Raw genomic sequence first — 51,549 nt, 5'->3', positions numbered from 1 at the left:
TAGGGATTTGAACCCTAGATACGCTATTAACGTATGCCGGTTTTCAAGACCGGTGCTTTCAACCACTCAGCCATCTCTCCGCAGCGGGGCGAATAATAGAGAATCCCTATGCGCTTGTGAAGCTTTTTTTTCAATTATTTGATCGTTTGCGTAAAATTTGGCTCAATCGTCTAAGAACCAGTCAAAATTATGCGTATTTTTGATATTTCAGCGAACTTTTGAAAATATTCAAAGTCTTACGTATTGAGTAAATATTGCCGTAGAGACCCAATTAACGACAGATATTGATCCAGAAATCATTGCCCCAACATATAACAATTGATACTCTTATCTTAGTTATTTTTGGGATCAGCATGTTTTATTAAGGAGCTTGAATCATGGCATTCAATCATTCATACAACACTGCAAAACCTGTCATGTCGACAATGGAAACAAACAAAGTGTTGAAAAACACTTACTTCCTATTGGCAATGACATTAGCGTTTAGTGCAGTAACAGCCGCAATTTCAATGACAATGGCATTACCAGCGTTTACTGGTATTGTTTGTTCATTAGTTGCATTTGGTTTGCTATTTGTTATCGGTAAAAAAGCAAACTCATCTTCTGCTATCGGTCTTGTATTCTTATTTACTGGTATTTTAGGTTTCGGCCTTGGGCCTATGCTTAATCACTATGCTGCACTACCAAATGGTGGCATGTTGATAGCACAAGCACTTGGCACAACAGCGTTAATTTTCTTCGGTTTATCAGCTTATGCACTAACTACGAAAAAAGACTTCTCATTTATGGGTGGCTTTTTAACGGTTGGTTTAATCGTGGTTATTATCTCAAGCCTAGTAAACTTGTTCATTGGATCAAGCATCGCGTTCATGGCAATTAACGCGGCAGTCGTTTTATTAATGTCTGGCTTTATCCTTTACGATACAAGCCGCATCATCAACGGCGGCGAGACAAACTACGTGCTTGCGACTGTGAGCTTGTATTTAAGTATTTATAACTTATTCACCAGTATCCTTGCCCTTTTAGGCGCGTCGGATGACTAACTCAGAATTTCTGATAAAATAAGCCCCATTACGGGGCTTTTTTTATGAGTAAAATTTGAGTCAAATAGCCATATCAGTGCACTTTGGCGTAGCTGCACAGTCAAAGTTAACTTTACTAGAGCGATATGTCGATGCAGCTATTAAAAGTGACCATCAAATCGCGTGCATCTTTCTATATCAAGATGGTGTCTATCACGCCAGTCAAAATATCATACACGCTTCCGACGAATTGCAAGTCAACGCGATTTGGCAACGCATCAAAGATAAAGGGATCCCCCTGTTGTTGTGTGTCACCGCTGCGGAAAAACGCGGCGTTAGCATCGAAGACGTTAGCCCTTTCACCGTTGCAGGCCTTGCGGAGTTTGCCATGCTCTCGAGTAAGTCTGATAAGTGGATGCAGTTTAAATGAGTAAAAACGTGTTAATTATTTCTCAAACCAGTCCATTTGACCAAAATAGTCTGAAAGAAGCGCTCGATGTCGCACTAATCTATGCAGCGATTGATCAACAAGTAAGTTGGCTTTTTACCGGTTCTGCTGTGCTATCGCTCCAGAAAACCCTCAATGCTCCACTACTGGGTTTAAAAGACATGTTTAAGCAATTAAAAACTCTGGAAATTTATGATGTCGAGCGGGTTTATGCCTGTCAGTCAGCGATGCAGGAGTTTAACATATCGCCACACTCCCTTGCTGTTGATACTGAAATCAAAAATCAACATGAAATCCTTGCGTTAATCAAACAACATGACTTTGTGGTGACACTATGAGTACGCTACATATTATTTCTAGTATCGAAGCATGCGATCAGCTGCAGTTTGTATCCCATCACGACACAATTTTATTATGTAATGATGGCTGCTTTGGGCAAACGCGTATCTCAGCTGGAGATGCAAATGTGGTGATGCTGCAAACTTGCGCCTGTGCCAGAGGCATTGTCCCAGAGGCCGGAGTAGAGCTTATCTCTGACAAAGATTGGGTTGAGCTGACCATTACGATGAACAATTCAATTACTTGGTAATCATCATGCTAGAATTTAACAACCAAACTATCGAGACAGATAAACAAGGCTATTTGCTAGACCATACTCAATGGACTAAAGATTTAGCACCACTTCTAGCCGCAGAAGAAAATATTGAGCTTTCAGATGCACATTGGGAAGTCATTGAGTTTGTGAGAAATTTTTATCTCGAATACAATACCAGCCCCGCGATCCGCATGCTGGTAAAAGCAATGGCTAAAGCACTAGGCGAAGATAAAGGAAATAGCATCTATTTATATAAGCTATTTCCAAAAGGCCCAGCCAAACAAGCAACAAAAATAGCCGGATTGCCAAAACCCGCCAAATGTATTTGATAATACTTGATAAAAAATATGAAGCTTATTACTCCATAAGCTTCATATTTAATCATAATAAGTTAAAATTAGTTTGAAGCAATTACCCCATCAAAAACTTTATCAATCATTACTTGAGCCAACCGTTCATCTATAGACAATGGTTCAGGCACTGCATAATCAATATCCACAACGCCATTGTCCGTCAATACCAACTTAGATGCTATTTGATATTTTGACAAGCTTCGTGAGCTATAGTCATAGACATAAACCTTTTCTCCTAATTGCCCCGTATGCGCTCTAATTGCCTCACTTTGTTTTTTTAGCTCAGAGCACATATGACAGCTGGTTAAGACATTATATTTAGCTTGAAAACCACAGTATGCTATAAAGCTAACTAATGAGAGAAATATTAATAATAGCCCTAAAAGATATTTTTTCATATTAGCTCCTAATTAAGCATTTGGAATCAGTTCTCTTAGTACGTTTCCAACACGTTATGCTGGCTATCGTAAGCTTTAAGTACTTTAAAATCCTCACCGTCACTTTGCTCACTTTCAACCGCAAGCACATAACTTCCATCGGTAAACACTAATTTATGAAGGAGCTTTAAATCTACAAGTTCATTGCTATCCATATCCAAAATATCTCTAATTGAAATTAGCAAAGGCTTGATACGACTTTTTAGATTAACAATAATTTCCTTATTTAAGCTACTTCTCATCGCCGATGTTAAGATAAAATCATTTGCATTATCCTTGCTCCAATCCCCTTCAACCTGATGAGCTGCTATCAAGTAGGGAGACTCGCTCAAATAGCTACCATAATTCAAGCTTTCCAGAAATAATGATTCTAGTGGTTCAAGCGCCATTGACTCTTTTTCAGTTAAAGAAAGTACTCTGTGTTGCGGTATGTAAACTTGCTCACCCTCAACACTCGCTTTATCATGATAAATTTCGACCTTGCTCAGGTTTCTATTTACAAAATCATAAATAAAAACAATGCCATTATTGCCTATGCCTAATATTTCTATTGCAACACTTCTAGCCTCAATATCTTGGCATCCATGGCAACCACCTAATAATCTAAATTGATTACTACTCATTTTCTCTGTGCTTGAATGGCAAATAAAACTGAAAAATAAGATAAATACAAATAAGATCTTAAAGTTAATATTCATAATTATTCCTTTTTATATATAATATTAATGAGTTACAAAGTCACTGACTAACTACAAGACGCTAAGCAGGTCATCCGACTATTGTCAGAGGAAATAGTGCAACTCGTCTTTATTCTCGGGCAAGAACGAGACAATTCAGCTTGTCGCATTCTTAGGCCTAGCTCTGACATATACTCTTTGAAATTTTCATAACGAGCCCATTGCCTATGCTGATAATACTGTGGTGTATTGGGGGGCGTGACAGGGATGGTGTTGCCGTCTCCATCTTTAACTTCAACTATGTTATAGGTTTGTCTATGTAGGTTAGGTTCAACTTTTACATATGAGCCATCTGGAAAAATGATATTAAAATCAAACTTCTCTGAAAGTATAGCAAACCTTTTTATGTTTAGAGCAGAAGTAATCCTATTAACTAAGGTTGACACTCTATTATATCCAAGCCGAAAGTGCGTATCAAATAGCTCATTTCGCATTTGTGAACTCCGAACAAAGTCAAAAGCGCTATCACCATAAGGACTTGAGCTAACAACTATATCAGTATGGAGAGCACCTTGGTATACTTCGTAGGTTAAAGAGCGTTCTTTAAAATCATTAAAGACTTGAACAATATTTTGCCCATACTCTCTTTCTCCAGATGATAATACTTCAGCTCTCACTCTTTTTATTGGGACTCGTTGGTAAGGGTCAACTTGGATCCACTCATAATATACATAATACTTTTTAAGTGTTCTTGCAGGGTAATTAAATACGAAAACAGTGCCACTGTCCCCCGGCTCCCATGCACTTTTAGCGGCAGATTGACTATAACTTTCACTACACCCATGGCAGGCTGTCATAAGATGTTTAAGATCAGTGTTTTGTTCAGAGTTGGCCTGAGTATTACAGCTTAAGACTAGAACAAAAGCAAGGTAGATTAAAAAATTATTGATTTCAAATGTTTTTTCCATATATTTATCCTTAAATATTCATTTTAAAATCAAATAAAAAATAGATCGAAAATCAAAGAACGTCAACATTAATAGAAATTAAAAATTAAAAATTAAAAATCATTATTACAATTTAAACAACAATATAATTAAAATAGCGGTTTCAACTCTTTGTGGCGACACCTGATAACCTCAATCTAAACTTCGCTATATACTAGTAACAAAAAGAAACAGGCGCCTATATAGTTGCTTTTCAGGCTAATGGAAAAGTACACAAACAGGGGGGAAAGCCTAAGCAAATTGCGCATATAAAACAGGCGCTCAATGCGAGGCCAAGAAAATGTCTAGGGTTTAGGTAATCAGCGGTGATATTCGATGAATTACGCAAAGTAGCCTAATTTAGCGAGTAGAGCACTTCGGACTTGAATTCGCGAGTACAAAAATCTGTTTGAGAAATGGCGACACCATGCAGAGTTATTCATAATTTAAAAAAGCCTAAAACCGTAGATGATTTTAGGCTTTTTACAAGCTACTCTTGACGACGTTACTTCGTATACGCTCTAGGCATATCAGAATCTGTCGTATATCTGTCTCTTAGTTTATCGTGGCGTGACTCAGTAGACACTTCCTCACCATTGATCCAGATTTTATCGATTGTGGTGCTGAATTCGAAAGGATCCGCACTCCACATTACGATGTCTGCACGTTTACCAGCTTCAATCACACCGCCATCAATGCCCAGTGCTTTTGCTGGGTTAGCGGTAACTGCCTTAAGTGCGCCGTCATGACTCATGCCATTTGCTACAGCAATACCCGCATCAAAGCGTAGCTGGTAGACGTTATGACTACCGTCACCACCAATTGACAGGATGACATTGACACCCGCTTTCTCAAGCTTACCTGCGTTATCTAGGCTTGCATGCATTGAGTCAAAGCTAGCTGGTAGATTTGATACCGCACTCAAAATAACAGGTACTTTCGCCTCAGCTAATTGCTCAGCGACCACTACCGCATCATCTGCACCCTGAATAATCAGATCTAAACCAAACTTTTCTTTTAGCTTAATCGCTTCAAGAATATCCGACGCCCTTGAAAGCGTCGCTATCACAGGCATATCACCCGCAAGCACTTGAGTTAACACTTGTTCTTCTGAACTCGGTTTTCCCTCGTCTTTTTTGTCTTTCTTAGCAAGCTTTTCTTGCTGTGCTTCAAGCTTTTTAACAACGTTATCTAACGCTTTTGCACGAGACCCTTTGCTTTTGGCACCCAGATGAATAATTAACGCTGTTTGCTTGTCAGTCACACTGTTAAATTCACCAGATAAGTCAACAACAAAACCAAGCCCTGCAAACTCACTTTTACCACCCCAAGGTGCGACAAAGTTTTGCGTTACACCGCCTTTTCTTGCATAGGCAATTAAGCTACTACGTGGATTAAATGCGGTGCTTGCGTCAAAGTCTACGCCGGCATCGTCATCACCAGCATCACGAGAAGCAGCAACAGCACCGACTTCAACTAAACCAAGCTGGTTCATTGAGCCGATAAAGCCAGGAGTGATAACCTTACCGCTGGCGTCAATCGTTACATCAGCAGTCACGTTATCTGGATTAATCGCTTTTATTTTACCGTTCTCGATAACTAAAGTCGCACCTTCAAGTACGCCAGCATCTGTCGCGGTATGGATCGTTGCATTAGTAATTGCGGTAACATTGGCAAAAGCTACAGAGTGAGCTAGCAATGCGCTAGTGATCATGGTTAGTTTCATGGTTTTCATCTCATCAACTCCTTACTTTTGACCTAACATAAAATCACTAACCGCTTGATATTTTTCATCGTGACGATCATAGACTTTACCACCATCTACAAAGACCTGCTCTGCACGAGAGTACACGCTAAACGGATTGGTGTTCCAAATTACTACATCGGCTTGTTTGCCTTGCTCAAGCGATCCAGTTTTATCCTGAATGCCTAACGATTTAGCTGCGTTCGAGGTGATCCACTTAATTGCATGCTGCTCGTTGATGTTAAAGCCAGACTGGTTAGCTGTGTTCATCACTTTTGCGGCTTCATGATTCAAGCGTTGGATTGTGGTATCTGAATCAGAATGAACTATCGCACATGAGTTTTTCACTGCATCTACAATTGCTACATTTTCCTGAACCATATCATAGGCTTCCATCTTAAAGCCCCACCAATCTGGCCAAAGCGCAGCACAATTACCGTTTTCACCTAACAGATCTGCAATCTTGTATGCTTCAATACCGTGGTGGAACGTCCCTGCGTGATAACCAAACTCTTTAGACAAGTCGATCATCATTGCCATTTCTTCTGCTTTATAACAATGGTTATGGATCAGGATTTCACCATCTAACACACCACGAAGCGTATCGAACTTGATATCACGTTTTGGTGCATCCGGATTCAATCCAGCAGCATATTCGGCTTCGTACTGTTCCCAAGCGCGCTTATATTCACCAGCTTCAATCCAAGCTTCACGATATCCTGCCATGTTACCCATACGCGTATAAGGGGCAACACCTTTGGAGCCGTATACACGCTTTGGATTCTCACCACATGCCATCTTTAACCCATATGGCGCATCTGGGAATTTCATTGCCTGCATTGTTGGTGCCGGCACATTCTTTAAGGTAACACCACGACCACCAAATAGGTTTGCAGAGCCAGGTAAGATTTGTAGCGTGGTGATCCCCCCTTCTCTAGCTCGGTTAAAGCCTGGATCTTGCGGCCATACAGAATGCTCAACCCATACTTGAGAAGTATTAGGGTTAATCATTTCATTGCCATCACTGTGCGATTCTACACTTGGGCTGGGGTAAGCTCCTAAATGAGAGTGCACATCGATAATGCCAGGTGTTACCCATTTGCCTTCAGCATCAATGGTAATATCTGCCGTGACAGATAGGTCTTTACCAACTTGCTTGATTTTACCGTCAACAATAAATACATCACCTTGTTCTATTTTTTCACCCGTTCCGGTTAAAACGGTAGCATTAGTGATTAGGGTGGACTGAGAAGGTACAGGCTTGTAGGTACTTGGGTATGGGTTTTTCTCTATGGTAACTTTTTCTTTTTGTGGGCCGTTATCCTGACAGCCCATCAAAGCTGCGGCAATGCCAGCTACGACTAGGGAGGGAGCAAATTTATACATTTTTGTCATCTCTATTGTTTTTTTGTGACTTTAACTCATGCCATCGCACTTTACGCAATTATGAGTTTTAGTGACAAGTAATTACGACGAACGTCCGAACATTATAACGCATGTTGTCATCAGTGAGTAATTTAGAAAAGCCTTAGTTGCCATAACTGAATGTAAATTAGCGTCAATATTGACACGTTTTGACACATCAAGTGGCATAAGTAACAAAGAGGAAGTAAATCTAAGAATGAAGTGTTAAATTATCGATAATGGTATTTTATAGTGAAAAAAGTTTTTGCTATTTGTATCCTTAGAAACAAAATAATTTATTAATTTACAGATAGATAGAAAGCCTGCACACATTTGACATACTCTATTACATTCGGAATTACTTGATTTACAGCATTCTGCAGCAACTTTAGTAATACTAAGAACGTGTCCTAGAGATAGCCAAGGAGCTAACCATGAAACTGTTCAATTTAGTATGTGCAACCTCGCTTTTGATCGCAGGTACCGCATCTGCGGCAGACTTTGTTGCTGCGGATAATAGTAAAGCGACTAAAGTTTGTATGTCGGTAGTCAAAGACAATAAGATTCACTTGTTCCACACCATTAAAGAAAACCACCTAAAAAGACGTGTTGTAGAAGAAAAACTACACTGTAATGATATGCCAGTCGGCAAATTTGCAGCAACCTACGGATTTAATAAGGCTGCGGACTTCCTTGGTGTAGACAGTAATGTAGAAACCAGTATTAAAGACATCGCTAAACTTGATAAAAAGACCATTTTTGTCTCAGGTTCAAAGTAGCCATGTCGACATATTTGTAAACAAAAAAGCAAGGCGTAGCAATCCCTGACTGCGCCTTTTTCTTTGTTCAGCTATACAACTGCAGCCAATAACCCAAATAGACCCCCAAAGACGCCTCCCCATACAACTAACCAACCTAAGTGAGTCTTAATCATGTTTTGTACAATCTCCTTTACCATTTTCGGCGTTAGCTCATTAAGTCGCTCATCTACCGCTTTTTCAATGGTTTGATGTAAATCATCACCGAGTAGACCGTTACTAAGCGACTCACTAATTGCAGCATCAAACTCAGGCTGTTCACCGAGCTCAACTATTGCTAATCGCATTTTCTCAATAAATGGCTCTCGCAGCGGTTGTACAGCTTCAGTCCCACCAAACATCTGCAGCATCGCACCAAATTGCGACGCTTCAATCACACTTAACAAACGGTCAAACGCTGGATTTAAATCGACTTTATTGGCTATCGGCGCCAAGTCAAACTTTGGATGCTCCTTGTCGAGAAATTTTTCTAGTTTTTCTTTACTAAAGAACTCGCTCAAGATGAGCTCTCGAATCGACGTTTTAAACGACTCGAATTTGAGCGTAATAATCCCTGAACCATAGAGGAAAGGCACTTTCTCAAATAACATATGTACCGCTAACCAATTCGTCAGAGCACCAGATAGAGCAAACAATCCAACCGAAAACAACACGTCGTTTTCTAGTGCGAAGCCAATACCTGTTAGCAGTATCGCGAGTAAATTGGTGATGATATTTTTATTCAATGTACTTCCCTTGGATAAAATGACAGACGCGATATTTTATTTTTTTTAGAAAAAGGCCTCAAGTATTTGTGATCTTGAGAATTTCAACCATATTTTAGAGTAAGTGAATATGTTGGATCTAACTTATGTGGAACAAAGTCAACCAACAAATCTCTGAATCTCTCCATGACACTTTTGAGTTTACTTCAAAGCAAACCTTAAAAAGTTATGGGTCTAAAAAACTTTATAAGATTGCAGACGATACCCATCAATTTTTGGTCAAAGTTGCTCCAATTCAGGCTTTAGAGCGCTTTGAATGTGAAGCATCTAATCGTGAAAAGCTTATTCGCGACTCTGATTTCCTTGTGGCCGATACAATTACCCTAGGTACGAGTGTTGAGTTCTGCTTTATTGTGCTGGAATGGTTAGAACTTGATCATCGCAATGAAAACTGGCTTGAGTGCGGTCAAAGCCTTGCTAAAATGCACCAACGTCATGAACAGGAAATGTACGGCCTAGAAGAAGATAATTATATTCATGAGCTGCCGCAACCAAATCAGTGGCACAAAAAATGGGAAGTTTTTTTTGCTGAAGAAAGAATTGGTTGGCAACTGCAACTGCTTGCTGAAAAAGGGATTATCCTCACCGATATTGACACATTTGTGGAGCAGCTAAAGCCGCTCCTTCCGCACCAAGTTCAACCGTCTCTGGTTCATGGTAATTTTTGGCATGGTAACATTGGTTTTAGCCATCAAAAACCCGTACTATTTTCCCCAGCTTGCTATTATGGTGATAGGGAAGTTGATATTGCGATGGCTTCGTTATTCGCTCCGCTGCCAGATGACTTCTATCGTGGTTACGAGTCTATCTATCCACTCGCAGAAAATGCACCTGAGCGATTAGACATTTATCGCTTATATCCTCTTTTAGTGCAAGCAAACTTGTTTGCTGGCAAGTACATACGGGACGCGGCTGAACAAGTGCAAGCCCTGCTCAAATAACTGCCATATTTTCGTCACAATGCGCTATAGTTAAAAGGTATTTAGTTTGGCCAATTCAGGTGGAGGGCCAATGAAAAACCTATATCAACAACGTATTGAATGTCCTCATTGTGGACATCATATTTTTGTCAATCTTGATGCGAGTGAAGGCGATCAGGACTACTACGAAGACTGTGCTGCTTGTTGCAATCCAATACACCTAAATATGCACTTAGACCAACTGCACAATAAGCTTGAGCTTAGGGTTGATAGCGACGACGAGCAAGTGTTTTAACCAAAGCAGAAGTGCTATAGATAAAAGGCAGCTCATTTGCGAGCTGCCTATCAGGTTGGCACAACATCAGCCTGTACTTTTGGTGCCTACAGATAGACGTAAAGGGTATTACTCGGGGAAGGTCTAGTTGTGCTTCAATAGAGTTTGCTTTTTCATATAGTTTTCAACGGTATTAATAATCGTATAGGTTTGTTGGTCAACCTCAATATTCACAGTATCTCCCACACGCACCGTACCCAAATTGGTAAGCGCCAGCGTTTCAGGTATTAGGTGTAACCAAAAGCCGGTATGATCAAGCTCCCCCACAGTCAAACTCGCACCATTTACCGCGATAAAGCCTTTGTACATAACATACTTATGCCAGACTTCTGGCAACGCTACATGCATCCTACAATTGCCTTCGTTGCGATGTATTTCACTGATATTCGCGCTTGTTTGAATGTGACCTGAAATTATATGTCCGCCGAGTTCTGTCCCAAACGTCATCGAGCGTTCAAAATTTACCTGCGACCCTCTTTGTACCTCACCTAGATTAGTGAGTCTCAATGTTTCATCAATCACATCAAAGCAAACTTGCCCTACCACATCATTTTCTGGCTGTTCGAAGTGCACCACCGTTAGGCAGCATCCGTTAATTGCGATGCTCGCTCCCAAGGTCAGCTTATCAAGGTATTCAGCACCAACAGAAATAACTAATTTTAAAATATTATCGACCTGCTTTGCCGACACCACCGTCGCTTTTGTTTGAACAATTCCTGTAAACATATCTACCCTCTTAATTTATCCTTGAGATTGTAGCGAAATCGCACTAAGAGATGTACTTAATTTGTATTGAATATCCAACTAGATAAAATTAGTTGCGACCGCTAGCCGCAAAATTTTGCTAAAAACAAAGCACTAAAATAAACTTACGTTTTTACGCCTTAAGTAGTATCTCACCATGAATTTTTCAACTTGGGAAGCCAGACGCTTGCTTCAACTTGCGATCCCCGTTTTTCTCGCTCAAGTTACTTTAGTTTTAATGACCGTCGTTGATACGATGATGGCAGGTCAAGTCAGTGCTGAGGACTTGGCTGCTCTTTCTATTGCTACGGGTGTTTGGAACCCTTTGATTTTTAGTTTACAAGGGATCTTACTTGCACTTACGAGTATTGTTGCGCATTGCCATGGTGCTAATGACATCGCAGGGATCAAACGATTTTTCCAGCAAAGCTTGTATCTTGCTTTAGCGCTTTTTACCGTCGGTTTGGTTTTAGCGAACTTTACTTCTATGGTTTTTTCAAATATAGGAGCAAGTGAGAATGTTCAGACCCTCGCTCAAGGCTATATTGATTTTGTGAAATGGGGTCTCTTGGGCTTTTTGATCTTTACGGTATACCGCAATGTCACCGAAGGGGTCGGCCAAACAAAGCCTGCTTTTTACATCAGTATTGTTGGTCTTTGTATCAATGTCGTTGCTAACTATATTTTCATCTATGGTAAATTTGGCGCGCCAGCGCTTGGTAGTGCGGGCTGTGGCCTCGCTACATCTATCGTGCTTTGGTCAATGGCAATTGCACAGTGGGTGTATAGCTTGAAGAGTAAACACATAGATGGAAAGGCCCTAATCAGCGGTTTTACTAAACCAAGTCTATCTATGATGAAATATGTTGCAGCACTTGGCTTTCCAATTGCATTGGCAACCTTCTTTGAAGTTACGCTATTCGCGTGCATTCCTTTATTTATTGCAGATCTAGGTCCTATTTCCGTATCTGGTCACCAAATTGCTGCCAGCGTCACTACTATGCTGTTTATGATGCCTTTAAGTTTGTCGATGGCTATTGCAATACGGATCGGTAATCTAACTGGACAAGGTGCCTTAGACCAACTCAAACTTTCAGTGAATACCGCGTTTCTTTTGGCCACCTTAATTGCACTATTTGTCGCTCTCATTACGTATATAGGAAGAGATCAGATTGTTTGGCTCTATACCAACAATACTGAAGTAGCCGCTCTTGCAACCAGCATTATGGTACTGGCTTGTTTGTATCAATTACCCGATGCATTACAAGTCTCAGCAAATGGTGTGTTAAGGGGGCTCAAATATACTAAACCAATATCTTGGGTTACCTTTGTATCATATTGGCTAATTGGGTTTTCGTTAGGCTATGTATTAGCAAAGACCGATTTAATAACGCCTGCGATGGGTCCTCAAGGCTTTTGGATTGGTATTATTATTGGCTTGAGTACGGCGGCAGTATTATTGGTGACATGCGTAAACAAACGGGTGAAATTTGAGATTAGTCAAGCGAATAGCTAGTACGCTAATACTTTTTACTTTGGCCGGCTGCAGCAAGCAGCCGAGCGATATTGCTGTTGAATATCAACAACGTTTGGCGAGCGCGACTGACATAGAGGTGGTACACACAGCACCACTTTACAATCCGGAGGTACAAAAAGTACCATTGCCGACAAGTGAGCTAACTATCTCTATGTTAGACATCGTGACCGCTGGACACTGCAAAGTCACAAATCTCATCGCTGCGCACAATAATCAATTAGGGAAAGTTAGTTACCCAAGCGAACGCTTGAAATACAACATCTTATTTATTCAACAAGCGCCTCACTGCATTCAGCACCCAAACACAAGCGACGAGCTGCAACAAACATTAACTCAAGCAGTTCAGGAAAAGAAACAACAGCTTCCACGTTACTTTCTTCATATGATGACATTTGAAAGAGAATTGGCAAGTTTGAGTTTGTTACTCGCTGAAGAGGTGCCGCTAGAGCTGCCAGCAGCCCACAGCAACATGCTAGAGGCCGTTAACGAGCTTGCAGAGCTGGTAATAAACATGGATACGCCAGAAAATCTCAGTCCAACTACACTCACACCCGCTATAAAAGTGCTTTCTCAGCGATTTATCTCATCTTTGGTGACGAGCGTTCGTAAACAGACTCAGCTGAATAATGCGACTACAAGCCAATTACAACAACTTAGGCTGAGAGATGATATTTGCAAAAGTGGCGGAAATAAAAAGCAGGCACAGATCATAAACAATATCTTCAATAAGTATTATTTATCCGTTCTTCAGCCTTATCAGGCGATGCTCTCTCTTTCTATGGAAGAGTTGATCTCAGCCTGGCAACCTATCCACCTATTGTATCAAAATAATAACGTTGTCGACCCGCTCACGCTTCAACAACACTTGGATAACCTTAAAGATTCTGCGAAAGCACACGTAAAATGGTGGCAAAAATTTTACGAGCTGTGTGAAATCCCTCCAGTATGAACAAAAAAAAGGCAAACAATCAAAAAATTACTGAAAGCCGCTTGATCCGTTAGCTGAGTCACTATATATTACAACGCGTTGACAGGCACAGACCTGAAAACAATTAATAAGAAAATGTTATTGTACGACCGTAGCTCAGTTGGTTAGAGCACTACCTTGACATGGTAGGGGTCGGTGGTTCGAATCCACTCGGTCGTACCAAATCTTATAATACAACCGTAGCTCAGTTGGTTAGAGCACTACCTTGACATGGTAGGGGTCGGTGGTTCGAATCCACTCGGTTGTACCACTCTACAATATTTACTATCTAGTTAAATCCAAAAAGAAAAAGCATTGCCTACTTTCTATAACCCACGCCAAAGGTCGGTAATTCGGATCCACTCGTTGTACCAATTTTAAATCTTTATAATTCAACTAAAGTCGAAAAAGATAGCACTTTCTCCACTATAATCAGGTCTATATTAAATTATTTCATTAGCATGATAAGTAAAAAAGGTACAGAGTAATAGATTAACTTTCAGGCTTTGGGGTAGGAACAGTGAAAAGGAATTTAGCATACGATGGCCTACGTGGCTGGCTGCTAATTATTATTGCCTGTAACCATTTATATGGTCACTTCGTCCCTCAACTCACTAGAGCACCCTTAGGTTTTGTAACAGCAGCTGAGGGTTTCGTATTCTTGTCTGGATTTGTCGCATATCTTGTCTACGGACGGTTAAGCAGTAATAAAACACAGCTTCAACGCAAAGTATGGCGGCGCTGTTTAACCATATATGGATTTCATATTACAGCCATTACCATCAGTTTCATATTCGTTTGGATATTTCCGTTTTATATCCAACAATGGACAGTTTTTTTTAATGCAGCAAATTGGTTCAACAATCCCTTTCAAAGTTATATTTCGGCTATTTTATTGCTTGAACACCCAGGTTATCATGACATACTTATCTTATATCTTGTGCCAATGATATTTCTGCCTTTTGCAATACTTGCTATAAATCGTGGCCAACTTTGGTTAGTCGCAACTTCTTCTGTCCTGATATGGCTTTTATCGCAACACGTCACAATTCAGCCTTTAGCTGGTCCATTTAACGTTATATTTCCCGATATCACAATTAATGTGAGCTACTTTGACCCTTTAGCGTGGCAAATATACTTTTATATGGGTTTTATTCTAAGCTACCTAAAACACCATAAAGGCTATTCTTTTGATTTTCCCATTGCCGTACGGATATGCTTGCTCACATGTATCACCGCTCTGTTTATTACTAAACATTGGTTTCCAGCACTGATGGAGCCGTATCTCTTAGGAAGTGGTAATGCCTCAGTAGTTTATCAATTGAGTTTATTATTAGCCGTTTACCTGTTTATGTTATTAAACCGGCATATACCGAGGCTCTTTACGCTGAAGTATCCCGTATTTTTAGGGCAACATGCGTTACCCGTATTTGCTTTCCATACCGTAGTCATTTACTTTCTGCAACCTTGGAGCCAGGCTTACACAACGCAAACTTGGTATTGGGATTTACTCATCTGCATATTTTTCATCGGGTTACTTGCGATACCTGCAAAACTTGACCAAAGATGGCGTTCCAGCAACCGAAGAAACCAACTTGGAGTACAGAGCAAGGCAGCGTAAATGCGTGGTGTTTGGGAAGATTCAGTCTTTATCCACTGTAAACCTCTTTGTCATTCCTTGACTCGCTGGAGATACAAGGCGGTAACCCAGTTTTTTATAAAAAGCAGGTTCGTCCGCAATCATTGAAACATAAGAGCCCGGCAAAACATTTGTTGCTAAGTAACCATCAATATATTCCATCACTGTACGCCCTAATCCCTGCCCTTGATAAAGCGGATTGACGGCAACATCGACGACCTCAAAATTGCAACCACCGTCTCCAACCACTCGCCCCATCGCCACAAGTTGTTCGTTATGTCGAATTGCAACCCCGTATAATGAGTTAGGTAGTCCCCTTGTGGCTGCTTCTAAAGATTTTGCAGATAATCCAGCGGCTATTCGCAAATCACAATATTCCTCTGGGCAAGGTACTTTCTCTTCAATGTTAAACGTCAAAGTATTCACTCCTCTAATCACTAAGAAGTGATAGAATAACAACTGTATAAATAAACAGTCAACTAACTCTAACTATCACCTTCCCGAGGTTCTGGTTGTGTTCGAGAATATCGTGGGCTTGCTCAATTTCATCCCAATATAACTCCTTATATATTGGTATCTTCATTGTCTGATCCGGCAGGTCCGAGCCGAAATCATTCAGAAAATCTCTCACTAATTCCCTTTTATAGTCCAAAGAGCGATTTCTTAACGTACTTCCGTACAAGTTAAACCTTTTCGCGAGTAACTTGGCAAAGTCTAGTTCTGTATATCTTCCGCCTAGCATAGCGAGCATCACACAGCGACAATCCATTGCTGCAACTCTTAGGTTCGCTCTAAGGTATTCACCACCTACAGGGTCAAGAATGACATTTGCTTTCAAACCAAGTTTTTTCATTTCTTCAGCAAAATCACAGTCTAAATAATTAATAGTGTGATCTGCACCCAGAGACTTTGCATACTCGGCCTTTTCCTTGCTACTTTGAGTCGCAATGACCGTTGCACCTAGCTTTTTTGCAATCCTTATGGCAGCACTGCCAACACCCGAAGCACCGCCATGGCATAGTAAAACCCCATTAGAATTTAGCTGCCCAGTTCGCACAATCGCATCATAGGCCGTAAGATATACTTCTGCTAAGCCTGCCGCATAGCTCAATGACAAACCTTCGGTTAACGGCATGAGTAACTCACTTTGTGCAACCACGTACTCAGCATAGCCGCCGCCAGAGGTTAAACAAAACACTTGATCACCAAGTAAATGTTCAAGCTCAGAAGACGCCACCTGAACTATCGTTCCAGACACTTCCAGACCCAATATCTCACTATCGCCTTCAGGCGCAGGATATTTACCTTGTTTTTGCAAAATGTCTGCTCTATTAACCCCAAATGCATGTGCTTTGATTAGCACTTGCTTTGCACTCAATGTTGGTGTTTCTGTGTACTGGATTTGAAGCTGAGAAGATGCGTGACTGATATAACGCATCTTCTTTGGGATCACTGAACTTTTTTCCATACTTCCTTCTCAACGAACTTACCATCTTCATACAGTTCATGATGCCATAAATTACCATCAATCTTGTAGCTGAATGACATCGTTCGGCCGAGTAAGCTGGTAACATTTCCATATTCATAGGTTTCGATAAATCTATCTCCCTCTATTTTGTAACTCCCCCCACCAGCGTATTTAAACTTTCCTTCGCTTTGCGTAATGTAGCTGTGGTGAGCCTCAGTGATTAACTTTATCGACGTCAAGCTCGGTGCTTGGGCTGATACAATGCCATCTGTGGTGGCATATTTTCCCTCAACAAACTCCCAAGTACCTAAAAGTGGATTTGCCAAAGCAACTGGACTCAATAACAATAAACTAAGTACGGTGACTTTCATCTTATTTCCCTTTAACGTTGTTTTATTCAGTTTTACACAATCACCCAATGAGGTCAGTTGAGATAATCTCAACTTCAAAAATGAAATGATGCGTTCTCAGGTCTATTTACGAAGTAACCCTAGTAGAGAAAATAATGAAATTATTAGTGCTAATACTGTTGTTCAATTTAATGGTATCTACACAGGCAACCGAAATTGAAATCGAATACAGAGGATGGATAAGTAGCAGTGATAGACAACATGTGGAAACTTGGCTAAAACGCGGTGTTGAAGCAACAGAACACTCTTTGGGAGTGCTACAACAGCAAACGCTTCCATTTATTATTGAACCTAACTTATTCGCATCTGAACCAGTGCCTTGGGGCACAGTTCAACGAGGCAAACCTGACACTATTCTACTCCAAATCAAACGATTTACCTCAAGCCGAGTGCTGATTAAAGATTGGACTTTGTACCATGAAATTGCTCACCTTTATCATCCTTTGCTTGACCACTCAGATTTCTGGCTTGCAGAAGGACTTGCTACCTATTTACAAAATGTCATTATGCTAGAGAACGATATTGTTAATATTGGAGAGTTTCATACAAGATTAATTTCAGGGCTCAGCCGAGGCGCAAAAAATACGCTAATGAATAAAGGGTCACTTAAAAGAGTGAGCGAACAAATGTGGTCATTAAACGCGCAACAAAGAGTCTGTTGGAGTGGGGTTGCATTCTTTATAGAAGCAGAAATTGCACTACAGGATATGGGCAACAAGAATACTATCAGAACGCTTATTTCCTCATTTCAGCAGTGCTGTAACAGCAGTGTAATATCAGGAGACAAAAACAGTGGACGTTTATTTATTGCGAGCCTAGATAAACTATCCAAAACCACCATATTTTCCAATCTATATGCTAACTATAAGCAGCGGAAGGATTTCCCTAACTTAAGTAAGACTCAAATCTATAGTCTGCAGCCATTAAGATAAAGTGTTTTATGGCATCCTTGAACGGTCACTCTATCCGCTGTAAATATTTATAAGGCGTAGAAAACTAAGCTTGTTTGGTTTGCTGCTTTTCTGACTCAATAGCGGCTGTCATTGCGCCAAGTAATTCAGTTAGCTGCACTTCCACACACTCGAGTTGTTTATTCTTCAGCTTAGCATCCAACTCGTTTGCGATTTTATGAATATCAATACAATCAAACATCGCAGCAGTGCCTTTAATCGCGTGAACTGTTTTTGCTAACGCATCGTAATCCTGATACTTAGCTTGATTCTTGATCTGAATGATTTGCTCATGCAGCCCAGAAATATACTGTTGTTTTAGCTGATAAAACTCGGCTTCAGGCAGATCAACTTCCTCATCGACTTGAATATCCAAATAATAAGCTACTTTTTGACTGAACACGACTCTATCAATAGGTTTTGCAAGGTGATCACTAAATCCAAGTTTTAAATAACGCTCAATTTCATGCTGCATAGTGTTGGCAGTTAATGCAATCACAGGCGTGCTACACCCCGTTGCCTGAATAAAGCTAAACGCCTGCTCACCATCCATTACTGGCATTTGGATATCCATTAATATCAAATCGAAATCACCATCTAGTACCGCCTGTACCGCTAGCTGACCATTTTCAACCGCCGTCACAGATAAGCCCATACGCTCTAAAATACGCTTAATAAGCTTACTATTGTCTGTGTTATCTTCAGCTAATAACACTTCACCTTTAAGCTCTTGCGTTATTTCATCAGGTATTGTGCCTTGTTCACGAACATCGCCAATTTGAACGAGACTTTGCACCCACTTTGTTTTCTCGGTGGTATATAGGCCAACAGTAAGAGTAAAGGCAGTACCTGAACCTACCTCACTTTCTACCGAAATATCACCATCTAACTTTCTCGCTAAGCTTTTGGAAATATTTAGTCCAAGCCCTGTTCCACCATATTTCCTTGATGTGGAAGAGTCGGCTTGATAAAACGCACTGAATAATTCTTTTTGTTCATCCGCTGTCATTCCTATCCCGGTATCTCGTACCGTGATCATAAGGCGCTCGTTTTGACACGCCACATCAATCGAGATTTTACCAACCGTCGTGAATTTCATTGCGTTAGATGTGAGATTTAGTAATATCTGCCGCAATCGAGTGGGATCAATAACCACAAAATCAGGCAGTGGAAAGTGATAATTCAATGCAAACTCAAGCCCTTTATCTCTAATTTGCTTACCCAATAACGAATCGACATGTGCAATTGCTTGAAAAAGGTTTGACTCCACCAACTCAACTTCTAGTTTATTAGCCTCAATTTTAGACATATCCAAAATGTCATTAATTAGTCCAAGTACATGACGCGAGTTTTGTAAAATAACAGAGATTGCGTGATTACGCTCATGCGGCTTGATATCTCCGAGCATAATGCCATCGGCATAACCAATAATTGACGTCATTGGTGTTCTTATTTCATGGCTCATGTTCGCCAAAAATCGACTTTTTGCCTCACTAGCATCTCTAAGCTCTGAGGCCACCTGCTCTAACTCATAAGTACGTTTTAACACCTTTGCTTCAAGGTTTTTATTGAGCTCTATATTTTCTTCACTGGTTATTCTAAATTTGTCCGCAACCGCAAAAGCCAACAGTAATGCATCAAGCGCAGTACCTATTAAACCATAAAGATATAAGTTACTCGACGATTCAGGCAGCAAACTTAAGTTAGTTAAATTGCCCACCATATTGGGGATCGCCATTGCGATATATGCCATCACAAAATAACGAGCTGGTTTAAAGCCCTCAACCCAGCGCTTAATGCCGACAAATAGTCCGAAACAGAGCGCTAATCCCGTTACCAATGTTGCCCAAATAAAGCCAAAACCTGGGAAAAGAATACAAAACGGTAGTCCAAGAGCAGCTATCACTCCAAGCCAGATAGAAATCGACACATAGTTTGGATGAACATCCTTGAGTTTTAAAAGATGGATATAAAATAACGCGTTGGTTAATGGCGCAAGCGCAAAACCTAACCAATGCAAGTTTGCAGAGTAAAATCCAAATAGCTCGTCGGGAATATGAAAGAAATGGCTCCATGCAAATACCCACACACAAGTGAATAATGCGTAATAAAAATGAGTGATATCTTTCGAGCCGATGTAGATTAATAAGTTATATAGCCCAAGAACAATACCGACACCAAAACAAAGCGTCATGATAAGGTTTTCATAGACCACTTCCTGCTGAAAATCTCTCAGAGGCTCAATGGTCAATTTTACAGGAGTGTAAAAGAAATCACTCTCGAAGAGCGTAACGATATAATAATCTTGGTTCGGTTCTAACGTGACTTGATTACCATAATGAAATGCAAATTCATTTTCGACCTTGCCCCCAGAAAAAACTCGCAAGACCGTTTCTGGTGTATATATCCTCGACTCAATTTTGCTCAATACCGTATTGTATGGATAGAGCACAAATTCATTCAATGGCGTTTCATTTCTGACTTTAGTCACCAAGAAATAACGACCAGAAAACAGCGCTCTCTTCTTTAGTGGCTCATGAATAGATTCCCATGCACTCAACTCATCCCAGCTTTGAGGAAACCTTGTACTAGAACTTGCCTCATAAGCCTTTCCAACATGATGTAAATTTTGATATTGCCAAGGCTGCGTCAATTTCAACACAGCCTGATCTGCATAGGCGAAACTAGAAAACAGAATTATGCTGAAAATGATCAGTAGTAAACGCATTCTAGCCAGTTACCTTAGTAAAGTTACCTGTGGTTCGGTATTTAATCTGCAAGTTTTCTACCCCCAAGTCAGGTGACTTATCTCTATATAGTGCTCAAAAAAAATCAAAAGCGATATGTTACATCCATGCCTATCCTTCTCCCCTCACCTTTAAAGTCCTCCAACATTCCCAAAAAGCTACTTAGGTCAAATTTTAGATGGCTATACTCTTTATCTAGAAGATTTTTACCCCAAATACCTAACTGCCAGTCTCTATACTCCACCTGTAGATTGGCATTCCAAAGCATATAACTGGGCTGCTTAGCATAGGGAGATTCGTTTTGGTCAAAGTAATATTCGCTTTGATAATCAAATGCTATTCTACTTTTTATACTAACTTCATCCCAATTAAATGCATAATTTATTTGTCCAGAGATATTCCATTCGGATGTAAACGGTAAGCGATTGTCGGTCAATACAACGCCAACTGGATCAATAAATTCCTCAAAGTTAGCTTCAGGTATATACCCTATATCCAAGCTTATCTGAGTTTGCTCCGATAGATACCAAGTGTTTTCTATTTCAGCACCATAGATTTTTGACTTACCTACGTTTTCAAGTAACTGATAAGGCGGTGCTCCAGGTACTTCTGAAGCCTGATTCATAAATACCTGTTGGTCTTTATAATCATAGTAAAAAGCGGCCAAATTTGTACGAAGTTTAAGCTCATTAAATAACAGCTTTGCTCCTATTTCATGGGCGATTAGTTCTTCGGGGCCATAACTTGCCTGTATCGCGGCATCCTTCGAAATAAGGAAGCCACCGTTATAGCCGCCGCTTTTTGCACCATTAGATAAACTATAATAAACACTTTTATCTGGTTTAACTTTATGGATAACTGACAACTTTCCAGACAAATTACTATCGGACTCTTTTCCCTCAATGTCGTAGGCAGGGACTAAAATGCCAGCGAGGTTATCTCCAAACGGTACATTTAGGTATGAGAAAGAGTCATAATTTACCTTTTCATCGCTGTACCTTACTCCTACAAGTACATCTGTATGTTCACTGATTTCATATTCATATTGGCCAAACAAAGCCATTGATTTTACTTTGATATCATTGTCATAGAAAAAGGTTGCCGCACTAGCACCATTAGGGGTTCCCCTAAAATCACGTAATAAGTCATTGAAATTATCTTGGTAAATACGCTCTTCTAGTTGAAATAAGCCTACCGTCAGAAAGCCGGTTTCCATACTTTGCTCAAACCTAAGCTCATTCACCAGCTTTTCATTTTTAAGCCCTAACTCACCTTCACATAATGAAAATGGACTTCCATCACAATTAAATCCATGTATCCTATCTAAGCGATTGAAAGCCCCAAGATAAATAAGTTGAGACCGGTCATCCAGTGCATACGCGATCTCTGTTGTAACACCTTTGCTTATACTGTGATGTTTTTGATAATTATTGACCCGCACAGCCCAAAAATCGTCGCTGCCAATATTAAAGCCAAGCGCATCAACGCAGTTGCTAGTGCCCGCTTGCGCTGGAGAACATAATGAACCATCCAAAGGGTTTGAGAATAATCCGATATTCCCGACCGGCTGAACCAGTCCATTCCAATGACCATAATCTAATTTCACAAAAACACTGAACTTATCAAACTCGCCAAAATAACTTAGTCGAACATCATTTTGTTCCATATACGCCTCAGGAGCTTCAGGCTGTAAGTTATACGTTGTGTACTCATAGTTATTGTGGCTTGCGGCAAGTCGCACCGCGCTATTTTGATCTAGGCTATAGTTGAGCATCGTACGTGCTCTTGTTAAAGAATCCGAACCGACCCCCACACTGACAGAAGCAAAATTACCATCTGTTGGGCGCGCCGTGCGCACTAAAATTGCCCCCCCAGTGGTATTTCTACCAAAAAGTGTACCTTGTGGACCTTTCAATACTTCTACTTGCTCAACATCAAACAAGTTAATGATTTGATTATTCGCAGACCCAACAGATATACCATCTAAATACACCCCAACCGGAGAAGTGTTGGCCGTATTGTAATCGACAAGTCCGACACCTCGAATGCTGACCGCTGGAGGCGTGCCCTCAGCTGCATTTTGACTGATTTTTACATTCGCAACTAAACTACCCAGTTCGGTCGTATCTTTCAGTGCCGCGTCAGTGATGACTTGTCCGGATATGGGTTTAACAGCGATAGCAACATCATTGATAGATTGCTTTCTTTTTTGAGCGTATACCTCAATGACTTCGATTTCTTCTTCGACTTGTGCTGACGTTTCCATCGAAACTACTGAGAGTAATGTTAGTGTTATCGTATTTAACAGCACATTTGGATGTGGCATAGTTTGAATCCCGAGCTATATCATGCAATTGCACTATCAGTATAGCTGAATTAAAAAGACCCCCAAACAAATGAACCCGATTACCTTTTTAAGGTTCAAGCTATCGTTCATAACGCATACAAATTATACCAAGATGGGATTTAAGCCCTGCAAATTGCAAGGCTTGAAATGTAGTTGAGCTACTCCGTCAGTATGACTAACTATTCAAAGGTTAAACGGCTCAAACCCTGATTCTCCACTAATGCTTTGAGGATATCCAGTGATAGCTCTACTCGTTTGCATGCCAGCCATCACAGCAGCTTCAACACAACCAGCATTGACACCGGTTTTAATCCAATCTCCGGTAATGTAGAGGTTATTGAAGACGCTGCCGTCCGTAGGTAGTCGAAATTGACTACTATCAACAACACTTAACACATAACGCTCACTGGGGTCGACATTCACCCTCCAATACTGAGTGTTGAACCTAACTTCGCCTTCATTATTATCAACATCAAACAATACGTTCCAATCGAAGTCGTCACCATGATAAGCCTCTGGCCACAGTGGCTGCATCTGTAATCTAAGTTTTTGCAATGCGTTTTCTTTTACCTGAGCTTTCATGCGTTCAGGAAACTCATGATCGCTCGGAGGTGGATAATCTGCGCAGGTAAAAGCACTACAAAAGTAGGCAATGTTCTTGGGCTGAGTATTTGGCCAATCTTCAACCTCAAGTAAATTAGACATCGCAGCCCAAGTATCAAAGGGTTGAGAAAATGCGCTTAATATTGGTGGCTCATTACTGCCAGAAGGGTCGTGAAAACCCAGTTCACTGTCAGTTTTAGTGAGCCACAACTGTAATGCTTGAGTCGCAACAGTTTTGACCTTTTCGGCTTGCAACTTTAAGTTGTTATCTTTAGCCAATAATTGCTGACAAAGTGGCTCAAGACCTGCCACTGAGATCCCAAAAATCACTAAATCAAAATCAGTACCTTTATTTAGTGTTTTTCTCGGTAACCTCTGTCCAAATGCTTGTTGGTAAACCGTCTCCCAATTAGACCAGTAAGACTCTAGGTTAATCTCATGTTCTTTAAGTAGTGCCGCTTGCTGCGGGTCGATTTGTTGCCACAGTGGAAAGCTTGGCCAACATGGCAAGTCTTTGACTAATTCCAGAGGCTCGTAATCTTGCGTCTCTTTTAGTTTAACCTGTTGAATTAATTGAATACTATCAACATAATGACCATCATCATCCTGCGCACAATGTAACGACTCAACCTGATGAAAAAACGCAAACTTAACGCCCCGATGTTTGAGCAGCTCATAGATAGGAGAGAAAATAATATCTCCCATCCCCGCTTGCATTTTCCACATCACACCACCGCGATAACACAGCATAATCCGAAGCATAGCCAAAGCCGCAACTCCCGCTTCGACATTCGGCTTTTTAAAATCACCGTCCTCATAGCCAAAAACGAGGTCATAAAAGCCGCGGACAGGCGCAGACTCCACAGACAGCGATTCATTTGCGCCATTGCGCTTGAGCCACTGTTTAAAATCGTATCGATCAAGATAACCAAACCCTCGTGAATAGACTTTGTCACGGAGCATGCCAATGGTCATCGCAACACCTAAATCTATACATATATACAGACGTCTAATGACAGGGTTGTCATCAATTAAGTCGTTTACTTCAGACTGCAACCAACGCCTAATTTTTCGAACCATATACCAAACAACTAAGTGATCTTTCTTATTCTCTAAACGATGATCAGCTTCACGCACCGTTAAAAAATTACTGAGTTGCGTTATTAACAGCTTTGGTGTGGATACAACCTCTTGAACATGGTTTTCTGCGTCATCAAATAAGGTCTTGGCTTTATCTTCGACACTATCAAAAAAGCTTTTAACTTCCTGCCCCAAGTGAGCAAGCAGCGTTTTATCTCTTTCTTTTTTAGTTTTGAGTTGTGTGGATTTGTGCGTTTTCTCAACTTCACACTCCAAATCATCAACCCACTTGTGTAGCCAAGCCGCAAGTAATTTTAAAATCTGCCAAAAATGTAAATCGAGAGTGCCATTTGCTGGATTACCTGGTATCTCAGGGAAATCTACTGACCAAGTTTGCCATTGCTGGTCGATATATTCTTGCAACACCACCAAACTATGCGGTTTTAGTGCTTGTTGCCAAGTGTGAATGGGGACATCACTTGAGCGCTCAAGCTTATTATAAACTGTCTCAATTGCCCTAAAAGAATTGACATAGGCACCAAACCAAACGTGAAGACCATGCTCCTCTATACGCTCGCCGTATTCAGCATTACGACCACTCGCCCCTTTGCCCCCTAAACGCCAACCTTGCTGATAAACGGTAATATCATAGCGCTCTTGCCAATCTTCTTGTTCAGTCATGTATACCGCAGCTGTCATCGCCGAAACGCCGCCGCCAAGTATTGCTACTTTTTGTTTACTCATAAACCTTCCTTTTTCAAACGTGTTGACGAGCAACACCTAAAGCCACATAGGAAGACAACTAAACATGCAAACATCGCTTTAGTAAAAAATCGTGTTTTTTATGCCACAAATACACTAACGATGGAGATTAGCCATACTCTGAGCACTGGAAACAATTTCTTCCACTCCTGCCTGATCGAAGTCCATTTTCACAAAGTAAGGTAGTTTGACCTCGCTCTTGCCTAATGGAATGCCAAACATTTTATCGAGTGGAAACGCATCCATTCGTTGTAGATTCAAGCTTAAATCATCTTTAATAAAACCAATTTTGTGGATTTTCTTCACCTCTGAAGGGGAATGTACCACTGCCGAATATACAGACTTCTCGGCATGGCCATCTGGGAACTGCTTAAATAATATTTGATCCATTTGCGGGTGGGTAAAACCCGATAAGAACTGCTTAAGAAATTGGCTATCGACATCTAAATCAGACACCGAATCTTTGAAAAGTTCTGCAATTTCTTCACCCACTTCCAACACTTCTTTTAGCCATGACTCCCCGTCATCCTCAGGTTCAATGGATAACAATTCATGCCATGCCATTTTGACGTTGGGATCAAATTTCTTAAAGGTCTCCAAAGAGAGGGAAAAGTTCAGTGGGTCACCAAAGTTATCAGGCATTTCGTAGCGACATAAATATTTGTTGTAGCCCCATATTTCTCGACCATTTATCAGCGCGTTAATGTTGTTGACAGAGATAAACGCAGGATACCAATACAGATGCTCTGCTTTTAACGTTTCGAGATTGACTTGCAGAATTGGTAACCAGACAATGACATCGGTTTCTTGCATATATCCATAATTACTAAATGGCGGCACTTTTGATGCGATATTTTCAATATCCGTAAAGGTCAATAAGCACCAATCCGTTAAAGCCCTGAATACAAATTCACTACTAGAAACCGAATTCAGCGTTTTATCAACATAGGCTTGGATTGTTGATTTCTTTCCTTTGACAAAGAAGCCATACATTTGTGCATTTAGCATTCTACATGGAGGTTTGGCGATCGGATTACTATAAAAATGTTGATAATCAGGCAACTCGGGATACATCTTTCACTCCTTAAAGTATGATAAGTTAGTGTTTAGTGTAGTTCGCTCAAGCCGCTTTTGCGTATGTTGTTACGAAAACTCCGCCTCTCGTTGCACAACCTCGATATAGTTGCGTGCCTCTCGCTGGCAAAAATACTGATAATGCGAGTATGCGTACTCATCATAGTTACCCGAGAGCTTGTTCATAAAACCGTGTAAATATCGCGTTCGGATACAATCCAGCCCTTTTTTATCTTTTAACTGTTCTATAACGGGCTCAACGTCAAAATGAGATTCAACTTGAGCAAAGAAGATAGACACATCGCAACTAGGCTTAATATTTAGATGGTTACGTATTTGGCTGGGATAAAATGCGATAAGCTGCTCAACAGAGTGAGATGCACCTTGTTCAGACAATGCAATCCACGCTGCAGCTCCGCCTGCACTAAAGCCAATAATAAGTTTTGGTTTGTATTCAGAAATCGCTGCTGATACTTTGTCAGCATATAAACGATGACCACACTGCGCCAGAAACAGCTCATAACAATCCGACTCAGAGACACTGTTTGGTTCTTCTATAAATGGTGAAAGCACCTGCACGTCACTTCCAAGCGATTTAGCAAAACGATCAATATGATCCGTATAACCGAAAATATCGGTAACGATTAATATAGCCATCGGTTTTCCTTATTAATAATTTATAGTTATTGGCTTGTATGACTTTCCTTGCCATGCGGCCTTATCTACTTATATTGGATTGACGCGCTGCAATCAAACTCTATATTCAATCGCTTAACTACGCTTTAACTAGCGCGCTTTTACCCAAAACTAAAACCTCTTTTAAAGCTAGCATACCGCCAACCTCTGTAAACATTAAATACAAATTAAATAAACATTAATTTAATCATCAATATCGCAAACAATGCTAAGCTTATTGTAAGTTCAGCAAGAGTGACCCAATTTGATCAAAATCATCTTACTCCTCTTCATTACCTTTCAATCCAGTTTTGTATTTGCAAAACAAATAACTTGGATTGCGATAGACTTCGCGCCTTATTATATCCTTTCTGACGATTTGGAGGGACAAGGACGGGACGAGTTATTGATAAAACTCATCCAACAACAGATGCCTGACTACACCTTCAATTATAAAGTGTTCCCCGCATCGAGGGCGATACATGAGCTCTCTAATTTCAACAACCAATATTGTATGATCTCCCTCTATAAAACACCCGAGCGGCAAAGACATATCGCTTTTAGTGATGAGTATTCTACCATTGGATTGTCAACCTCTGCTGCACTAAGGAAAGATGTCGCACAGTCGCTTGGCATTACCAATAGCGCAATTGATTTGGAAAAGCTCGTAACTGAGCACGGCCTAACCGTAGGTGTGGCGGCAAATCGTTCGTTTGGTCATGAAATTGATTCGTTATTGGCGAGTTTGCCTACCAAGCAAGTGCTTGTAAGACCAGGAAGAGATACATTAGAGAGTTTGACTATCATGCTACTCAAAAAAAGAGTCGACGTGATACTGGGATACCCAAGTGAACACCACTACCACAAATTGCATGTTGATAAGCAAGATGAATTGACACAAGTTAGATTGAGTATCGCCTCGCAAATAACTGCTGGATATGCAGGCTGTAATAACAATGCGATTGGTAAGGAACAGATAGCTGCAATTAGCGAAGCGTTAAAACAAGCCCACAAAAACGAGCTGTTTAGACTAGCCATGTCTCGTTGGTTACCAGAGCAATTTCAGCCACAGCTAGCTAGTATTTTTAAAAACTAACTTTGTAAAACTAGGGCCTGTTGATCTTTGCTGTTTGATTTTCGTTCTCCTGAGTGTATTTTGGTCGCGACGCTCGACTTGCCGCCTAGTAATCTAGGCAAAAGTTGAGCAACAATGAACAAAGCGCACTCAGGTGAACTCAAAGCGCAGCACCACGTATGTAGTAACACGTGGTGCAAGTTGAGATTACTTACGAATACCTTCTAAGTGCAAACCAATAGTAACGTGCGTTGATGCCGGACCTAAATCATAGTCGATGTCATAATCAGCAAGTTTTAACTGGGTTTCGCCTTCAAAGCCAACTCGGTATCCACCCCAAGGATCTTTACCTTCGCCCACTTTTTGAATATCAAACTCGATATTCTTTGTTACCCCATTGAGCGTGAAGCTTCCTTTCACCTTCGCATTTGTATCATCGCTAAAAGTAATTGAGTTACTCTTAAAAGTCGCCTTAGGGTTTGCTTTAACGTTTAAAAAATCATTACCGCGCAAATGCTTATCACGCTCTGCATGGTTCGAATCAACAGAAGCGGTATCGATCACTACATTGATTTTTGATGCATTTGGATTTTTTGCATCATAGCTGAAGTCGCCTTCGAAGCTATTAAATCGACCATGCAACCAGCTGTATCCTAAATGTTTAATTTTAAAGTTTACAAAGGCATGTGCACCTTTAGTATCAATTACATAATCCGCGGCATTTACTCCGGCCGATAAGGTCATAGCCGCCATGCTTAATGCAATGATTGTTTTTTTCATGTTTTAATCCTCAACTTTTGTAGCGTTTGGTACCTTGAGCATTCGAACTAAGGTACGATCTCTATTAATAAAGTGGTGTTTTAGCGCTCCCACGATGTGTAGCGCTACTAATCCAATAAGTCCCCATGCAATGTAAAAATGCACAGTGCCTGCAATATCGCTTTGTTCTTCAAATAGCTCTCCAATACCCGGAACAGAAAACCAGTTAAATACCTCGATTGCTCTGCCATCCGAGGTAGAGATTAAGTAACCTGTGACAAACAGCCCAAACAAGCCAAGATACAAAACGACGTGAACGACATGTGCTATTATGTTTTGCAATTTATCCATGGGAGTTGCTTCGCTTTCGGGCTTCACTTTAGGGTTAGTGAACTTCCAAATCAGCCTAAGTACTATCAAAGCTGCCAGCAGTATCCCGATACTTTTGTGAATGTGTAAGCCGTCACGGTAGAAAGGATCGTAATAACTGAGTTCAACCATGTACAACCCAAGACCAAACATGCCAAATACCACAAGCGCACTGAGCCAATGAAAGATGATGGCTAACAAACCATAGTTTTGTGATGTATTTTTAAACATAATATTCAGCTAATAAAACTCATTCTCAATAAGAGTAAGCTTATACGCTAAAAGTTCAGAGAGAAAGCCATAAATTTAGCGTCAGATTGTGCATATATGCACACAAAAAAGGCGCTTCATAATACAAGCGCCTTGAGTCGGGGGGAGTGTAAACTAATTTTTATAGAAGTAGCTGTCCTTGGTGATGCTAATCTTGGCATCTTGCTGCGACTCTATCGTGAATTGGATTGGAGTCCGTTTACCTTTTAGCTCATAGCCATCAGCGGTGACCGTTACAGGGATTAATGCCATGTCGCCGCCAGCAATATGCGTTGTGATTGGGGCTGTTAATTTCGCATCTGGTAGCCCCTTTAAGCTCACGGTGTAAGTTAAATCATGCTGTGTTTTGTTTATGACACTTAAGGTGTATGGGTTCTCGACTAATCCCTCATAATTAACACGATAAAGCGCATTACGGTCGCGAATGACAGAAGCTTCTATTGGTGTACGATTAAATGCCCAAATCACCATTGTGACTACTATCAATACGGTAATGGCACCATAACCCACTATTTTTAACCTAAATGGATTCGACTTTTTACCCGCTTGTTGATGCTCACTTTGATACTTAATCAAATCTGGCTGATACCCGAATTTATTCATCGTTTCGTTACACGCATCGATACATAAACCACAGTTAATGCATTCGTATTGCAAGCCATTACGAATATCAATACCAGCAGGGCAAACTTCAACACATAAATTACAGTCTACACAGTCGCCGAGCCCCAGCTGTTTTGGGTCTTCTTTGCGTTTACGACGACCCCTATTTTCACCTCGTTCACTATCATAGGTGACGACTAACGTATCTTTGTCAAACATAACCGATTGGAAACGAGAATATGGACACGCCACAGTACACATTTTTTCTCGTAGAAAGCCTGCGTTTCCATAGGTACAAAGTGCGAACAAAAATACCCAGAAGGAAGTAAGGCCTGTCCACTCAAGCGTAAACATGTCTAGATACAGCTCTTTTGCAGGTATAAAATAGGCCATAAATGAAGTGGCAGTAAACACCGAAATTATCAACCAAATAGCGTGTTTGGCCGTTTTCTTAGCGACTTTTTTGCTATCCCAGTTTGATTTGTCCAACTTTATTCTTTGGTTGCGAGTCCCCTCCACTCGGTGCTCAACCCAAGTGAACATCAGCATCCAAATTGTTTGTGGGCAAGTATAACCACACCACACGCGACCCAGCCAAGTCGTGACAAAGAATAAAGCAAAGGCACCCACCATAAAAATCCAGGCTAGAATCATAAAGTCTTGAGGGAGAAAGGTGGCACCAAATATCCTAAATTGCTGCTTACCAAAATCAAGCAAGATGGCCTGCTGCTCGTTGTACGGGATCCAAGGAATGAGAACGAAAGTTAACATTAAAAACCAGCCAAGGTTTCTTCTTATTTTTTGGAAAAAACCTTTTTGCTCTCTGACGTAAATAGGCCCTTCTTGTTTATAGGGCTTAATGATCATGTCTTCTTCTTTGATATCAAACTTCATGTTATTTGCTACATTGGTAATACACGAGTTTGATATTGCAACTTTCAGACCAATCTGAAAGTTTATAAAACTTTGATTTTTATTGTATTTATTTTTATGATATTTTCAATATCGCGAAATATCACGAATGGGCGCGAAATATCACGAAAGTTTAGCAATTTTTAGTTTTTTCATTTTCGACCTTAGCGTACTTTCGGGTAGTCCTAACTTATCAGCCGCCCCGTTGCTGCCAGCGATCTTCCAGTTACTTATTTCTAGCACTCTTAATATGTGCTCAGCTTCCGCTTGTGCTAGAGTCAGCTCACCATTTTCAGATTTATGCTGCTCAGTAGCGTTAAGTGCTTGAGATAAGTCAAGTAAACGACCTTTAGATAATATCGCTTCGCGCTCCAACACGTTTTGGAGTTCTCGAATATTGCCTGGCCAATCATAACGCTGTAACGCATGAATAGCCTTTTTTGAGATCCCGCGTAGTTGCTTACCCAGCTTTTTGTTGAGCTGCACGATGAGGTTGTTGGCCAATACGGGTATATCCTCTATACGCTCTCGTAGTGCAGGCACTCGAATAGGAAAAACGTTTAAACGATAATATAAATCCATTCTAAACCCTCCCTCTTCGACCATTTTCCACAAATCTCTGTTGGTCGCCGCGACTATCCGTATATCTACTTGGATCGACTTACTTCCCCCTACACGCTCAAACTCTCGCTCTTGTAATACACGTAATAACTTGCTTTGCGCTTCTAGCGGTAACTCACCAATTTCATCTAAAAATATGGTCCCTTTATCCGCCAACTCAAAACGTCCTTTACGTTTTTCATTCGCTCCAGTGAATGCACCTTTTTCATGTCCAAACAATTCAGATTCGATCAAAGTTGGTGAAAAAGCAGCGCAATTTACTTTAACGAAAGGTTGCGATGAGCGCTCACTCAGGCGGTGCAGATTTCTGGCAACAAGCTCTTTACCCGTACCATTTTCCCCTAAAACCAATACCGTACTGTCGGTCTGACTAACCAGTTCTAGCTGCGCCAACATGGCCTGAAATATTGCGCTACTGCCCACTAAACCCGAGTCTTGCCAATTTTCATTTAATGTTTCTAGCAGGTAGGCATTTTCATCTTTAAGTTGCTCAGTAAGTACTTGAACTTTATTTAGCGCCTCTCTTAGTGCATTTTCAGTTTTGTGTTGTTGCGACACATCGCGAAATATCGCGACTGCACCGATAATTTGCTGATCTTTAAAGATTGGGGTTGAGGTATATTCTACAGGAAAACAGCTCCCATCTTTACGCCAGAACACTTCATTGGTTACCTGTCGTGTTTTACCATCAAACATCGTTTTGTAGATGTTACATTCATCAGCAGGATACTCACTCCCATCTGCATGACTATGATGATGGTACTGATGTATTTTTTTCCCCAAAAGCTCATCACTTTGCCACCCAGTCATACGCTCTGCGGCCGGGTTTACAAAAACAGCGTTGCCAGAAAGGTCAAAACCATAGATCCCCTCTCCAACCGCATTCAATAATAATTTAGGGTCCGCCAAAAAGTGTTTGATAATAGACATAGCAATCCTCGCGATATTTCGCGAGCATTATATAACCATAGCTTTTTATTGTCAGCCATGAGTTTTGCTTAATAATCAGCATCGTCACAACAAATATGCATTTTTCACCCATGAAAGTGTAAAATGAGAGAAAGCTTATAACTTGAGTAACTGCGTGGACAAATCAACTTATATTCCCAGCGCGTTTCTGGACGACATAAAAACCTACTTACCAGATCACCTTAGCATCGAAGACTTTATAGATAAGTGCCAGTCTCCTTTACGCCGAGCAGTCAGAGTCAATACCCTAAAAATGTCTATCACGGAATTCTTAACCTACTGCGAAAAAAGTGATTGGCAGGCAGAGCCGATCCCTTGGTGTGAGGAAGGGTTTTGGATATCAAGAAGTGAACAAGAAGAAACTAATCTTGCTATCGGCAACACAGATATCCATTTAAGTGGCTGCATCTATGTCCAAGAAGCAAGTTCTATGTTGCCGCCAACAGCACTTAAATCGACTATCTGCAGTGATGATATTAATTTGGATATGGCGTCAGCACCGGGTTCGAAAACTTCGCAACTCGCAGCTTATATGGATGGACGCGGCGTACTAATCGCTAATGAGCTATCGTCATCTCGACTCAAAGCGCTTGCAGCAAATATGAAACGTATGGGCATACGAAATGTTGCGTTGTCTCACTTTGACGGCTGTATCTTTGGCGATTATATGCATGAATGTTTTGATAACATCTTACTTGATGCACCATGCTCTGGAGAAGGCACTGTTAGAAAGGACCCTAATGCCCTTAAAAACTGGTCAATTGAGTCTAATGTTGAAATAGCACAAGTGCAGAAGCAACTGATAGACAGCGCATTTCAAGCCTTAAAGCCAGGTGGTACCTTAGTATATTCAACTTGCACATTAACACCATTGGAAAATCAGCAAGTATGCCAACACCTCATTGATAATTACCCTCAAGCAGTAGCAGTCGAAAACCTATCGACTTTATTTGAGGGTGCTGAAAAAGCAACAACGTCCGAAGGGTACTTGCATGTGTGGCCTCAGCTATATGATAGCGAAGGGTTTTTCATTGCTCGATTTAAGAAGCTACACTCTGTTGCCGTTAAAAACCCAAAACAGAAAAAAGGCGCTTTCCCTTTTGAAGAACTAGACAAGAAAACCACTCAACTATTGTTATCCGTACTAAAAAAGCAGTTTGGTATTGCCCAACTTGACGGTAAGTTGATGCAGCGCGATAAAGAGGTGTGGTTATTTCCTGACAACTTTGAAGCAATCCAAGATAAGATCAAATATTCTCGCATAGGAATTTTAATCGGTACTACCCATAAAAACGGGGTAAGATTAGAGCATGAGTTTGCCACTACTTTCGGTCACTTAGCGTCTAAAAACACTTTAGCACTAACAAAAGAGCAAGCAAAAGATTACTTTAATGGCAAGGATATACGCCTAGATGAAGTTACCAAACTAACGGGAGAGGTGATCCTCACGCTATGTGGCAGTGCCATCGGGTTAGGAAAATGGCAAAAGAATAAAGTTAAAAACAGTTTGCCTCGGGATTTAATTAAAGACGGCCTGTTGATAACTTGGGTATAACCTGAATATACCCTTTTGATATTTTTAAGACCAATTATGAATATAAAGAACAACTCTTTGTTTTATATAAACTTAATAAATGATTCATTTATTTGTAAAAAGAATGAAAGGTTAACTAAACTTAACAGTACTTTCTACTTCTCCCTACAGTCTTAGAAGGTGTTTTTAGTTAGCGCACGGCTCAATCTTGAGCCTTTCCCTAGGCCCAGAACTTAGCAGGTAAGTTTCTGGGCGTTTTTTTATCAGTTAACCAGAGGCTAGTTAGGTCAACATTTCGAGTTCTGTGATGATCTGCATCGCTGCTTCATTACTGTCACCGCACACATCTTCCATGGCCTTAAATTGCAAACACACCTGTGGGCGCTCTGGCTGGTTAAACAGTTTACACAGATTATTTTCATCTAGTTGAATACACCGCTCCCCAGCAGGTTTACCATTTGGCATACCGGGAATGGGTGTTGAAATACTTGGTGCTATACAACAAATCACGTACCTTTGTTTTTTATAATTAGAAGTACCCTAACCCTATGAAAGTTGATAACTGATATTTTTCTAAAATTTCGAAATTTACACCTCGCTTTCGTGAAAAATCCATATTTCTCCACGTCATATTTCTAAATATGTAGCCTGGCAATACGATCTCACACTTTATTTTTCTGGAATTTACTTCACCCTGTTTACTTCACCCGTTCTCAAGTACGTGACATCACCAGCCCAAACTTGATTTGCTGCTACTGGATTGAAGCCTTTATTCAATAAGTTATCAGCTACGCTATCACTGTGTTTGCGCTTCGTCGTCACCTTATAAGCAACCCGTTGTGTCACGGTTAAGCTAAGCTTTTTCATGAGCTGTTGAACTCCATAATTACTCACCTGAAAGCCCTTTTTGCATAACCGTTTCTTTAACTCTCGGTAACCCAAGCTATTTCGACTGCTTTTAAAATAGCTTTGGCTCTTCGATATAGATTAAGCTGCTCAGGTGCAATGCGCTTCACAAGCCTATTCAGCCAAGCATAATAAGCACTGCGACTCACTCCTATTACTCTACAAAGCTGCGTAACAGGAAATATCGACGAGAGTTGTTTTATCGTTTTAAACGCTATTTGGTTTCCTTTAGCAAGAGGCTATTGCATAGCGCACGACTAGCATATTTTAAGGACTTTCTTTTCCATCCTAAGCTCTTTATTTTCCTTACGAAGTTTCAACAACTCAGCTCGCTCATCAGCATTTAAGCTTGTTCCAGATTGCTCTGCTTCTAAATTTGGCTTTCCAGTTGTATAGTGTTTCTGGTGTACCCCCCAGTTTATCCGAAATCGATACTAGCGCAGCCCACAGTGAGGAAAACTCATGCTGTTGAGTAATAACAAGCCCAACTGCTCGTTCACGAAATTCTGATGTATAGCGATTTGATTTTTTCATAGTTCCAGTTTTTCAAGTTATTGAGTCTCTGGTAAACTCGGGGCGATCCAGTTCACTGCACGCTTACACACTTCCCCTCTATCGCACCCGCAAAACATAAGCCTATATGCAATGTGCCGACAGGATATCGGCCACTCGCATAGGGATGTACCTTTCAAGCTGATTACACTATATCGGCTAAGGATTTAAGGAGTCAGTGTTATTACTCCTAATTTTACTTGACAACTAAGAATTACACTATTCGAGACCCTAAGAATGAAAAGAGATATTATTTAACAAATCTGAGCGAATACGCTGTTTCAGCAACTCTCTTGGCTAATAAATCAGAGATATCGATAAAGTTCTTATCAAATTTATCTAGCGGTAACAATGGCAAATCTGTACAAGCCAAGATCAAAAAATCTGAATTAAGCTCATCAATAATAGCTTGAAACATTTCAAAAGCTAAATCGTCTTCACCACCATGTAGTTTTATATGCTTGACTAGATCATCCATTTTTCTTAGTGGAGGAGTTTCTATAAGTTTACTCATTGAAACCTCTCTAAAAGGTGAGTAGGCACCAAAATCAATGACCTTGCTAATTGATAGCATTGCAACTGAGCTGTGTTTTTCAGTAATACTTTCTACTACATCAATGACAGAAATAAACTCGAACTGATATTTTTTTTCCTTTATTTTTGAGGAAAAGTAATGCAAAACATTGCATGCTATACAAACGACATCGACCTTATGATTAAGTGTATTTAGTGATTTTTCTAAGCTTAACCACAACCTTTCTTCATTATTACTAATATCAATCGCATAGCCGAGTTCAGGGAGTGAATACATAAGTACTTCAGGTGAACTTAGATCCCCTGCATATTCGTTTCCCCACAACTCCTTATTATGATGTAGTATTTTAGAAAAAAGGTCCAATCCAGCATCTGGTCCTGCTCCAGTTATAATACCAATTCGTCCTTTACCAAAAATCATTTAAACCCCAAAAAGCTAACTATATTTAAAAAAAGACTTAATCTGCTTAAATACATGATTAAGTGAAGACTCAAAAAAAATAATCACGAGACTCGACGATATTAAAAAAAATGAAATAAAAACACTGCCTGAAAAAGTTTCTCCTAAAAGTATTGAGGATGAGAAAAGAGCAAAAAATGGAATAAGTAAATTGAAAGGAGCTACTGTGCTGACTGGATAGATAGACAACAATCTACCCCAGAGTATAAATGCCAACACTGTTGCAATAATAGAGGTATAATAAACCGAAAAAACACCAACAGCATCAATATTGATTAGTGATTGAATTTGTTGAGACTCATAGAAATAAGACAAAATTAATAATGGAATAGGAGGAATAATACTTGACCAAACCATGAGAGGGAAAAGCTCCAAAGAGCCACCAGATTTTTTAATAATCACAGTACAAAGAGCATTAAAGAAAGAAGCGAGAACCACAATCAAGAATCCAATAAAGGAAGCCTTATAATCTCCATCTATAGCAATTAACAATATACCAATAGAACCCACTAAGAGGGCTATAAACTGTGTTAAGCTGAACACTTCTTTGAAAAAAAAACACGACAATAGTACTGAAAAAAGTACCGTACTCTGAAGTATTAATGATGATAACCCTGATGGAACCCCCGAGTATATCCCTAAATAAATTAGGGAAAAAGTACAAGTATAACTAATCCCTAAAAAGCAAACATAATGAAATCCAACATTGGGCCTTTTTACAAAAAATACCAGTGGAAACACAACGGTTATGAATCGAATTGCGACATTAAAAATGGGGGGGAAATCACTAAGCCCTATTTCAACTATAGAAAAACCTACTCCCCATATCAATGCAACAAAAATTGCAGTTAATGCGTGGTTAAGCGTCAATTGAAACCTCACGAATACATGATAACTTTTCAAAAACTGCGTCCGGATCGAAGTAATTTTTGAGCTCAACATCGTAATTTAAATGCTTAAAACTACTTCCCATTAATTTATATTTCCCAGTAAAGTAAACTCTATTATCGATAATCTCTCTGATTGCTTCACACAACGCATCTATATCTTCAATTGTCGAGTAGAGGCCTAGACTTGCTCGAACCATCCCTTGGTATAACTCAACTTCATCTTCATTATCAATTTCCCATAACTCATCAAGTAAACATTCCCTGACATAAGGGTGTGCGCAGAAACATTCATTTCTCACAGCAATTCCAAAGTAATCATTTAAAATTAATGATAGTAACTGATGGGGAACATTTTTAAGGTTAAAGCTAATAGCACTGATTCGCATTGATGTATCTTTATCAGCATAAATATTGACACCAGGTATAGATCTTAAGCTTTTAATCATATAATTTGTGAGGTAAATCTCTTTTTCATATATATTATTTATTCCTATCTTATCTAGAAATTTAAATACATTCGCTAATTTAAAAATTCCAGATATATTTAAGGTTCCAGCATGCTCTTTATCAAAATCATCTTCTGAGACAATATAATCACTTTTTGAAACAGTACTTACCATTCCTCCGCCATAGAACTCTGGCTTCATTCTTCTTAGTAAATCATTGCGTCCAAGTAATACTCCAGGTGACCCTGGAGCATATGCTTTATGTCCAGAAAAGACAAAGAAATCAATACTTCTCTTTGGATTGACTTGACTCATTACTATTGGCATGTGGGCTGCGACTTGAGCTCCATCAACAATGATATATGCCCCATGTTCGTGCGCAATTTCCGCAATATCATAAATTTCATTTAAATGACCTGATACGTTACTTGCGGCAGTTATGGCAACATACTTTATCTGTCCGTTATTTTTCTCAAAAATTTCTCTTACAGTATCAATTTCTACTCCTACAAACTCACCGGTCTTATCAAAAACGGGGATTGTTAGAACTTCTTTACTATTTACTCTATGTGGCAAATCATTGGAATGGTGCTCCATCATTGAAATCAATACTTTTTGCTTTTCCATATCTAAGCTTGCTAGCCCTCTAGCTAACCTATTAATGGGTGATGTGGCCCCCCCTCCAAGATAAACAACGCTATAGTCCTCATTACACCCGAAAAAAGATTTAAGAACATTGGAAGACCAAGAGACGATTTCTGTGCTAATTTGTGCAGATAAATGCACTGTAGAATGTGTATTAGAATAATATTTTAAAAATTCGTTTACTGCCGCTTGCGCTGGTTTTAACGCAAGTGTTGAAGCAGCTGAGTCCAAATAAACTCTAGTAACAGATTCTCCATTTGCGTTTGTAAATTTAAAGTTAGTTCCGTAAAAAAAATCCTTCATATCTATTCCTTGGTTATTCACTTTTAGACGTTTCTTCTAAATGACAATAATCATCGTCGCAGAAGAAGTTTATAAACTGGCTATTGGAACCAAAAACTTTTTCAAAAACATAGATACCAAGTTCAATCCTTTCAATATAAATATCATTGAAGAAATTAATAAAGAAATGACTCTCAAAACTAGAGTAAATTGATTTGAAAAGTGTAGCTAATATAAGGTTGCACTTAGGGTTACTCCCTTCCCTCATAACCAACGGTGCATTATTAGGCCCATCAATTGCATAGGCTTTTTTATCGATAGTAATATCACAGAACTCATTATCCACACATCTAATTAAAGTACTATCATTGCTGTCATACATTTTCACTAAATCAGGGTTGGCCTTGCTTGATTTAGATAAATATTTCAGAGCTTTATTTCTAGTTGAGCTTTCAAAAACGACCTCTATATCTGAACAGCTTAGGCCAGCGTTTTCCAATATAACTTTATAGTTACTTGGAATACTAAAATCTTTTTTAATAGAAGCCCGTTCATTAGGTGATATTCCTATATCATTAACCCATAGATATAACTTGGAAACAACACCATCAATTTTTAATTTCTTATGAAATTCGACTCCTGATTTAAATGACAACTCTTCAGATTCTGAAAAATTTGATAAATCAGATAACTCAGTAGAAATACAATAATGCCCTGCCAAAATCGCCACACGCTTTTCATTAAAGTTAAATAAATCAACACTATCAAAATACCTGTTATCAACTCTATTACTCTCACAACTTGAAGAACTCATCATCAAACCCCATTAAATTTTTTCTACAAACGCTACGTATGAGCCTTTCTCATAATTCAGATTAGTTATTTTACACTTCCCTTTTGAGCAGAACCTTTCCAAATCCAGCTTGGTATTTTCATCGTCAAATATAATTTTAACTTTCTCTCCGCTCGCCATATTTTTTAATTCCCTCTTAGTCAACATAAGAGGAATAGGACATGACTTACCCTTCAATTCCAATAAAACATCGAAAATCATCTATATTTACCCAATATTATTTATATATTTTCTCGTTACTCTTTGATGTAGCCTTGTTATTAATTCATAACAGAGTAAATTGGACCAATCAGCAACTTCAGACAATAAAATATTTTCTCCCCAGATTTCTGCAAAATCGCCTATGGTTGTAGTGGGAATGTCTGTAATATCAATAGCCATCATATCCATAGAAACAGCCCCTATTACCCGCGCTCTTTTTTTATTTATGTAAACAAATGCATCTCCTTTTGAGAACCGAGGATAGCCATCAGCATAACCAATACCAAGTATTGCAACGCGCGCCCCCCGTTCAGCTTTCCAATGTCCGCCATAACCAATAGTCTGACCTTTTGCAACTTTTTGAATAGATATCACCTTACATGAAAGTGTCATAACAGGTTTGAGATCAAGACTTCTCGCTGTTATCTTTTTGAAAGGTGAGCAACCATAAATACTCAATCCAGGTCGACACCAATCTTGCTGGTACCTTTGTTCACTAAACAAAGCTGCACTATTTGCTAAACTTATTTGTATATTTAGCGACTTCGATATTGACTTTAACTTCTCTAGTTGTTGAAGATTTGACATATGCTCTGGTTCATCTGCACAGGCCATATGCGACATTAGTACCGGCACTTCTGCTTTACCTGAACCTCTCAATGAATCCAATGCTGCTGTGACTTCATCAGCAGAGAAGCCAAGTCTATTCAACCCAGTGTTTACTTTTAACCAGCAATTTATTCGACCAGTGAGATCTGCATTCTTGATGCTTTGGATCTGGTAAAAACTATGTACAACAACCCAAAACTTATAGATTTGTGCTAATTTTGCCTCTTCAGAACTGAATATACCTTGCAATATTAAAATGGGGCTTGCAATACCACCTTCACGCAGTGCTACAGCTTCTTCTAGGGAAGCAACTGCATAACCGTGAACCTTACCTTCTAAAGCTTTTGCTATCACTAAGGAACCATGCCCATATGCATCAGCCTTAACAACTGCAATAATTTTACTTTGTTGGGCAACACTGGATATGACCTCAATATTATTTCCGATAGCATCAAGATCTATTGTCGCTAAACTTCCTACACTACACCTTTGCATATTGCCCCCACCAAAAACTAAAACCACAACTTAATTATCACCAAGCATCGAAAGTTTCTTAATATCTAGTTTTCCATTCTTGTTAACAGGAAAAAAATCAACAATATTAATCTTATCTGGAATCATATAATGCGGTAACAACTCAGAAATTTTACTTTTTATTTCACCGGCAGATAGTTTATTATTAGGTTTTACATATGCTGCTAAAAGCCTATTTTCATAATTATCACCTTCGACCGTAATGTGACTAGAATCAACCTTTTCTAAACTATTTATGGCGTTTTCAATTTCACCTTTTTCGATTCTAAAGCCCCTAAGCTTTATTTGATCATCCTTTCGACCCAAAAATATCAAATTCCCAGAAAAATCTATTAAACCCAGATCTCCAGTCCTATAAACTCGACGTTCATCAAGAATATTAAAAAATGACTCGTTAGATTTCTTTAGATTGTTAAGATAACCATTTGCAACCCTATTACCACCAATATATATCTCACCGATGACTCCCTTTGGCACGACATTAAAATCCTTATCTAATATATAAAGATCAGTGTCCTTAATCGCCTTTCCAATCGGAATTTTTTTCCAACTTTTATCGAATTCACTTATTAGGAAATGACTAGAGAAAGTTGTACACTCAGTAGGTCCATAAATATTTGTAATTTTAGTATCAACAAATTTTAATGTAGCTCGTTTAACATGATAAAGAGAAGCCTCTTCCCCTCCAAAAAGAACATGATCAAGTTTATTTAGTATTTCACTTCCTTGATCTACTAAAAAGTTAAACATAGTTGCTGTAAAGAACATTGAGTTTACAGAATGCTCTGAAACTAATTCATAAACTCTTTTTTCATAGATTCTTTGTTTATCATATATTACACAAACACCACCATTTAATATTGGATACCATATTTCAAATGTTGCAGCATCAAAAGAGTATGGTGCGATATGTAAAGTTTTTACTTTACCCTTAATATTTAGGTAATTTTGATTCTGGGTTAAACCAAGAACACCGCTCTGATTAACCACAACTGCCTTAGGTTTTCCCGAAGTACCTGAAGTATAATTTATATAAGATGGTGAACAAGGTGATTGCTCACTATCAATTGAATATTCAAAACTACCGTCTGTACACAACAAATTGTCTAAATCAATATATTTAATTCCAAACTCATTCCTTAACTGGCTATCTTTCTTAGTTAATATTAGTTCTACACCTGCATCATCAAGTATATATTTCAATCTCTCAACTGGCATCTTTGAATCAAGAGGTAAATACGCATTACCAGATTTTAGAATAGCAAGCATTGCTATTATTTCTTCAAAAGACTTAGGAATATCCAGTGCAACAATTGAATTATTATCAAGATTAAATAGATCTATATTATCAGCAAGAAGGTTAGAATAATTATCAAGTTCTTTGTATGAAAGAGCCTTACCATTATATATAAGAGCTGTACAAGATCCATATTTATCTACAACATCAGAAAAGCACTCTGCAATATTTTTAAAAGAACAACCAGTATCCTCACCATTTATTACAGAGCTTAATGTTGAATCAACCTCTTTAAAAAAACTTGATGTATTTAAACCACAAAACTTTAAATAACTCTTAAAAAATGATTTAAAATGCAAACCTGGTTGGTTTCTAGAATTTACTCTCAATATGAATACAGTCTCTACTTCACCAACATCAACAGAAAGCTCAACCTCATTATCGTTTAAATTTAAGCCAGAATGAGAACCAAAGCAAAAATAAAGTTTCAGCGGGCAATTATCGGGTGAGTGAAAATTATTAGAAGAATCACTCGTTAGACGATCAATATCACCTACATTATAAAATGAATCATCAAAAAAACCTTTATTATAGTTAAAAAGACCACATAAACTAACACCACCTTTATCAAATATAAAATATGGAAAAACCACTTCATCACTATAAGAATAAAAACTCAAATTATAGGACAAAGCCTTTCTAAAAAAATCAAATTGTGATTTATAGTTTTCACATTCAAAATCACCAGTCTCAACCTTAAATTCTAACTTATATGTATCTTTATTTATGTTTTCAGACAAGTTAATCACTCCAAAACTAATCCCTACTGATTTTCATAGACTCAGATATTATAATCTCAAAAACCTCATCTCTACTTAAACCACTTTCTTTTGCAGAATCTAAGAAAATACTCGCATAAGTCATACCTGGAATAGTATTAATCTCGAGTAGGAAAGGCTTTTTACTACTTTCGCAATATATTAAATCAACCCGCCCATAAACTTGACCACCTATTGATTTAAAGGCATCCAATGCGACTTGACCAATATTTTCAATTTCTTTACTAGAAAGATCTGGACTTAAAACTCTTTTAGTTTCTCCAGAATTGAATTTAGATTCATAGTCAAATACTTTATTCTCAGGAATTATTTCAACTGGGCCTAAGTACCTATCATTTAATATAGGTATAGTAAACTCTCTACCTTTAATATAACTTTCTAAAATTATAGTTTCTGAGTATTCCATTGCTTTTTCTATTGCCAAGAAAATAGCATCTTTGCTTTCTACAAGACTAAGACCAAAACTACATCCATCTCTATTTGGCTTAACAATTAAAGGTAAACCAAGCTGCATAATATCGTCTAAATTTAATTGTTTATTCTTCTCAATTACTAAGAAATCAGGGGTAGAAAGCCCGTTATATTTCCATATCATTTTTGCTAAGTGTTTTTCCATAGCAATTGCTGAAGCTGCAACCCCGCATCCGGAATAAGGGATACCAATTGAACTCAAAACAGCCTGTGCAACACCATCTTCACCGCCTTTACCATGAAGAGCTATAAACGCAAAATCCCACTCATTTTTTTTTAATTCTGTTAATTTTGTTTTCTGAGTATCGATCATATGCGCATCATGCCCCATTGCTAAAAGGGCCTTTAATGAGCTCTCTGCAGTTTGCAAAGACACCTCTCTTTCGGTAGAGTTTCCACCACATAAAATTGCTATTTTCACTTACGTTACCTTACTTTATTCTGATAAAAAACATTATTTAACACTGTAAATAATTTGCTAACATCATCATCTATAAAAAAATGCTTTCCTGAAAAACTGTGATATTCGACATCATTAAAAAAATTTGACCAACCTTTAATGTCCGATTCAGAAACAATTACATCTTTATCGCCATATAAAACTGTCGAATTTACGTCAATTTTTTGAAATAGATCTCGTTCAATTTTCCATTCTGCTAACTTAAAATCTGCACGCAATGATTTAGAAAAAACCTTATAAATAGTCTCATCAAAAGCAAACTCCGGTTTGGTTGCTCCAATCTTTATTAGTGCTCGCTTAAAGTCATCATCAGACTTTAAGAATAGACCTTCATATAAGTAGGGTAAATCAGGTGCCCTACAGCCCGAAGAAATGAAATGGTTTATATTTAAGCCACTCTCATAGAATCTATATACTAATTGGTATCCAATTAACGCCCCTAAGCTATGGCCAAATATTATTGTTTTTTTATTAGTCAAAACACTTATCTCATTGACAAGAATATCCACAAGTTTGCGCATATTTGAAATGGGCTTTTCCTTTATCCTTCCAAATCTCCCAGGAAGGTAAACAGGAAACATACTCACAAACTCAGGTAAATATTCGGCCCATTTATAAAAAATCTGTGGACCACCACCAGCATAGGGTATACAAATTAAGTTGATTTCACTATCAGACCGCATAAAGCGGTCTTCATACCATAATGACTTTGGCATTAAACAACCTGTTCTTTTTCAGTTACTATCTCAATTAAAAAGTCAAGTGTAGAATTGTCAAAAAAATCTTCCATATCAATATCCAAACCAAATTCTTCATTAACCTTTTGTACAAGTTTCATCGCTAATAATGAATTTCCAGATAAATCAAAAAAGTCAACTGACGAGTCACATTCTTGAATACTTAAGCTATCTAACCAAATTTTTCTTAAAACTTCTAACTTACTCATAGTAATTCACTCCTTTTACAACCAAATATTTCAAACATACCAAGTGAAGGGTGGTACATATGTGACACCATATACCCTTCAAATAAATAACTCTCAAATGGCTTTGTTAAAACCAAAGCTCCTTTATTTTTCATTTCTTTATGTGTTTTATAGAAATCATTCACCCTAAAACAAATGTGGTAAATACAACAGTCTTCATTTTTCAACACTTCATCTATAGGGCTTCTCTTTGAAATATCGAGAGATTCCACTAACTCCAATACATCGCCCTTAGAATTTTTCATTTTAGTGGCGTATATATTAAGCGGAACAATTTCTTTTTTATAAATTACAGTTTCAAAGCCGAGCAGAGAAAATAACTTCAATGTAGAGTCAGTGTTTCTTGTTGCATAAGCAACATGATCCACACCAAACTCTTCTGCTATTAGCGCGGAAATATCTTCACTCATATATTAAAAACCCTTAACTTTACTAATGACAATTAGTGGTACAAATATAAAAAAACAGCCAATAGAAAACATCCAATCAACATTCTCTCCAAAATATAAAAAACCGAGAATAGCAGACCAAACCAATCCTAAGTATTCAAAACTTGCAATTCTTGATGGCTCGCAAACTTTATATAGATAAAGATTAACAAGACTAAATAATAAAGTTAAAAGTGAAACGATAACTGCCAATCCAAAATGTTCCGCATTGATTTCAAAACCCGAAAAGTACAATAAAACTAGCGATGGTGGTAAAGCCCATAAATAATAATACGTTAAAGATTGCAGATAACTACAATCATTTGGTATTTTCTTTATAATAAGGTTGCTACCTGCTACCGATACAGCTGACACCAACGCACTGAACATTGAATATTCAAGATCATTTGGTTTTACAATAATCAAAACGCCACAAAAACCAATAAAAACACTTATAATTACACTTTTACCGACCCTAACTTTTAACAAAAACAAACTTATTAAAACAACAAAAATTGGGGATGAATAAAAAACTGCTGTCGCTGTTGCTATTGGCAGATTCTGAATTGCGTAAACAGAAGAAAGTCCTGCTAAATAGCCAAGCTGTGCTCTTATTAGATGCAACCACCACAAATCATTATTAACTTTGTTTTTTTTAACTTCGCTCCAAAAAAAAACAGGAAGAAGAATTGTCAAGGAAAATAAAACCCTAACAAAAATAAATTGGAAAACATCAAGCTCGCCTTCAAATTTAATAAAAAAGCCAGGTAAAACAGATGTAAAGCTTGCAATAAAGAGAAGGAAAACAATCGTCAAGCTAAAATTATTACTTGCTTTTAATTCCATTAAAAAACCTGTATACATTTTCTTTCAGCTGCTCCAACAAATTAAAAGCAACTGAAATATACTATTAATTAGAAAGTATTGTGACCAAACTTATCTTCACCAGAGACAAGAACACATTTATGTTTATTTAAAGAAGCCCCACCTCCAAATTCGTTAAGCCCTTTTGAATATGGGTATACTTTTACAGATGTAGGTAAATATCTAGTCGCATAACCCAATCTCATAGCATTAGTTTTACCTGAATGAGGATGTGATGCATGCATTAATGTAGACCAAAAAATAATAAATTGACCTGCCTTCATAACCATAGATTCTGCTTTAGACTCATCAGGTTTCCAATTTGGGTCTATTTGAAGTTGCCGATAGTCATACCCAAAGAAACCTCTTTTAATACCGTCTTTTTCTTCTTGGTTTATACTATTTTCATCATAGTCAATTACTTTACTTTCATCATATTTTAACTCCCTATGTGTCTCAGGAATAAACTGTAAACACCCATTTTCAATTGTAGAATCTGTTAAAGCAGCCCATACCGTTATAGTACCGCCAAAATCAGAGCCGTCAGGCCATTCTATTTGTGGCTTTTTATCACCTGCAACACCTGAAAAATTTGATGCTTGATGCCAATCGGTACCTTCATCACCAGGGTATTTTGGAAAGAACTCTGTTCGCCAAACTAATAAATCTCTACCTAATATACTTTCGACTCTATCAACAATCTCTGGCCGATGAATATGCTTATCCAGGAAGTCAACATCTAAATGTCGATCATAATTCGCTAAATTTGTGCTTCCAGAAATACTATTATCATTGGCATAAGCTGCTTCTTTAGTGTTAAATAGCTTTTTTCTAAGAGCTTTAAACTCTGCGGCTATTTCCTCAGAGTCATATAAATCAAACGGACCTATAAAACCTTGCTTTTCAAACTTACTTAACTCCTCATCAGTTAATCTATAATTTTTATTTGAATCAACTCTTCTCATTTTAACTCCTCCATTTATTAAAAGCATTAATCCGCCTCCCTTTATAGGAACAACATTTCACACACTACTTTAAATATGCAGTTTCCACAAGCTATAAAAAAAATCAATTATTTAAATTTTAATAATTATAAAAATCAAATTAATCCAAATGTAGACAACAATAAAGAGGCTGGGCGGGATCATACTTCGCGCACTTCTTAACCAAACCGTATTCGAGCATGAAATCTGGGGGCGAAAATTCCGGAAAACACATATTTTAGTTTAATAAACAAACAACGCGCCTTCAAAGTGAACGATTAAGTTAGTGAGATCCCACTCAGGACTAAGAAATGACACTTATAACAAACTAATAAGCAATACTTTAGGATGGCAAAATATGTCGATTAGTACGAACTATCCTTAAATAGTTAACAAAAATGATTACCCCTTTAAAAGACCGAAATTTCTCCTAAACATGGCGATACATCATCTCTCAAGTATTTTTTACACTCGGTGTAGTTACTTAAAAGTTTTAGAAAGTCACTTAATTTCATGGTCAAGTGATATGGATTTTTAAGTGCACAATAAATACAAACCCAAAAGAAAATTACAAAATATTTATAAAAAACCCTTAAAATTAACAGATAACTTACAACTCAAATTAATAATACGCATGAAAAAATTAAAATTAGGGCTGATTGTCCACTCCACCCGTTAGTGAGACACCTGTGAGCTAGAGTTTCCAATTTTGCTCGGTAAGCTGCGGGCGGCAGGTCACCAAGGCTTTCATGTGTGCGTTCTTCGTTGTAATCCAATCGCCAGAACCACGCCATTTCTTTTACTTAATTGATACTTTCAAACAAGTCAGCATCTAAAAATTCTCGTCTAAATGATCCATTAAACCGCTCAACAAACCCGTTTTGCTGTGGCTTTCCAGGCTTGATATAAACTAATTCGATGTTATGCGCTGCGCACCAATCAGTTAAACGCGCTGAGATTAACTCAGGCCCGTTATCTACTCGAATTTGTTTCAGTAAACCGCGCTCTTCTTTCAATTGTTCAAGTGTTCTAACAACTCGTTCCGCTGGCAGCGAAGTATCTACTTCAATAGCCAAACACTCCCGTGTGCCTTCATCAACAATATTGAGCGTTCTGAATCGTTTTCCGCAGTATAAAGAATCATGCATAAAATCTAAGCCCCATTGGTGATTAGCTTGAGCTATTACTTCTAATGGCTGTGCGACTCGTTTTGGCAAGACGTGTTTCACTCTACGCTTTAGTTTAAACCCATTTGACAATACACCAGATAAACACGCTTATGGTTAAACGGATACCCTTTAAAACGAAGACGACCATAGCATTTCCAGAACCTTGCTCTGGGAGACTTTTTTAACTCTGCATTGATGGCATCAATGACAGCTGCGTCAGACTTTCGCCAGTCTCGTTCTGGCCGGTAATAGGTAGCGCGACCAATACCGACAAACTTACACGCTTTTACAATACTTAAACCCGCCTGAACCAGTTCGCTGGCGCAACTTCGCTTCTGCGCTGTCACCAAACCTTTTTTGCGAATAGCTCCTTTATCGCATGGTTTTCCAGGCTCACGTCAGCGTACATCTTTTTAAGCTTGGCATTTTCTTCTTCAAGCTCTTTTAGACGCTTAACATCTGACGCTTCCATACCACCATATTTGGCTTTCCAGTTGTAGTATGTGGCGCTGCTGACCCCATGCTTGCGGCATACTTCTTCAACTTTCATATCTGCATCTGTTTCTTTGAGCACAGCTATGATCTGAGATTCTGTAAAACGTGACTTTTTCATCGTTGTCTCCTGATTTTGATATTACAGAAAACTCTAATTAAACATGTCTCATGTTAAGGGAAGTGGACAGATCTGTCTCCCGCAGCTTACCGAGCAAAATTGGAAAACTTTAGTTTACGTGTAGGTCCGCTTCTGGCAGAAATGGTTGTAGTGGTCAACTAATTCCGGACAGTGAATTAAGTTTTTCTTCTGCTACTGCTGGAGCTTGCATATCGTTATGACTATGAGGCCTTCTCCAGTTGTAATAGTTCATCAAGTAAAAGCTAACGCCTTGTTCAGCTTCTTTAAATGAACTGTAGCCTGTACTTGGAAGCCATTCCGTTTTGAGACTTCTAAATAAACGCTCCATCGGGGCATTGTCCCAACAATTTCCTCTGCGGCTCATACTTTGTGTTATTTGATATCGCCATAGTCTTTGTCTAAATTTGATTGAGCTGTACTGACTGCCTTGGTCAGAATGGAACATAACTCCCCTAGGTTTGCCTCTTTGTTCATATGCTCTATCTAATGCTTTGATAGTTAATGCTGTATTTGGCTTTTCTGACATCGCCCAACCGACAACTCGCCGCGCGCATAAATCAATAACTACTGCTAAGTATGACCACTTCTGACCAGTCCAAATATACGTAATATCTCCACACCACACTTGATTTGGATTTTGCACATCGAACTCTCTATTTAACGAGTTTGGTATATCAGGGCGTTCATTCACGGCTACTTTATAAACGTGTGGTCCTGGTTGTTTCGACACAAGGTGCATATCACGCATTATCCGCCTGACCTTGAATAAACCTGCCTCAATCTTTAAATCTGCAAGCATTGCTAAGAGTGTACGACTACCCGCAGCGCCTCGACTGAGATTAAAGCAAGCGTTTAGTTGAGCTCTCAGCTTAACATCATTGACGTCAATGATGTTACGACGTCTTTTATAGTCATAAAAACTTGAACGAGCAATATCAAAGACGTTACAGACCATTTCTACCGGTTCGTGCTCACTTAATTGGTCTATTAACGAATATTGTTCATTTCTTCTGACATTAAGAGAGCTGTAGCCTTTTTTAGTATCGATTTTTCTCGCTCTAAGCGATTGATCCTGGCTTCAAGCTCTTGAATCTTTTGCTGTTCAGGGGTCAACGCTTTAGACGTAGGCGTTTCACCGCTTCGTTCACGCTCAAGCTGTTGTACCCAGCGCCTTAAGGCGGTTTCACCAATATCCAAAGAGTGGCATGCATCTTGGTGGGAGTAGCCTTTATCTAAAACTAAACAAGCTGCTTCAAGTTTGAATTCTTTACTAAATGTTCGACGTTTTCTTGCCATTGGACACCTCTAGTTGAGTGGTAATGATACCACCTAAAATAGTGTCCGGGTTTATTGAACCACAACAGGTCCTGTCCTGTATGGCAATCAATGATGAGCTTATATTGGAGTTAAAAAATGACTTGGAGTTTCTCAAATCAATGTCCCTTGATAATGACATTAGCCCTTTTGCAAAAGCTAGGAGGTTAGAGCCTCAAGCTTAATTAAATAATTGTGAGCATGCTCCTTACCGTTGAAACAAATTTCCATATCGCTGTCAAAATCCAAGCATACTTGTGGCCTTTCTGGTTTACCAAACAGTTTACATAGGTTACGATTATCTAGTTGAACACACCTTACACCAGAAGGTTTGCCATTTGGCATGCCTGGGATAGGTGTTGTAATTGATGGTGCCACACAACACGCACCACAGCCTCTGCCATCTCTATCAATACATGGAGATGATTCTACGGTTATGAACATACCATCGGACATAAATTTAAGCACTCAATCTTTGTTAGATTTTAATGTTGAGTATTTTAGTGCATTCTATTCTTGATCTTCAACACATTCAAACTCATCAATAAGCTTCAATGTAACGGTCAACTAAATTTGGAGACTGTTTTAGGCAGTTTTTAATAATTTCATTTCATATTGAACTGGTGAAATATTTCC

Annotated in this window: 51 protein-coding genes, 2 tRNA genes and 1 pseudogene; 16 read left to right on the top strand and 38 right to left on the bottom strand. The window is 38.9% G+C overall.

Annotation, left to right across the window (positions count from 1 at the left end; all coding sequences use genetic code 11):
* Window positions 1-377: 377 nt before the first annotated feature.
* The 5 genes from EXT48_RS06635 to EXT48_RS06615 are packed head-to-tail and all read left to right on the top strand — an operon-like array spanning window position 378 to window position 2,394.
* Window positions 378-1,043 (top strand): Bax inhibitor-1/YccA family protein, encoded by a 666-nt coding sequence (locus tag EXT48_RS06635; protein ID WP_010604622.1) that lies wholly within the window; start codon window positions 378-380, stop codon window positions 1,041-1,043.
* Between the two features lie 55 nt (window positions 1,044-1,098).
* The gene (tusD, locus tag EXT48_RS06630; protein WP_130163968.1) at window positions 1,099-1,452 is read left to right on the top strand and encodes a sulfurtransferase complex subunit TusD; all 354 of its coding nucleotides are present in this window, start codon (window positions 1,099-1,101) and stop codon (window positions 1,450-1,452) included.
* Entirely contained in the window at window positions 1,449-1,808 is a 360-nt protein-coding gene (locus tag EXT48_RS06625; RefSeq protein ID WP_130163967.1) for a DsrE family protein, read from the top strand. The genes tusD and EXT48_RS06625 overlap by 4 nt, the downstream gene beginning before the upstream one ends.
* Window positions 1,805-2,059 (top strand): DsrH/TusB family sulfur metabolism protein, encoded by a 255-nt coding sequence (locus tag EXT48_RS06620; protein WP_130163966.1) that lies wholly within the window; start codon window positions 1,805-1,807, stop codon window positions 2,057-2,059. The genes EXT48_RS06625 and EXT48_RS06620 overlap by 4 nt, the downstream gene beginning before the upstream one ends.
* 5 nt (window positions 2,060-2,064) lie before the next feature.
* On the top strand, window positions 2,065-2,394 hold the full coding sequence (locus EXT48_RS06615) for a TusE/DsrC/DsvC family sulfur relay protein (protein WP_045989037.1): 330 nt from the start codon (window positions 2,065-2,067) through the stop codon (window positions 2,392-2,394).
* A 68-nt stretch (window positions 2,395-2,462) separates the two neighbouring features.
* On the opposite strand, the gene EXT48_RS06610 is transcribed toward EXT48_RS06615, so the two are convergent.
* The 5 genes from EXT48_RS06610 to EXT48_RS06590 form a co-directional block, all read right to left on the bottom strand.
* Window positions 2,463-2,816: a hypothetical protein gene (locus EXT48_RS06610; protein ID WP_130163965.1), complete on the bottom strand. Its 354-nt coding sequence runs from the start codon at window positions 2,814-2,816 to the stop codon at window positions 2,463-2,465.
* A gap of 35 nt (window positions 2,817-2,851) precedes the next feature.
* Window positions 2,852-3,553: a hypothetical protein gene (locus tag EXT48_RS06605; protein WP_130163964.1), complete on the bottom strand. Its 702-nt coding sequence runs from the start codon at window positions 3,551-3,553 to the stop codon at window positions 2,852-2,854.
* Between the two features lie 47 nt (window positions 3,554-3,600).
* Complete coding sequence (locus tag EXT48_RS06600; protein WP_130163963.1) at window positions 3,601-4,500, bottom strand: hypothetical protein; 900 nt, start codon at window positions 4,498-4,500, stop codon at window positions 3,601-3,603.
* 523 nt (window positions 4,501-5,023) lie between these two features.
* Window positions 5,024-6,253, bottom strand: coding sequence for an amidohydrolase family protein (locus tag EXT48_RS06595; RefSeq protein ID WP_130163962.1), 1,230 nt, complete (start codon window positions 6,251-6,253; stop codon window positions 5,024-5,026).
* Window positions 6,254-6,265: 12 nt separating this feature from the next.
* Complete coding sequence (locus tag EXT48_RS06590) at window positions 6,266-7,648, bottom strand: amidohydrolase (protein WP_130163961.1); 1,383 nt, start codon at window positions 7,646-7,648, stop codon at window positions 6,266-6,268.
* Window positions 7,649-8,100: 452 nt separating this feature from the next.
* Here EXT48_RS06590 and EXT48_RS06585 point away from each other — a divergent pair, with 452 nt between their 5' ends.
* The gene (locus EXT48_RS06585; RefSeq protein WP_039495709.1) at window positions 8,101-8,445 is read left to right on the top strand and encodes a DUF3718 domain-containing protein; all 345 of its coding nucleotides are present in this window, start codon (window positions 8,101-8,103) and stop codon (window positions 8,443-8,445) included.
* Window positions 8,446-8,516: 71 nt separating this feature from the next.
* Here the strand turns inward: EXT48_RS06585 and EXT48_RS06580 are convergent, their stop codons facing one another.
* Window positions 8,517-9,209 carry a DUF445 domain-containing protein gene (locus EXT48_RS06580; protein ID WP_130163960.1) on the bottom strand — a complete coding sequence of 231 codons (693 nt, stop codon included), beginning with the start codon at window positions 9,207-9,209 and terminating at the stop codon, window positions 8,517-8,519.
* Between the two features lie 125 nt (window positions 9,210-9,334).
* On the opposite strand from EXT48_RS06580, the gene EXT48_RS06575 reads away from it, so the two are divergent.
* On the top strand, window positions 9,335-10,189 hold the full coding sequence (locus EXT48_RS06575) for a fructosamine kinase family protein (RefSeq protein ID WP_069019067.1): 855 nt from the start codon (window positions 9,335-9,337) through the stop codon (window positions 10,187-10,189).
* Window positions 10,190-10,259: 70 nt separating this feature from the next.
* Window positions 10,260-10,463 carry a CPXCG motif-containing cysteine-rich protein gene (locus EXT48_RS06570; protein ID WP_039495704.1) on the top strand — a complete coding sequence of 68 codons (204 nt, stop codon included), beginning with the start codon at window positions 10,260-10,262 and terminating at the stop codon, window positions 10,461-10,463.
* 123 nt (window positions 10,464-10,586) lie between these two features.
* Here the strand turns inward: EXT48_RS06570 and EXT48_RS06565 are convergent, their stop codons facing one another.
* The gene (locus EXT48_RS06565) at window positions 10,587-11,228 is read right to left on the bottom strand and encodes a riboflavin synthase subunit alpha (RefSeq protein WP_130163959.1); all 642 of its coding nucleotides are present in this window, start codon (window positions 11,226-11,228) and stop codon (window positions 10,587-10,589) included.
* A 175-nt stretch (window positions 11,229-11,403) separates the two neighbouring features.
* On the opposite strand from EXT48_RS06565, the gene EXT48_RS06560 reads away from it, so the two are divergent.
* From EXT48_RS06560 to opgC, 5 genes are all read left to right on the top strand, one after another.
* Entirely contained in the window at window positions 11,404-12,762 is a 1,359-nt protein-coding gene (locus tag EXT48_RS06560) for an MATE family efflux transporter (RefSeq protein ID WP_130163958.1), read from the top strand.
* Complete coding sequence (locus EXT48_RS06555; protein ID WP_130163957.1) at window positions 12,737-13,732, top strand: DUF3080 family protein; 996 nt, start codon at window positions 12,737-12,739, stop codon at window positions 13,730-13,732. Before EXT48_RS06560 ends, EXT48_RS06555 begins: the two co-directional genes overlap by 26 nt.
* Before the next feature lie 124 nt (window positions 13,733-13,856).
* Window positions 13,857-13,933, top strand: a tRNA-Val gene (locus EXT48_RS06550).
* Window positions 13,934-13,944: 11 nt separating this feature from the next.
* Window positions 13,945-14,021, top strand: a tRNA-Val gene (locus EXT48_RS06545).
* Between the two features lie 249 nt (window positions 14,022-14,270).
* Window positions 14,271-15,371 (top strand): OpgC domain-containing protein, encoded by a 1,101-nt coding sequence (opgC, locus tag EXT48_RS06540; protein WP_130163956.1) that lies wholly within the window; start codon window positions 14,271-14,273, stop codon window positions 15,369-15,371.
* Window positions 15,372-15,392: 21 nt separating this feature from the next.
* Here the strand turns inward: opgC and EXT48_RS06535 are convergent, their stop codons facing one another.
* From EXT48_RS06535 to EXT48_RS06525, 3 genes are read right to left on the bottom strand one after another with little or no spacing between them, the layout of a single operon-like run.
* Window positions 15,393-15,806, bottom strand: coding sequence for a GNAT family N-acetyltransferase (locus EXT48_RS06535; protein ID WP_130163955.1), 414 nt, complete (start codon window positions 15,804-15,806; stop codon window positions 15,393-15,395).
* 58 nt (window positions 15,807-15,864) lie between these two features.
* Complete coding sequence (locus tag EXT48_RS06530; RefSeq protein WP_130163954.1) at window positions 15,865-16,857, bottom strand: NAD(P)H-quinone oxidoreductase; 993 nt, start codon at window positions 16,855-16,857, stop codon at window positions 15,865-15,867.
* A complete protein-coding gene (locus EXT48_RS06525; protein ID WP_130163953.1) occupies window positions 16,839-17,228 on the bottom strand; it encodes a hypothetical protein in 390 nt (129 codons plus the stop codon). The genes EXT48_RS06530 and EXT48_RS06525 overlap by 19 nt, the downstream gene beginning before the upstream one ends.
* A 134-nt stretch (window positions 17,229-17,362) precedes the next feature.
* Here EXT48_RS06525 and EXT48_RS06520 point away from each other — a divergent pair, with 134 nt between their 5' ends.
* The gene (locus tag EXT48_RS06520) at window positions 17,363-18,199 is read left to right on the top strand and encodes a hypothetical protein (protein ID WP_130163952.1); all 837 of its coding nucleotides are present in this window, start codon (window positions 17,363-17,365) and stop codon (window positions 18,197-18,199) included.
* Between the two features lie 64 nt (window positions 18,200-18,263).
* Here EXT48_RS06520 and EXT48_RS06515 read toward each other — a convergent pair whose 3' ends face one another.
* The 5 genes from EXT48_RS06515 to EXT48_RS06495 form a co-directional block, all read right to left on the bottom strand.
* The gene (locus EXT48_RS06515) at window positions 18,264-20,945 is read right to left on the bottom strand and encodes an ATP-binding protein (protein WP_130163951.1); all 2,682 of its coding nucleotides are present in this window, start codon (window positions 20,943-20,945) and stop codon (window positions 18,264-18,266) included.
* A 104-nt stretch (window positions 20,946-21,049) separates the two neighbouring features.
* A complete protein-coding gene (locus EXT48_RS06510) occupies window positions 21,050-23,290 on the bottom strand; it encodes a TonB-dependent receptor (protein WP_130163950.1) in 2,241 nt (746 codons plus the stop codon).
* A gap of 204 nt (window positions 23,291-23,494) precedes the next feature.
* Complete coding sequence (locus tag EXT48_RS06505; RefSeq protein ID WP_130163949.1) at window positions 23,495-25,738, bottom strand: NAD(P)-binding protein; 2,244 nt, start codon at window positions 25,736-25,738, stop codon at window positions 23,495-23,497.
* Between the two features lie 114 nt (window positions 25,739-25,852).
* A complete protein-coding gene (locus EXT48_RS06500) occupies window positions 25,853-26,830 on the bottom strand; it encodes an acetoacetate decarboxylase (protein WP_130163948.1) in 978 nt (325 codons plus the stop codon).
* 69 nt (window positions 26,831-26,899) lie between these two features.
* Window positions 26,900-27,487: a dienelactone hydrolase family protein gene (locus EXT48_RS06495; RefSeq protein ID WP_045989019.1), complete on the bottom strand. Its 588-nt coding sequence runs from the start codon at window positions 27,485-27,487 to the stop codon at window positions 26,900-26,902.
* Window positions 27,488-27,770: 283 nt separating this feature from the next.
* Here EXT48_RS06495 and EXT48_RS06490 point away from each other — a divergent pair, with 283 nt between their 5' ends.
* A complete protein-coding gene (locus EXT48_RS06490; protein ID WP_130163947.1) occupies window positions 27,771-28,601 on the top strand; it encodes a TIGR02285 family protein in 831 nt (276 codons plus the stop codon).
* 186 nt (window positions 28,602-28,787) lie between these two features.
* Here EXT48_RS06490 and EXT48_RS06480 read toward each other — a convergent pair whose 3' ends face one another.
* The 4 genes from EXT48_RS06480 to EXT48_RS06465 form a co-directional block, all read right to left on the bottom strand.
* Complete coding sequence (locus tag EXT48_RS06480) at window positions 28,788-29,360, bottom strand: YceI family protein (protein WP_017218664.1); 573 nt, start codon at window positions 29,358-29,360, stop codon at window positions 28,788-28,790.
* A 3-nt stretch (window positions 29,361-29,363) separates the two neighbouring features.
* The gene (locus EXT48_RS06475) at window positions 29,364-29,939 is read right to left on the bottom strand and encodes a cytochrome b (RefSeq protein ID WP_130163945.1); all 576 of its coding nucleotides are present in this window, start codon (window positions 29,937-29,939) and stop codon (window positions 29,364-29,366) included.
* A 153-nt stretch (window positions 29,940-30,092) separates the two neighbouring features.
* Window positions 30,093-31,475, bottom strand: coding sequence for a cytochrome c oxidase accessory protein CcoG (gene ccoG, locus EXT48_RS06470; RefSeq protein ID WP_069019052.1), 1,383 nt, complete (start codon window positions 31,473-31,475; stop codon window positions 30,093-30,095).
* A 141-nt stretch (window positions 31,476-31,616) separates the two neighbouring features.
* Entirely contained in the window at window positions 31,617-33,044 is a 1,428-nt protein-coding gene (locus EXT48_RS06465) for a sigma-54-dependent Fis family transcriptional regulator (protein ID WP_130163944.1), read from the bottom strand.
* A gap of 154 nt (window positions 33,045-33,198) precedes the next feature.
* Here EXT48_RS06465 and rsmF point away from each other — a divergent pair, with 154 nt between their 5' ends.
* A complete protein-coding gene (gene rsmF, locus EXT48_RS06460; protein ID WP_130163943.1) occupies window positions 33,199-34,638 on the top strand; it encodes a 16S rRNA (cytosine(1407)-C(5))-methyltransferase RsmF in 1,440 nt (479 codons plus the stop codon).
* Between the two features lie 261 nt (window positions 34,639-34,899).
* On the opposite strand, the gene EXT48_RS06455 is transcribed toward rsmF, so the two are convergent.
* The 19 genes and pseudogenes from EXT48_RS06455 to EXT48_RS06365 all read right to left on the bottom strand — a co-directional run bounded on the left by EXT48_RS06455 (window position 34,900) and on the right by EXT48_RS06365 (window position 51,357).
* Window positions 34,900-35,082, bottom strand: coding sequence for a hypothetical protein (locus tag EXT48_RS06455; RefSeq protein WP_019647360.1), 183 nt, complete (start codon window positions 35,080-35,082; stop codon window positions 34,900-34,902).
* 219 nt (window positions 35,083-35,301) lie between these two features.
* Entirely contained in the window at window positions 35,302-35,484 is a 183-nt protein-coding gene (locus EXT48_RS06450; RefSeq protein WP_130163942.1) for a hypothetical protein, read from the bottom strand.
* Window positions 35,485-35,859: 375 nt separating this feature from the next.
* Window positions 35,860-36,057: a transposase gene (locus tag EXT48_RS24085; RefSeq protein ID WP_130163941.1), complete on the bottom strand. Its 198-nt coding sequence runs from the start codon at window positions 36,055-36,057 to the stop codon at window positions 35,860-35,862.
* A gap of 268 nt (window positions 36,058-36,325) precedes the next feature.
* Window positions 36,326-37,030, bottom strand: a complete 705-nt coding sequence (locus tag EXT48_RS06440) for an aspartate/glutamate racemase family protein (protein ID WP_130163940.1) — start codon at window positions 37,028-37,030, stop codon at window positions 36,326-36,328.
* 15 nt (window positions 37,031-37,045) lie between these two features.
* A complete protein-coding gene (locus EXT48_RS06435; RefSeq protein WP_165384094.1) occupies window positions 37,046-37,939 on the bottom strand; it encodes an EamA family transporter in 894 nt (297 codons plus the stop codon).
* Window positions 37,929-39,353: an aminotransferase class V-fold PLP-dependent enzyme gene (locus EXT48_RS06430; RefSeq protein ID WP_130163938.1), complete on the bottom strand. Its 1,425-nt coding sequence runs from the start codon at window positions 39,351-39,353 to the stop codon at window positions 37,929-37,931. Before EXT48_RS06430 ends, EXT48_RS06435 begins: the two co-directional genes overlap by 11 nt.
* A 13-nt stretch (window positions 39,354-39,366) precedes the next feature.
* On the bottom strand, window positions 39,367-40,149 hold the full coding sequence (locus EXT48_RS06425; protein WP_130163937.1) for a hypothetical protein: 783 nt from the start codon (window positions 40,147-40,149) through the stop codon (window positions 39,367-39,369).
* A gap of 9 nt (window positions 40,150-40,158) precedes the next feature.
* Window positions 40,159-40,386: a sulfurtransferase TusA family protein gene (locus EXT48_RS24080; protein WP_130163936.1), complete on the bottom strand. Its 228-nt coding sequence runs from the start codon at window positions 40,384-40,386 to the stop codon at window positions 40,159-40,161.
* A 6-nt stretch (window positions 40,387-40,392) separates the two neighbouring features.
* Window positions 40,393-41,490: an alanine racemase gene (gene alr, locus EXT48_RS06415; RefSeq protein ID WP_130163935.1), complete on the bottom strand. Its 1,098-nt coding sequence runs from the start codon at window positions 41,488-41,490 to the stop codon at window positions 40,393-40,395.
* A 30-nt stretch (window positions 41,491-41,520) separates the two neighbouring features.
* On the bottom strand, window positions 41,521-43,566 hold the full coding sequence (locus tag EXT48_RS06410; RefSeq protein WP_165384093.1) for an amino acid adenylation domain-containing protein: 2,046 nt from the start codon (window positions 43,564-43,566) through the stop codon (window positions 41,521-41,523).
* A gap of 16 nt (window positions 43,567-43,582) precedes the next feature.
* Entirely contained in the window at window positions 43,583-44,497 is a 915-nt protein-coding gene (locus tag EXT48_RS06405) for a D-alanine--D-alanine ligase (RefSeq protein ID WP_130163933.1), read from the bottom strand.
* 5 nt (window positions 44,498-44,502) lie between these two features.
* Complete coding sequence (locus EXT48_RS06400) at window positions 44,503-45,252, bottom strand: thioesterase II family protein (protein ID WP_130163932.1); 750 nt, start codon at window positions 45,250-45,252, stop codon at window positions 44,503-44,505.
* Window positions 45,252-45,482, bottom strand: a complete 231-nt coding sequence (locus tag EXT48_RS06395; protein ID WP_130163931.1) for an acyl carrier protein — start codon at window positions 45,480-45,482, stop codon at window positions 45,252-45,254. The genes EXT48_RS06400 and EXT48_RS06395 overlap by 1 nt, the downstream gene beginning before the upstream one ends.
* The gene (locus EXT48_RS06390; protein ID WP_130163930.1) at window positions 45,479-45,931 is read right to left on the bottom strand and encodes a VOC family protein; all 453 of its coding nucleotides are present in this window, start codon (window positions 45,929-45,931) and stop codon (window positions 45,479-45,481) included. The genes EXT48_RS06395 and EXT48_RS06390 overlap by 4 nt, the downstream gene beginning before the upstream one ends.
* Before the next feature lie 3 nt (window positions 45,932-45,934).
* The gene (locus EXT48_RS06385) at window positions 45,935-46,795 is read right to left on the bottom strand and encodes a DMT family transporter (protein ID WP_165384092.1); all 861 of its coding nucleotides are present in this window, start codon (window positions 46,793-46,795) and stop codon (window positions 45,935-45,937) included.
* A 68-nt stretch (window positions 46,796-46,863) separates the two neighbouring features.
* The gene (locus tag EXT48_RS06380) at window positions 46,864-47,778 is read right to left on the bottom strand and encodes a chlorinating enzyme (protein WP_130163928.1); all 915 of its coding nucleotides are present in this window, start codon (window positions 47,776-47,778) and stop codon (window positions 46,864-46,866) included.
* Between the two features lie 635 nt (window positions 47,779-48,413).
* Window positions 48,414-49,578 (bottom strand): annotated as a pseudogene (locus EXT48_RS06375) (IS3 family transposase).
* Between the two features lie 154 nt (window positions 49,579-49,732).
* Window positions 49,733-50,895 (bottom strand): IS3 family transposase gene (locus EXT48_RS06370; protein ID WP_130163927.1). Its coding sequence is split into 2 segments (ribosomal slippage): window positions 49,733-50,640 and window positions 50,640-50,895, totalling 1,164 coding nucleotides; the frame shifts between segments, so codons are not numbered across the junction.
* Between the two features lie 177 nt (window positions 50,896-51,072).
* Window positions 51,073-51,357, bottom strand: coding sequence for a YkgJ family cysteine cluster protein (locus EXT48_RS06365; RefSeq protein WP_130163969.1), 285 nt, complete (start codon window positions 51,355-51,357; stop codon window positions 51,073-51,075).
* Window positions 51,358-51,549 lie beyond the last annotated feature (192 nt).

Source organism: Pseudoalteromonas sp. CO348, from assembly GCF_004208845.1.
Classification (GTDB): Bacteria; Pseudomonadota; Gammaproteobacteria; order Enterobacterales; family Alteromonadaceae; genus Pseudoalteromonas; species Pseudoalteromonas maricaloris.
This window is presented reverse-complemented; position numbering and strand designations above follow the sequence as displayed.

Bases quoted from the DNA above. Each gene is read 5' to 3' on its own strand.
- EXT48_RS06635 (WP_010604622.1), top strand. From the start codon at position 378: ATGGCATTCAATCATTCATACAACACTGCAAAACCTGTCATGTCGACA.
- EXT48_RS06625 (WP_130163967.1), top strand. From the start codon at position 1,449: ATGAGTAAAAACGTGTTAATTATTTCTCAAACCAGTCCATTTGACCAA.
- EXT48_RS06620 (WP_130163966.1), top strand. From the start codon at position 1,805: ATGAGTACGCTACATATTATTTCTAGTATCGAAGCATGCGATCAGCTG.
- EXT48_RS06615 (WP_045989037.1), top strand. From the start codon at position 2,065: ATGCTAGAATTTAACAACCAAACTATCGAGACAGATAAACAAGGCTAT.
- EXT48_RS06610 (WP_130163965.1), bottom strand. From the start codon at position 2,816: ATGAAAAAATATCTTTTAGGGCTATTATTAATATTTCTCTCATTAGTT.
- EXT48_RS06605 (WP_130163964.1), bottom strand. From the start codon at position 3,553: ATGAATATTAACTTTAAGATCTTATTTGTATTTATCTTATTTTTCAGT.
- EXT48_RS06600 (WP_130163963.1), bottom strand. From the start codon at position 4,500: ATGGAAAAAACATTTGAAATCAATAATTTTTTAATCTACCTTGCTTTT.
- EXT48_RS06595 (WP_130163962.1), bottom strand. From the start codon at position 6,253: ATGAAAACCATGAAACTAACCATGATCACTAGCGCATTGCTAGCTCAC.
- EXT48_RS06590 (WP_130163961.1), bottom strand. From the start codon at position 7,648: ATGTATAAATTTGCTCCCTCCCTAGTCGTAGCTGGCATTGCCGCAGCT.
- EXT48_RS06585 (WP_039495709.1), top strand. From the start codon at position 8,101: ATGAAACTGTTCAATTTAGTATGTGCAACCTCGCTTTTGATCGCAGGT.
- EXT48_RS06575 (WP_069019067.1), top strand. From the start codon at position 9,335: ATGTGGAACAAAGTCAACCAACAAATCTCTGAATCTCTCCATGACACT.
- EXT48_RS06570 (WP_039495704.1), top strand. From the start codon at position 10,260: ATGAAAAACCTATATCAACAACGTATTGAATGTCCTCATTGTGGACAT.
- EXT48_RS06565 (WP_130163959.1), bottom strand. From the start codon at position 11,228: ATGTTTACAGGAATTGTTCAAACAAAAGCGACGGTGGTGTCGGCAAAG.
- EXT48_RS06560 (WP_130163958.1), top strand. From the start codon at position 11,404: ATGAATTTTTCAACTTGGGAAGCCAGACGCTTGCTTCAACTTGCGATC.
- EXT48_RS06530 (WP_130163954.1), bottom strand. From the start codon at position 16,857: ATGGAAAAAAGTTCAGTGATCCCAAAGAAGATGCGTTATATCAGTCAC.
- EXT48_RS06525 (WP_130163953.1), bottom strand. From the start codon at position 17,228: ATGAAAGTCACCGTACTTAGTTTATTGTTATTGAGTCCAGTTGCTTTG.
- EXT48_RS06520 (WP_130163952.1), top strand. From the start codon at position 17,363: ATGAAATTATTAGTGCTAATACTGTTGTTCAATTTAATGGTATCTACA.
- EXT48_RS06515 (WP_130163951.1), bottom strand. From the start codon at position 20,945: ATGCGTTTACTACTGATCATTTTCAGCATAATTCTGTTTTCTAGTTTC.
- EXT48_RS06510 (WP_130163950.1), bottom strand. From the start codon at position 23,290: ATGCCACATCCAAATGTGCTGTTAAATACGATAACACTAACATTACTC.
- EXT48_RS06505 (WP_130163949.1), bottom strand. From the start codon at position 25,738: ATGAGTAAACAAAAAGTAGCAATACTTGGCGGCGGCGTTTCGGCGATG.
- EXT48_RS06500 (WP_130163948.1), bottom strand. From the start codon at position 26,830: ATGTATCCCGAGTTGCCTGATTATCAACATTTTTATAGTAATCCGATC.
- EXT48_RS06495 (WP_045989019.1), bottom strand. From the start codon at position 27,487: ATGGCTATATTAATCGTTACCGATATTTTCGGTTATACGGATCATATT.
- EXT48_RS06480 (WP_017218664.1), bottom strand. From the start codon at position 29,360: ATGAAAAAAACAATCATTGCATTAAGCATGGCGGCTATGACCTTATCG.
- EXT48_RS06475 (WP_130163945.1), bottom strand. From the start codon at position 29,939: ATGTTTAAAAATACATCACAAAACTATGGTTTGTTAGCCATCATCTTT.
- ccoG (WP_069019052.1), bottom strand. From the start codon at position 31,475: ATGAAGTTTGATATCAAAGAAGAAGACATGATCATTAAGCCCTATAAA.
- EXT48_RS06465 (WP_130163944.1), bottom strand. From the start codon at position 33,044: ATGTCTATTATCAAACACTTTTTGGCGGACCCTAAATTATTATTGAAT.
- EXT48_RS06455 (WP_019647360.1), bottom strand. From the start codon at position 35,082: ATGCCAAATGGTAAACCTGCTGGGGAGCGGTGTATTCAACTAGATGAA.
- EXT48_RS06450 (WP_130163942.1), bottom strand. From the start codon at position 35,484: ATGAAAAAGCTTAGCTTAACCGTGACACAACGGGTTGCTTATAAGGTG.
- EXT48_RS24085 (WP_130163941.1), bottom strand. From the start codon at position 36,057: ATGAAAAAATCAAATCGCTATACATCAGAATTTCGTGAACGAGCAGTT.
- EXT48_RS06440 (WP_130163940.1), bottom strand. From the start codon at position 37,030: ATGATTTTTGGTAAAGGACGAATTGGTATTATAACTGGAGCAGGACCA.
- EXT48_RS06430 (WP_130163938.1), bottom strand. From the start codon at position 39,353: ATGAAGGATTTTTTTTACGGAACTAACTTTAAATTTACAAACGCAAAT.
- EXT48_RS06425 (WP_130163937.1), bottom strand. From the start codon at position 40,149: ATGATGAGTTCTTCAAGTTGTGAGAGTAATAGAGTTGATAACAGGTAT.
- EXT48_RS24080 (WP_130163936.1), bottom strand. From the start codon at position 40,386: ATGATTTTCGATGTTTTATTGGAATTGAAGGGTAAGTCATGTCCTATT.
- alr (WP_130163935.1), bottom strand. From the start codon at position 41,490: ATGCAAAGGTGTAGTGTAGGAAGTTTAGCGACAATAGATCTTGATGCT.
- EXT48_RS06400 (WP_130163932.1), bottom strand. From the start codon at position 45,252: ATGCCAAAGTCATTATGGTATGAAGACCGCTTTATGCGGTCTGATAGT.
- EXT48_RS06395 (WP_130163931.1), bottom strand. From the start codon at position 45,482: ATGAGTAAGTTAGAAGTTTTAAGAAAAATTTGGTTAGATAGCTTAAGT.
- EXT48_RS06390 (WP_130163930.1), bottom strand. From the start codon at position 45,931: ATGAGTGAAGATATTTCCGCGCTAATAGCAGAAGAGTTTGGTGTGGAT.
- EXT48_RS06385 (WP_165384092.1), bottom strand. From the start codon at position 46,795: ATGGAATTAAAAGCAAGTAATAATTTTAGCTTGACGATTGTTTTCCTT.
- EXT48_RS06380 (WP_130163928.1), bottom strand. From the start codon at position 47,778: ATGAGAAGAGTTGATTCAAATAAAAATTATAGATTAACTGATGAGGAG.
- EXT48_RS06365 (WP_130163969.1), bottom strand. From the start codon at position 51,357: ATGTTCATAACCGTAGAATCATCTCCATGTATTGATAGAGATGGCAGA.